56 protein-coding genes and 2 pseudogenes (1 of these 58 running past the window's edge) are annotated in these 57,671 nt (G+C 59.6%); 30 read left to right on the plus strand and 28 right to left on the minus strand.

The features are described 5' to 3' along the window. Positions 1-460 precede the first annotated feature (460 nt). The 19 genes and pseudogenes from HS101_01170 (at position 461) to HS101_01260 (ending at position 15,744) form a co-directional block, all read left to right on the plus strand. Positions 461-709: a DUF2934 domain-containing protein gene (locus HS101_01170; protein MBE7504877.1), complete on the plus strand. Its 249-nt coding sequence runs from the start codon at positions 461-463 to the stop codon at positions 707-709. Positions 710-834: 125 nt separating this feature from the next. After that, on the plus strand, positions 835-1,002 hold the full coding sequence (locus HS101_01175; protein MBE7504878.1) for a hypothetical protein: 168 nt from the start codon (positions 835-837) through the stop codon (positions 1,000-1,002). A 204-nt stretch (positions 1,003-1,206) separates the two neighbouring features. After that, complete coding sequence (locus HS101_01180) at positions 1,207-2,550, plus strand: cytochrome b/b6 domain-containing protein (GenBank protein MBE7504879.1); 1,344 nt, start codon at positions 1,207-1,209, stop codon at positions 2,548-2,550. A 98-nt stretch (positions 2,551-2,648) separates the two neighbouring features. Continuing rightward, positions 2,649-3,935, plus strand: coding sequence for an IS256 family transposase (locus HS101_01185; GenBank protein ID MBE7504880.1), 1,287 nt, complete (start codon positions 2,649-2,651; stop codon positions 3,933-3,935). A 55-nt stretch (positions 3,936-3,990) separates the two neighbouring features. Further along, positions 3,991-4,140: a hypothetical protein gene (locus HS101_01190; protein ID MBE7504881.1), complete on the plus strand. Its 150-nt coding sequence runs from the start codon at positions 3,991-3,993 to the stop codon at positions 4,138-4,140. A gap of 69 nt (positions 4,141-4,209) precedes the next feature. Beyond that, positions 4,210-4,719 carry a PAS domain S-box protein gene (locus HS101_01195; GenBank protein ID MBE7504882.1) on the plus strand — a complete coding sequence of 170 codons (510 nt, stop codon included), beginning with the start codon at positions 4,210-4,212 and terminating at the stop codon, positions 4,717-4,719. 167 nt (positions 4,720-4,886) lie between these two features. Then, positions 4,887-5,741, plus strand: a complete 855-nt coding sequence (sdhB, locus tag HS101_01200) for a succinate dehydrogenase iron-sulfur subunit (GenBank protein ID MBE7504883.1) — start codon at positions 4,887-4,889, stop codon at positions 5,739-5,741. Positions 5,742-5,787: 46 nt separating this feature from the next. After that, positions 5,788-6,231, plus strand: coding sequence for a cupin domain-containing protein (locus HS101_01205; GenBank protein ID MBE7504884.1), 444 nt, complete (start codon positions 5,788-5,790; stop codon positions 6,229-6,231). 125 nt (positions 6,232-6,356) lie between these two features. After that, positions 6,357-6,854 carry a universal stress protein gene (locus tag HS101_01210; protein ID MBE7504885.1) on the plus strand — a complete coding sequence of 166 codons (498 nt, stop codon included), beginning with the start codon at positions 6,357-6,359 and terminating at the stop codon, positions 6,852-6,854. Then, positions 6,851-7,804, plus strand: a pseudogene (locus HS101_01215) (DNA-3-methyladenine glycosylase 2 family protein). Before HS101_01210 ends, HS101_01215 begins: the two are co-directional and overlap by 4 nt. A gap of 30 nt (positions 7,805-7,834) precedes the next feature. Then, positions 7,835-8,335, plus strand: a pseudogene (locus HS101_01220) (DUF488 domain-containing protein). A 48-nt stretch (positions 8,336-8,383) separates the two neighbouring features. Further along, positions 8,384-8,617, plus strand: a complete 234-nt coding sequence (locus HS101_01225) for a DUF2945 domain-containing protein (protein MBE7504886.1) — start codon at positions 8,384-8,386, stop codon at positions 8,615-8,617. 898 nt (positions 8,618-9,515) lie between these two features. Continuing rightward, positions 9,516-10,280, plus strand: a complete 765-nt coding sequence (locus HS101_01230; protein MBE7504887.1) for a trypsin-like peptidase domain-containing protein — start codon at positions 9,516-9,518, stop codon at positions 10,278-10,280. A 347-nt stretch (positions 10,281-10,627) separates the two neighbouring features. After that, positions 10,628-12,127, plus strand: a complete 1,500-nt coding sequence (locus HS101_01235) for a VTT domain-containing protein (GenBank protein ID MBE7504888.1) — start codon at positions 10,628-10,630, stop codon at positions 12,125-12,127. Between the two features lie 66 nt (positions 12,128-12,193). Then, positions 12,194-13,039: an FAD-dependent oxidoreductase gene (locus HS101_01240; protein ID MBE7504889.1), complete on the plus strand. Its 846-nt coding sequence runs from the start codon at positions 12,194-12,196 to the stop codon at positions 13,037-13,039. Beyond that, a complete protein-coding gene (locus HS101_01245; GenBank protein ID MBE7504890.1) occupies positions 13,026-13,490 on the plus strand; it encodes a hypothetical protein in 465 nt (154 codons plus the stop codon). Before HS101_01240 ends, HS101_01245 begins: the two co-directional genes overlap by 14 nt. Positions 13,491-13,985: 495 nt before the next feature. After that, complete coding sequence (locus tag HS101_01250; GenBank protein MBE7504891.1) at positions 13,986-14,282, plus strand: MoaD/ThiS family protein; 297 nt, start codon at positions 13,986-13,988, stop codon at positions 14,280-14,282. 147 nt (positions 14,283-14,429) lie between these two features. Further along, entirely contained in the window at positions 14,430-14,789 is a 360-nt protein-coding gene (locus HS101_01255; protein ID MBE7504892.1) for a DUF1428 domain-containing protein, read from the plus strand. Positions 14,790-15,042: 253 nt separating this feature from the next. Beyond that, on the plus strand, positions 15,043-15,744 hold the full coding sequence (locus HS101_01260) for a hypothetical protein (protein ID MBE7504893.1): 702 nt from the start codon (positions 15,043-15,045) through the stop codon (positions 15,742-15,744). A gap of 104 nt (positions 15,745-15,848) precedes the next feature. On the opposite strand, the gene HS101_01265 is transcribed toward HS101_01260, so the two are convergent. From HS101_01265 to HS101_01365, 21 genes are all read right to left on the minus strand, one after another. Then, the gene (locus HS101_01265) at positions 15,849-16,508 is read right to left on the minus strand and encodes a DUF5329 family protein (protein ID MBE7504894.1); all 660 of its coding nucleotides are present in this window, start codon (positions 16,506-16,508) and stop codon (positions 15,849-15,851) included. A 419-nt stretch (positions 16,509-16,927) separates the two neighbouring features. Continuing rightward, the gene (locus HS101_01270) at positions 16,928-17,623 is read right to left on the minus strand and encodes a hypothetical protein (protein ID MBE7504895.1); all 696 of its coding nucleotides are present in this window, start codon (positions 17,621-17,623) and stop codon (positions 16,928-16,930) included. After that, entirely contained in the window at positions 17,617-18,582 is a 966-nt protein-coding gene (locus tag HS101_01275; protein ID MBE7504896.1) for a PEP-CTERM sorting domain-containing protein, read from the minus strand. Before HS101_01275 ends, HS101_01270 begins: the two co-directional genes overlap by 7 nt. An 860-nt stretch (positions 18,583-19,442) precedes the next feature. Next, positions 19,443-19,868 (minus strand): DUF420 domain-containing protein, encoded by a 426-nt coding sequence (locus HS101_01280; GenBank protein MBE7504897.1) that lies wholly within the window; start codon positions 19,866-19,868, stop codon positions 19,443-19,445. A 1-nt stretch (position 19,869) separates the two neighbouring features. Next, positions 19,870-20,625, minus strand: coding sequence for an SCO family protein (locus HS101_01285; protein ID MBE7504898.1), 756 nt, complete (start codon positions 20,623-20,625; stop codon positions 19,870-19,872). Next, positions 20,622-21,443 (minus strand): ABC transporter permease, encoded by an 822-nt coding sequence (locus HS101_01290; GenBank protein MBE7504899.1) that lies wholly within the window; start codon positions 21,441-21,443, stop codon positions 20,622-20,624. Before HS101_01290 ends, HS101_01285 begins: the two co-directional genes overlap by 4 nt. After that, a complete protein-coding gene (locus HS101_01295) occupies positions 21,440-22,390 on the minus strand; it encodes an ABC transporter ATP-binding protein (GenBank protein ID MBE7504900.1) in 951 nt (316 codons plus the stop codon). The genes HS101_01290 and HS101_01295 overlap by 4 nt, the downstream gene beginning before the upstream one ends. A gap of 3 nt (positions 22,391-22,393) precedes the next feature. After that, a complete protein-coding gene (cyoE, locus tag HS101_01300) occupies positions 22,394-23,335 on the minus strand; it encodes a protoheme IX farnesyltransferase (protein MBE7504901.1) in 942 nt (313 codons plus the stop codon). Next, positions 23,332-24,435: a COX15/CtaA family protein gene (locus HS101_01305; GenBank protein ID MBE7504902.1), complete on the minus strand. Its 1,104-nt coding sequence runs from the start codon at positions 24,433-24,435 to the stop codon at positions 23,332-23,334. Before HS101_01305 ends, cyoE begins: the two co-directional genes overlap by 4 nt. Beyond that, positions 24,428-24,709: a hypothetical protein gene (locus HS101_01310; protein MBE7504903.1), complete on the minus strand. Its 282-nt coding sequence runs from the start codon at positions 24,707-24,709 to the stop codon at positions 24,428-24,430. The genes HS101_01305 and HS101_01310 overlap by 8 nt, the downstream gene beginning before the upstream one ends. Positions 24,710-24,723: 14 nt before the next feature. After that, positions 24,724-24,930: a hypothetical protein gene (locus HS101_01315; protein MBE7504904.1), complete on the minus strand. Its 207-nt coding sequence runs from the start codon at positions 24,928-24,930 to the stop codon at positions 24,724-24,726. A 1-nt stretch (position 24,931) separates the two neighbouring features. Then, positions 24,932-25,240, minus strand: coding sequence for a cytochrome C oxidase subunit IV family protein (locus HS101_01320; protein MBE7504905.1), 309 nt, complete (start codon positions 25,238-25,240; stop codon positions 24,932-24,934). A gap of 10 nt (positions 25,241-25,250) precedes the next feature. Further along, positions 25,251-26,051, minus strand: coding sequence for a heme-copper oxidase subunit III (locus tag HS101_01325; protein ID MBE7504906.1), 801 nt, complete (start codon positions 26,049-26,051; stop codon positions 25,251-25,253). Between the two features lie 42 nt (positions 26,052-26,093). Further along, positions 26,094-27,842 carry a cbb3-type cytochrome c oxidase subunit I gene (locus HS101_01330; protein ID MBE7504907.1) on the minus strand — a complete coding sequence of 583 codons (1,749 nt, stop codon included), beginning with the start codon at positions 27,840-27,842 and terminating at the stop codon, positions 26,094-26,096. Positions 27,843-27,945: 103 nt separating this feature from the next. Beyond that, on the minus strand, positions 27,946-28,914 hold the full coding sequence (locus HS101_01335; GenBank protein MBE7504908.1) for a hypothetical protein: 969 nt from the start codon (positions 28,912-28,914) through the stop codon (positions 27,946-27,948). Between the two features lie 113 nt (positions 28,915-29,027). Then, complete coding sequence (locus HS101_01340) at positions 29,028-29,870, minus strand: hypothetical protein (protein MBE7504909.1); 843 nt, start codon at positions 29,868-29,870, stop codon at positions 29,028-29,030. A 173-nt stretch (positions 29,871-30,043) separates the two neighbouring features. Then, positions 30,044-34,495 (minus strand): c-type cytochrome, encoded by a 4,452-nt coding sequence (locus HS101_01345; GenBank protein ID MBE7504910.1) that lies wholly within the window; start codon positions 34,493-34,495, stop codon positions 30,044-30,046. Between the two features lie 64 nt (positions 34,496-34,559). Continuing rightward, positions 34,560-35,390, minus strand: a complete 831-nt coding sequence (locus HS101_01350; GenBank protein ID MBE7504911.1) for a cytochrome C — start codon at positions 35,388-35,390, stop codon at positions 34,560-34,562. A 454-nt stretch (positions 35,391-35,844) separates the two neighbouring features. Then, a complete protein-coding gene (locus HS101_01355) occupies positions 35,845-36,630 on the minus strand; it encodes a cytochrome b N-terminal domain-containing protein (protein MBE7504912.1) in 786 nt (261 codons plus the stop codon). A gap of 58 nt (positions 36,631-36,688) precedes the next feature. Next, complete coding sequence (locus HS101_01360; GenBank protein ID MBE7504913.1) at positions 36,689-37,792, minus strand: Rieske 2Fe-2S domain-containing protein; 1,104 nt, start codon at positions 37,790-37,792, stop codon at positions 36,689-36,691. A gap of 1 nt (position 37,793) precedes the next feature. Continuing rightward, positions 37,794-38,870, minus strand: coding sequence for a HEAT repeat domain-containing protein (locus tag HS101_01365; protein MBE7504914.1), 1,077 nt, complete (start codon positions 38,868-38,870; stop codon positions 37,794-37,796). A gap of 407 nt (positions 38,871-39,277) precedes the next feature. On the opposite strand from HS101_01365, the gene HS101_01370 reads away from it, so the two are divergent. From HS101_01370 to HS101_01385, 4 genes are all read left to right on the plus strand, one after another. Then, on the plus strand, positions 39,278-40,387 hold the full coding sequence (locus HS101_01370; protein ID MBE7504915.1) for a DegT/DnrJ/EryC1/StrS family aminotransferase: 1,110 nt from the start codon (positions 39,278-39,280) through the stop codon (positions 40,385-40,387). Between the two features lie 274 nt (positions 40,388-40,661). Further along, entirely contained in the window at positions 40,662-41,873 is a 1,212-nt protein-coding gene (locus HS101_01375) for a cadherin-like domain-containing protein (protein ID MBE7504916.1), read from the plus strand. Positions 41,874-41,974: 101 nt separating this feature from the next. Continuing rightward, positions 41,975-43,294 (plus strand): IS1380 family transposase, encoded by a 1,320-nt coding sequence (locus HS101_01380; GenBank protein MBE7504917.1) that lies wholly within the window; start codon positions 41,975-41,977, stop codon positions 43,292-43,294. Positions 43,295-43,441: 147 nt separating this feature from the next. Further along, positions 43,442-43,597 carry a hypothetical protein gene (locus tag HS101_01385; protein MBE7504918.1) on the plus strand — a complete coding sequence of 52 codons (156 nt, stop codon included), beginning with the start codon at positions 43,442-43,444 and terminating at the stop codon, positions 43,595-43,597. 34 nt (positions 43,598-43,631) lie between these two features. Here the strand turns inward: HS101_01385 and HS101_01390 are convergent, their stop codons facing one another. Beyond that, positions 43,632-45,599, minus strand: coding sequence for a SpoIIE family protein phosphatase (locus HS101_01390; protein MBE7504919.1), 1,968 nt, complete (start codon positions 45,597-45,599; stop codon positions 43,632-43,634). Between HS101_01390 and HS101_01395 the strand changes: the two genes are divergently transcribed. The 4 genes from HS101_01395 (at position 45,598) to HS101_01410 (ending at position 50,088) form a co-directional block, all read left to right on the plus strand. Then, positions 45,598-46,317 carry a radical SAM protein gene (locus HS101_01395; GenBank protein MBE7504920.1) on the plus strand — a complete coding sequence of 240 codons (720 nt, stop codon included), beginning with the start codon at positions 45,598-45,600 and terminating at the stop codon, positions 46,315-46,317. The genes HS101_01390 and HS101_01395 overlap by 2 nt on opposite strands. 254 nt (positions 46,318-46,571) lie before the next feature. After that, positions 46,572-47,918: a Glu/Leu/Phe/Val dehydrogenase gene (locus tag HS101_01400; GenBank protein MBE7504921.1), complete on the plus strand. Its 1,347-nt coding sequence runs from the start codon at positions 46,572-46,574 to the stop codon at positions 47,916-47,918. 388 nt (positions 47,919-48,306) lie between these two features. Next, positions 48,307-48,972: a choice-of-anchor E domain-containing protein gene (locus tag HS101_01405; protein ID MBE7504922.1), complete on the plus strand. Its 666-nt coding sequence runs from the start codon at positions 48,307-48,309 to the stop codon at positions 48,970-48,972. Between the two features lie 438 nt (positions 48,973-49,410). Further along, positions 49,411-50,088 carry a choice-of-anchor E domain-containing protein gene (locus HS101_01410; GenBank protein MBE7504923.1) on the plus strand — a complete coding sequence of 226 codons (678 nt, stop codon included), beginning with the start codon at positions 49,411-49,413 and terminating at the stop codon, positions 50,086-50,088. Positions 50,089-50,180: 92 nt separating this feature from the next. Here the strand turns inward: HS101_01410 and HS101_01415 are convergent, their stop codons facing one another. From HS101_01415 to frr, 3 genes are all read right to left on the minus strand, one after another. Further along, positions 50,181-50,852: a PEP-CTERM sorting domain-containing protein gene (locus HS101_01415; protein ID MBE7504924.1), complete on the minus strand. Its 672-nt coding sequence runs from the start codon at positions 50,850-50,852 to the stop codon at positions 50,181-50,183. A gap of 158 nt (positions 50,853-51,010) precedes the next feature. Then, the gene (locus HS101_01420) at positions 51,011-51,541 is read right to left on the minus strand and encodes a hypothetical protein (protein ID MBE7504925.1); all 531 of its coding nucleotides are present in this window, start codon (positions 51,539-51,541) and stop codon (positions 51,011-51,013) included. Between the two features lie 272 nt (positions 51,542-51,813). After that, complete coding sequence (frr, locus tag HS101_01425) at positions 51,814-52,383, minus strand: ribosome recycling factor (GenBank protein MBE7504926.1); 570 nt, start codon at positions 52,381-52,383, stop codon at positions 51,814-51,816. A gap of 234 nt (positions 52,384-52,617) precedes the next feature. On the opposite strand from frr, the gene HS101_01430 reads away from it, so the two are divergent. Beyond that, entirely contained in the window at positions 52,618-52,863 is a 246-nt protein-coding gene (locus tag HS101_01430) for a hypothetical protein (protein MBE7504927.1), read from the plus strand. Between the two features lie 203 nt (positions 52,864-53,066). Continuing rightward, positions 53,067-54,236: a hypothetical protein gene (locus HS101_01435; GenBank protein MBE7504928.1), complete on the plus strand. Its 1,170-nt coding sequence runs from the start codon at positions 53,067-53,069 to the stop codon at positions 54,234-54,236. A 101-nt stretch (positions 54,237-54,337) separates the two neighbouring features. On the opposite strand, the gene HS101_01440 is transcribed toward HS101_01435, so the two are convergent. From HS101_01440 to HS101_01450, 3 genes are all read right to left on the minus strand, one after another. Further along, the gene (locus tag HS101_01440) at positions 54,338-54,613 is read right to left on the minus strand and encodes a hypothetical protein (GenBank protein MBE7504929.1); all 276 of its coding nucleotides are present in this window, start codon (positions 54,611-54,613) and stop codon (positions 54,338-54,340) included. Positions 54,614-54,879: 266 nt separating this feature from the next. After that, positions 54,880-55,221, minus strand: a complete 342-nt coding sequence (locus HS101_01445) for a hypothetical protein (protein ID MBE7504930.1) — start codon at positions 55,219-55,221, stop codon at positions 54,880-54,882. Positions 55,222-55,406: 185 nt separating this feature from the next. Continuing rightward, entirely contained in the window at positions 55,407-57,458 is a 2,052-nt protein-coding gene (locus HS101_01450) for a S9 family peptidase (protein MBE7504931.1), read from the minus strand. 212 nt (positions 57,459-57,670) lie between these two features. On the opposite strand from HS101_01450, the gene HS101_01455 reads away from it, so the two are divergent. Then, a protein-coding gene (locus HS101_01455; GenBank protein MBE7504932.1) for a hypothetical protein crosses the window boundary here: on the plus strand, position 57,671 shows a 1-nt sliver of it. 1,013 nt of this gene lie beyond the right edge of the window; just 1 of its 1,014 coding nucleotides falls inside the window; only part of the start codon is in view: it crosses the right edge, with 1 base visible at position 57,671; the stop codon falls past the right edge of the window.

Raw genomic sequence — 57,671 nt, forward strand, 5'->3', positions numbered from 1 at the left:
CGTTCGAGACTACCTGAGAGTGAGCGAACACATGCGGAAAAATGGACCTTGAGGATTCGGCGCCCACAGGAGGCGCCCAATCTAACCGCCCGCCAGGCCGAGAGCGATTTTTACGAGCGGCTATGCGTTGAACGAATGCTCTACGAGGGATGCCCGAATGTGAACGCGATTTGGAAGCCTGCTTCCGCAACGGGTCAACGGCGACATCGAGCACTTCTCGATGATCGCGCATCTGAGCCCAATCGGTCAATCCATCGTCGGCGGCAATTCAATCCGATGCCGGATCGGTCGGCGTGACGCAGGGCGACCAGGATTTGCAGTCGGCCGAGTTCGTAGAATTCGCGCGCCCCTCATGTATCGTTTTTTGGGCGAGAATTCAGTCGGTTGTCGCAATCATCGCCGGAGCGTTTCCAGCGAGTCGATTTCAATAACCACTTTGGGGGGAGAAACGGGTACCGCAATGTCGCACAACAATCGCCATCGCAAATCTACTAAGCCACGGTCGCAGTTCAGCACCGCACCCGAGCAGGCCGCAGACACCGTCGAAGCCGATTCTCGTGACGATAAATGCACCGTTGATCGCATTCGCATTCGCGCGTTTCAGATTTCCCAGGATCGCCGCGGCGGACCAGGCGACGAGCGCTCTGACTGGTTACAGGCCGAGAGGGAGCTTCAGTCTGTGGATAAGGGAGTAGCGCCAGGCTATTAAAGCAGCACCCCCTGCATTCGCACGTCGTCTCAAGATTTTACACGAAATGGTCACTAAGATCGAGCGGCACTTCACCGAATCTCGCGATGGTGAAGCATAGATTCTTGACCTTCGGTTGGACAACCATGCACGACCGTTCCACCAGTGATTTCGGCTTAGGTGTGCATCTTCCCGATCTTCCGACCGCGGAACTGACAATTGGCGCGACGAATCGTTTCACGTTTCGTTGGATCGACTTCAACAGCCAGGACAATGGACGCGAATCGATACCGGATCGTTTCCCGGCGCGCTAGGAGACGAAGTCGAAACGCTGGTTTGCCTCTCTGCCACTCGTCCATTTCCTACGAGCTGCTTGCAGAGTGATGATTATGAATATTCGTCGTAAATCGCTGCTGCTGCTCGCGTCGCCGTTGCTAATCCTGGTTGCCGCGGCTTACATGCAATGGGGCGCACTCGGCTTGCCCCCGTTGCCCGCTTTACAAACATTGAATTTGGAATTGACCGCGGAACCTCGCGGTTTCCCAGATTGGTTAAGGATCACGCATTACGTCAATTTTCTTTTTCTGGTCCTGCTTATCCGCAGCGGGCTGCAGATTCTCATGGACCACCCTCGGCTGTACTGGAACCACCATTGCACGCCCGGCACGGAGTGGCTTCGGCTCACGCCTGTCAAAGTGCCCACGGACCGTGTTTGGACCGCCAAGGATGACTCTCGCTATCTCTCACCCTGGATCGGCCTGCCTGGCTATCGACACTCCATTGGCATTGCCCGCCATTGGCACTTTCTCAGCGTGCTGTTCTGGGTGGGCAATGGATTGGTCTTTGTGATCCTTCTGTTCGTGACTGACCAGTGGAAGCGCCTCGTGCCCCACTCTTGGCAAATCGTCCCCGATGCATGGGCTGTCTTCGTTCACTACGCCACCTTCCACTTGCCGCCGGAGCCGAACGGCTTCTACCACTACAACGCCCTACAGCAACTCTCGTACTTTGGGGTGGTGTTCATCCTGGCGCCGCTGGCGATTCTCAGCGGGCCCTCCATGTCGCCTGCACTGACGAATCGATTCCACTGGTATCCGAAGCTGCCCGGCAACAGGCAAATCGGCCGGTCGCTGCATTTTCTCGTCATGTGTGCGTTCGTCCTCTTTGTGATCGCACATGTGGCGATGGTGGCGATCACTGGATTCGTGCGGAACATGAATCACATCGTCGTCGGCGTGGATGACACCGGTATGACGGGCGTGTACCTCGGCGCAATGGGAGTGGGAGTCATTGTTGCGGCAAACGCACTGGCGAACTGGCTGGCGTGGCGGCGGCCGCGGCTCGTGCAGCATGCCGCCAAGGCGATCGTCACACCGGTGATGTCGTTTCTTCTCGATCGTCCCACTCCACAGGCTGAGTTCAGCCGCGAAGACATCTCTCCGTTCCTCTGGGCCAACGGCAAATTGCCAACCTGCGAGGAATGGACCACTTTGGCAACCAACAGCTTCGAAGGCTATCGGCTGAGAGTATCCGGCCTGGTGGAGAATCCGGTCGAACTATCCTTGGACGAGCTGCATGCACTCGGAAAGAAGACGCAGATCACGCTGCATCACTGCATCCAGGGATGGTCGGGCATCGCCGCGTGGAGTGGGCTTCCGATGGCGGAACTGATCCGACTTGTACAGCCGAAACCCAACGCAAAGGCGGTTGTCTTCCATTCGTTCGGTGATGGCGTCGCGCTCCACGAGGGCGTCGTGGGCGTTCGGTATTACGACAGCCTCTCGATCAAGAACGCCATGAACGACCACACGCTGCTGGCGTATGAAATGAACGACCAGCCGCTCAACCATCTCGAGCTATAACCGAATTTCGTTGATGGTGGCGGGATAAAAAAAGGCGGCGTACTCTCGGGACTTGTTCGAGGTTCCGAGCCGCCCACGATGGGCAGAGGAGTACGCCGATGCAGGAGAGTAACGAGTCGATCGAGACGATTCCAGTCCCCAGCCGAGACGTTTTGACGGAGATTCTGCGGGACGGGGCCCAACGGCTCCTGGGCCAGGCGATCGAGGCGGAGGTCGATGGCTGGATCGAAGGGCACGCCGATCTGCGCGATCCGCAAGGCCGCCGGCAGGTGGTCAAGAACGGCCATCATCCCACCCGGACCCTCGTCACCGGCGTCGGGCCGGTGGAGGTGACGCAGCCGCGGGTGTGGGACCGTCGGATCGTCGGCCGCGGCGAGGCCGGCGAAGCGTTGGATGCAAATGGCCAGGCCGTGGAGCGGTTCTGTTCGTCGATTTTGCCGCCGTACCTGCGGAAGACGAAGGCCATCGAGGAGTTGATCCCCTGGCTGTACCTCAAGGGCATCAGCACCGGAGACTTCAGCGAGGCCCTGCAGGCGCTGGTCGGTCCCCAGGCGGCGGGGCTCAGCGCCACGACGATCACGCGTTTGATGACGAGTTGGCAGGACGAGTACCAGTCATGGAATCGCCGCTCCCTGGAAGGCAAGCACTACGTGTACCTCTGGGCGGATGGGATTCACTTCAACATCCGCCTGGAGGAAGACCGGCAGTGCATTCTGGTGCTGATGGGCGCGAGGGCGGACGGCCGCAAGGAGCTGATCGCGGTGGTCGACGGCCATCGCGAGAGCGAGCAGTCGTGGTATTCGCTGCTGCTGGACTGCCAACAACGGGGCATGACGATCGACCCGAAGCTGGCCACGGCGGACGGAGCGCTGGGCTTCTGGGCGGCGCTGCCGAAGGTCTATTCGACGACCCGGGCGCAGCGCTGCTGGGTGCACAAGACGGCCAACGTGTTGGACAAGATGCCCAAGCGGGTGCAGACCGGCGCGAAGGCCAAGCTGCACGAGATCTGGATGGCGCCGACGCGGGAGAATGCGAACCAGGCGTTCGATCACTTCGTGGCCCACTACGCGGCCAAATACCCCGGCGCGGCCGAGTGCCTGGTGAAGGATCGCGAGGTGCTGCTGACGTTCTACGACTTCCCGGCCGAGCACTGGCGGCACCTGCGGACGACGAATCCGATCGAAAGTACGTTCGCCACGGTGCGGCTGCGTCACCGCCGGACCAAAGGCAACGGCAGTCGGATCGCGTGTCTGGCAATGGTGTTCAAGCTGTGCGAGTCCGCCGCGAACCACTGGCGGCTGCTCAATGGCGCGACGCTGCTTCCCGATGTCATCGCCGGTGTGAAGTTCGTCAATGGAGAAAAGGCCGAGAGAAACGCCGCCTGATTACCGCGTCATCAACGAAATTTGACCATTACTCAACCATCTCCACGGCGCACCGCTGCGCTTGCGCGTCGAGAACCAACTAGGTTTTAAGATGGTCAAGTGGATCCAGTCGATCGAGTTCGTCGAGGATGTCCAGTCGATCGGTAAGGGTGAAGGGGGCTTCGCCGAGGACTACGAATACTTCGGTGAGCTGGCCAGTATTTGATGGAGAACTATTCCCATGAAAAATAAAGTATCCAAGCCGCCGCCGGAATGTGCCGCACCTACAGCGCCTATGGCCAACTTGGACCTGTTTCGGCTGGCTATTGACCAAGGGCCGGACGCCGTCATCCTGGCGGACCTGGAGGGGAGAATTCGGATCTGGAACAATGCCGCCGCCGAGCGCTTTGGTTTTGGCCGGGACGAAGCAATCGGCCAGAGCCTGGACATCATCATTCCAGATCATCTCCGGCATGCTCATTGGAAAGGCTTTGGGATAGCGATTGTGTCCGGCCGCACCAAGTATGGAAAACGCGCTCTAAGGACGAGGGCAGTCCATAAGACCGGCCGAAAGCTCTATGTCAGCCTTGCTTTCTCAATCGTCAAGGATGGAGAGGGGAAAGTGATTGGAGCAATGGCAACGGCCCGCGACCTAAAAGAGAATTCCGATCCAATGGGGCCGCTTCCCCGAAGCCTCAAACGAAATCGCGCTGTCTCAGCGGACGCGTCAAAACCCAATTCCGTTGTAAGTCCTTCCGGCGAAGGCATGACTCAGGACGACGGGAGGGCTTGTGCGGCCAAATAGAAACGCGGATTCTTTCATTTGCCCTGAAAGCCGGGAAACCCCCGTTTGGGCCACGCCCGGGCCATTTGTTCGACGAGAGCATATGATTCATTCTGTGTTCTCGCTTGGTAGTGGAATTGTTGCAGAAATCTGCCCTGATCGAGAACTTCGCTATTCTGGATATTAAGATGAACCAATCTACGGTCTCAACGGCACTGCCGAAAACCCAATTTGCCGTGCGCATCCTCCGCCAGGATCGACCTGGCCTGCCGAGCTACTGGGAAACGTTTTCACTGGAACACGTACCGGGAATGAACGTGACGAGTGTACTCCAACATATCGCCGCGCAACCACGAACGACCTCAGGCCGCGAAGTTGCACCGGTTGCTTACGATGCCAGTTGCCTGGAGGAGGTTTGTGGCTCTTGCACGATGCTGATCAATGGGCGCGTTCGACAGGCGTGTTCCGCACTGGTCGATCGGCTGTTGGAGCAGCATCCTCAGCAAATCGAACTGCGCCCCATGAGTAAGTTTCCCGTCATGCGCGATCTGGTGGTGGATCGTCGACGACTGTTTCGCGCATTGGAAAAACTAAAATGCTGGATCCCGGTCGACGGCTACTACGACACGGGCCCTGGACCTCGTCAATCGCCGGACGATCAGGAACAATTATATCCGCTTAGTAAGTGCATGAGTTGCGGCTGCTGTCTGGAAGCTTGTCCGCAATACAGCAAGGTTGATCCGAAGCCGCTGCCGGATGAAACGAGCGAACAATTGAGCCAACGCCAGAACGACACTTTCGATCAGGCGTTCATCGGGGCCGCCGCCATGAATCAGGCGGTCCTGATAAATTCGAATCCGACCGGGCGTATGACTGCGCGTCAGCGGCTCGACGCCCTGATTGCACCCGGGGGGATTCAAAACTGCGGAAAGGCCGCAAACTGTGAGGCGGTGTGTCCCCAGGAAATCCCGCTCATGTCTTCGTGGGGTCGTGCCGGCCGCGCCGCCACAATACATGCGATCAAGTCGTTTTTTGACAAATAGAAGGGGCGGACGCTGTTGGTCGGCACTTAATGAAAGGACCAGGATTATGAAAAGCGGAGAATCCGACTCATCGCGACAAGATCACGGGGTCCAGACCTCACGATCGCAGGTCGAACAGCCGTTCGCAGCACCGCAGCAGCAGTTTGACTTGAACAAGGTGACGGCCAGACTCAAAGACGGATTTGAGTCAAGTGCCGGCCGCGCCGGGCACCGCCAGGAGGCGTTGTTTAAGCACGGCCCTACAACGGTTGCGCTGTATCTCTTTGCCCACCTTGCACGTCTGCCTCCGCACCGAGCCAAGGGTGTCGTGATCATTCAGGTTCTTGATGGTCGCATCGAGATTTCTGCCGAAGGGAATGTCCATGATCTTCACGCGGGCCAATTGCTGATGCTGGCCTCGGGAGTTGAACATACCGTGGTCGCGAAAGAGGATAGCCGAATGCTTTTAATCGTACATCTGGATGTCACTACCGAAAGCCCGTCAACGTGATCGCTTCCTGGGAAACGAAATGATGGACGACTTTACGTTATCCAGGAAAGCGATCGGACGAGCGTCAACGCCAAACGAGTCGGACCGCGTCAGCCGCGAAGAGTATTAGTCAAGGAGTCAACAAGATGCAGACAAAGGTTATTCTATACGCAACCGATTTCTCCGAGCCGTCCAGGTTCGCTTTTTCGCTGGCCTATTCTCTCGCCCGCGACCACGGCGCTCGATTGATCGTCTTAAATGTAATACCGGCGGGGACGTACGAGATTATCGATCTCGCCCAGCTTGGGCTGGGAGAGAGTGAGCGACAGTTTGAAGACGAGATTCGCCACGGACTTCGGCAGCTTCAGCCTCCCGACAATCACGTCTCCATGGAGTACAAACTCGCCAAAGGCGACCCGGCCAAATCAATTGTCAAAGTGGCACAGGACACGCAGTGCGACCTGATTGTCCTCGGCACGCATGGACGAAGCGGACTCAGAAGAGTGCTGATGGGTAGTGTCGCGGAACATGTGTTGCGCGTAGCGCCCTGTCCTGTGTTGGTCTTGAAAGGACGAGTGGCGCCGGCAGATAGTTCGGTTATCGCGCCCGAGGAGTCCTCCGGGCCGACAGCTGATCCTCAATGAGGGCGAAATCTGATTTCAAGAGTCGGATTTCCTTTTCTCTGACTCCGCTACCGCCCTTCCGATTGGATCTGACGGCGTGGACGTTGCGACGTCGCCCGGATAACGCCGTTGACCGCTGGGACGGGACTGCATACCGCCGGGCGTTGCGACTGACCACTGGGCCAGTGGAAGTCGTGGTGACGCAGTTTGGACCGCCTGAGGCGCCGAAGCTTCGGGTCGTGCTGAGCGGAAACGCACTTCGATCGCAAGCCAAGGCTGAGGTGTCATCAGCCTTGCGCCGGTTGCTCGGCCTGGACATGGATATGCAGGCGTTCTATCAATTTGCCAAAGGCGAGAGGCCGCTGGAAGACGTGGCCTGTCGCTTTAAGGGGATGAAGCCGCCTCGCTTCGCCACTGTCTTTGAATGCTTAATCAATGCGATCGCTTGTCAGCAGTTGACTTTGACGGTTGGCATCCGCCTCCTCAACCGTCTGGCGGAGGCCTATGGCGCCGCTGTCTATGTTGGCAATGCAACGGCGTATGCTTTTCCACACCCCGAAGATCTGGTCGAGGCATCACCCGCGGCCCTGCGCAAACTCGGATTTACCCAGCAGAAGGGCCGCGCGATTATCGAGATTGCCCGCTCTGTGACCGAAGGCGATCTGGATTTGGAAGGGCTCGATGCTTTACCTGACGATGCTGCTCTTATCTGTCTTCAGAATCTGCGCGGTGTAGGCCGTTGGTCGGCCGAATACGTCTTGCTGCGCGGATTGGGACGACTAAACATATTTCCGGGTGACGACGTTGGAGCGCGAAACTATTTGCAGAAGTGGCTGCACCTGCTCGGCCCGCTCGATTACGAAGGGGTCGGCCGCGCTCTCGAAAGGTGGAAACGATTCGGCGGCTTGGTCTATTTACACTTATTGCTGGGTCGTCTCGCGGAGACAGGCTGTCTAAAAGCTGAGGGCATCCTGCCGGGTGACTCCGCATCCGATTCGCCTGTGATCTGGACGATTGGGCACTCGACCCGAACGATCGAGGAGTTCATTGACCTTCTCCGTCAAAACGGCATCAAGACCCTGGTTGACGTGCGACACTTTCCCGGTTCGCGCCGCTTTCCTCATTTTGGCAAGGCAGCGCTGGATCATACGCTTGCCACGGCCGGTATCGGTTACGAGCACGTGGTCGAATTAGGAGGGCGGCGACCGCCGCGATCTGATTCGCGGAATCATGCGTGGCGAAACGCTGCCTTCCGCGGCTATGCCGACTACATGGAGACTCAGCCATTTAGGAAAGGCGTCGATCGCTTGCTGGATATCGCCCGCGGCGGCCGGACTGCCGTCATGTGCTCCGAGGCGGTCTGGTGGCGTTGTCACCGGTCAATGATCGCTGATTATCTCAAATCCCGAGGCGTCCGGGTCATTCACATCCTGGGCTCCAACAAACTTCAGGAGCATCCGTACACATCCGCGGCGCGGCTGATCGGTGGAGCGCTCACTTACGAGAGCCCGCCGCTCACCCCCCATACAAATCCATTGGAGGACGTCCCGATGAAACACAGCTTCAAAGTCGGCGATCATGTTGAGTGGAACTCGGAAGCGGGTCGGGTACGCGGGACCATCAAGAAGAAAATCAATTCGAAGATAAAATTCAAGGGATACACCGTCCATGCGTCGAAAGAGGAACCGCAATATCTGATCGAGAGCGAAAAGACGGATCACATGGCCATGCACAAAGGATCGGCTCTCAAGAAGCTCAAGAAGGTCAAAAAACGCAAAAGCTGAGGCGTGTCGCCGTTCAGCCATGATGCTCGATGCGCGGCGCCAAGTGGCGACTGTGCGCTGTGTTCCGCGCCCGTCGTCGGGAACATGGCGATTCGTCATATCAGAAAGCATATGGCATACTCACCGACGCCGCTGGACCAGCATTTTATCTATGCATTTGGCTTCTGGGCGTCCATTTCGAGCGGGGAACCTCTCATTCTCGGCGCCCGGAATGAATGGCGTGATTCCGGGCGGACCGCCGAAGATTTCGCGAATCGTCCCGCTTCGACGCCCTGTGGGTTGACGTCGGAAACCGCAGAAGGAATGGTGCAATTTCCAGGGGGTCTTCCAGGAAGCGTGGAAGCACTACGTCTCAAAGCACGACAAGATGACACACGAATCACGTGCCACCCCGGAGCTCATCGAACGATTCGGTGTCGAGGCATTGCAAACGTTGGTGATTATCGACGCGGCGGGCCGAGTTCAGAGCGTCTCGGCCGGGTTGACGGACGTCGACGAGCTCGGCAGGATTTTCAGGCCCCTGATGCAGTAATTTGGCGTCTCAGCCCCGCCGGATCGTGCTCGTTAAGCAACTCGGAGTGCTCTCAAAGTAGCTGGGACTCATAAGACGATCGGGCGCGAATTCTTGAGCCATCTCTCGTTGTCTTACAAGCCTGTTCGACCGGCGTGCAGCGCGCGATACAATGGGCAACATAATCGGCGCCAAGTGTCAGTCGTCCCGTGAGACGTAAGGCCCTCACGAGGTGACGACAGGAGCGTTGCAAGCCCGGTTCGTGCCATGACAAGATGGGTTACAGCCCGCCGCTGGGCCATGATCTTGAAGTAACCGACCTCGGACTTCGCCACCTCCTGCCGAGCCAGAAGCGGCTCGCCCAAATAGTCGAAGAGAGAACTCCGCATGTTTAGAAATCTCGCTGTTGTGCTCGTTCTTGGTGGCGCGGTTGCGTCAAGCGGGGGTTGCGCAAGATCGTCCGCCACCGGTTTGCACTCCACCGATCGAGCGGTGCACGCCGTCTCGGCTTCACCTCCCACTTGCCCGATTTGCGCGCTTTACAGCCTGCACCGGACGGTAGTAGTTCGCGTTCAATCCGACGAAGGCCAGGGTACCGGGGTGGTGATCGGTTCATCGGGCGATATCCTGACCAGCGCCCATGTGGTTGCCGGCTTGGAAGAAGTCCGCGTCGGTACTCTGGATGGGAATCACTACACCGGCAAGGTCGCCTTCCGGGACGTGGAAAATGACCTTGCGATCGTCCGGATTGAAACGCCTGGTTTGGTATGGAAGACGGTCATGCTCGATTTCGATGAAGATGTGCCTGTGGGCACCAGGATCTTTGTCATCGGCCATCCGGTTGGGCTGGGCTGGACGGTGACGCAAGGCATCGTTTCAGGACTGCGCGAGGCCGGCGACATTGCCCCCACGGAATTGATCCAGACCGATGCGCCGATTTCTCCTGGCAACTCCGGCGGCCCGCTTCTGGACGAACACGGGCACCTGGTAGGAATCATTCGATCCAAGCTGGTAGGGCCGGGAGTCGAGAACGTGTCATTCGCAATCCCTTCGCGCGTGGTCAAGGTATTTCTCGATCGCGTACCTGCCAGAACCAATTCAACATCGAACGCGTTTCTCAGGAGCGCCGGAGTCCTGGCGGCACGGACGTGACCGCTCGTCAGAGGGAGGCGCTTTGTGAGAAATCGAAGGACTGCATCATGCCTCGCAAGTCTGAATCCGAATCGCGGAAACCGTCGGATCCGGACGAAGTCATCGCAGCCGTCAGGTCTCTAACGATAAGCCGGTAGGAAACGGCAGCCCAGCCGCAGGGAGTACTCATCTTGAATGCGCACTCGATCAACACGGCCGCCGACGGTAACGAACCCGCGGCTCAAATAGCCGTCAACTCCGCAAGCCGATCGTCTTGGCGACTGGTGAACCTGGTCGCTGCGGCGACCATCGTCATCTGCCTGATCATCCTCGCACGCATTCTCCCCGTGGAAAGGGCAATCGGCGCAATGCAATCGGGCATTGACCGACTCGGCTGGTTCGGCCCGCTCGCCTTCGGCGGCGCATACATTCTCGCGAGCCTGCTCTTTGTGCCCGGCTCGGTCCTCACGCTTTCATCCGGAGCGCTCTTTGGCTTGCTATGGGGAATGGTCATTGTATCGATTTCCTCGACGATCACCGCGGCATTGGCATTTCTCATTGCCCGTCACTTCGCTCGGGCGGGCGTCCAAAGAGCCGCCCAGGGAAATGCGCGATTTTCGGCAATCGATCGGGCGATCGGCACGGGGGGTTGGAAGATCGTGGCCCTCTTTCGGTTGTCGCCGGCTGTCCCGCATAGCTTGGGAAATTACCTCTACGGAATATCGTCAATTCGCTTCTGGCCCTACGTTCTGGCGAGCTGGATCTGCATGCTCCCTGGGACGTTCATGTTTGTGTATCTCGGCCATGTCGGCGCCGAGGGTCTTCAGGCGGTAAGCGCAGGCGGCAGCGCGATCGGCGCCGGCAAGGCGATCCTGTTGTTCGCCGGTCTGCTGGCGACGGTGGTCGTGACCGTGTATGTCACGCGTTTGGCACGACGTGTCCTCGCCGAGCAAGGTGCATTGGATATGGCATCACCCCCGCCGGATTCCGGATCCTCTCCCCTCGACGCCGGAGCAGCGCCGGTGAGCAAGCGAAAGATGGCAGTGCCCATCTTCGCCCTCGTTCTTGCGGTGATAACGGGCGTAGCATGGATGCGGCGAGACGCCCTGCAAGGCATTTTCGGCCCGCCGGGCGTCAAACTGGTGGAGGCATACGGCTCGGAAGGCGTGGGAGCCTCGTTCGACCATTCAATTTTCAATCAACTGCTCTCGAGCCACGTCACCGAGGGGGGCTGGGTGGACTACGCCGGCCTGCGTCGGGACTCTTCGCAACTCGACGCATACATTGCTCTAATCGCCAAGGCGCGTTTCGATGAGTTGAGCCGCGACGAAAAACTGGCCTTGTTGATCAACGCATACAACGCATTCACCCTGAGGCTCGTCCTCGACAAGTACCCGGTCACATCGATCAAGGACATTCCCGACGCGGATCGATGGAATGACAAACGATGGAACCTGGGCGGCAGCGTCTGGAGCCTGAACCAGATCGAGCAGAAGCAGATTCGTCCGAAGTTCAAGGAGCCGCGGATTCACTTTGCCTTGGTGTGCGCGGCGGTTGGCTGTCCGCCCCTGCGAAACGAAGCATACGTCGGCAAGCGTATCAACCGGCAGCTCGATGAACAAACGCGCTACGTTCACTCCCACAGGACGTGGTTTCAATTCAAATCGGATATCAAGACCGCTTACCTGACTCAGCTCTACAAGTGGTATGGCGGCGATTTTGAGCAGGTGTCAGGCGATGTGCTGAAATTCGCCGCGTCTTCCTCAGACTCCCTGCAAGCGGCATTGAAGGACGGTATGCCGATTCGCATCGAGTGGCTTGACTACGACTGGCGATTAAACAGCATTGACAATCGGCAGGATCGATAGCAAGGAGACGATTGAGTGATTGCATCGCAAGAAGACATGGCAGCCGAGGCGCGGCCCGGAGGTCCCATGGCGGATCCAGCCAATGGCAGTGCTATGATCGGTCGCCCGCCGCAGACCTCTTCCGCGGATGAGCACAATCGCCGTTTGGTGGCAAATATCCATCCGACTGCGTGGACCAACCCGACTCCCGCTGGTCGTTACAATCTGGTCGTCGTCGGCGCGGGAACAGCAAGTCTGGTAACGGCGGCCGGCGCTGCAGGCCTCGGCGCAAGGGTCGCCCTGATTGAGCGCGACCTGATGGGCGGCGACTGTCTAAACGTCGGCTGCGTCCCATCCAAAGCCTTGATCCGCGCCGCGCCGGGATCCGCCCGCATGATTCAGCGCGGCGATTTCGAGAGTTGGGCATCGATGTCCGTATTGGCGAGGCGCGTTTTACGAGTCGGCAGATGGTCGAAACCGGGGGACAGACCCTCCGTCTTCCCCCGGGCGCGCGGGCCGCATCATTGCCGATTCCCGGCCTCGCCGGGGAGGAAGTTGAGGCTTTCCAGTGAAAATGACCGAACTCAATGCCAAAGTTATCCAGCGAATCGAGATTTCGCCGGCGCTCATCGTTCTCCGGGTTGCGCCCGTTGGCTGGGAGATGCCCGCGTTTACGCCCGGCCAGTTCGCGATCTTGGCGCTTCCCGGCAACAGCGCCCGCTACGCAATGTGCGAGGAGGAGGACGAGACGGCCGAAGGGGATCGACTGATCAAGCGGGCATATTCCATCTCCTCGTCTTCGCGGCTCAAGGAATTCCTGGAGTTCTACGTGGTCCTCATTCCTTCCGGCGCGCTGACGCCGCGACTGTTCGCCTTGCAAATGGGCGATCTACTGTGGCTGAGCCCCAGGTTCAGCGGCATGTTCACGCTTAAGGAAGTGCCACCGGACAAGCACCTGGTGCTGATTTCGACGGGAACGGGGCTGGCCCCGTATATGAGCATGTTGCGCGATGAGTTGCAATGCGGAGGGCCCCGTCGCTTCGCGGTCGTTCACGGTGCGCGCCATAGCTGGGAATTGGGCTACCGGAGCGAATTGATGATGCTGCAGTCGATGTGCCCGAACATGACTTACTTGCCGCTCATCAGCCGTCCGCAGGTTGAACCCGTTCCCTGGACCGGCCGCGCCGGTCGGATTCAAACGGTCTGGCGCGAGAGTCCGTTGCGCGAATTTTGGAAGTTCGATCCGACGCCGGATAACACACACATTTTTCTCTGTGGCAACCCCGGCATGATCGAGGAGATGACGGCCATTCTCTCCGAGGACGGCTTCAGGGAGCATTCTGTACGCCAGCCCGGACAGATTCACATCGAGAAGTATTGGTGAAGAATCCCGGCGGACCTTGGAACAACCGGAGACATCGTGAAGTGGCGGACGCATCGGGCCCGGACGACCATCGGGGCGGCTGAAGGAGCATCGCTCCCGGCACGCGCTTGCGTCGCAAATGGCTTGGCATGTGACGAGAGACGTCGTGGCTGAGATTCCCCACTAAGCGTGGACGCCCAGAAGCGAGAAAATGAAGCTCGCAGGAGACCTTTAATGGGTCAGGGCAAGGCACACCGGCGGGCACATCTACGCCTCCGCCGACACGGACTTCATGTGAACGACTCCATCGCCCACGGACTCAACAGAAAGTGCAAATCGGATGGCGTTTTCGTTGAAGAACTCGCCGGGAATCCGACTCCTGCATTATACTCTCTGCCCGACGGTACTTGCGGAATTAGGCCCATTCTGGGGAAATGTGTCGGTGTTCAGGAAGTGGGGCTCCCCCAAAGCTAAAGGGGGATGGTCGAATTATTCATGGAGGCGTAGAGGCCCCGCATGATCCGCATCATTCTCCCATTCCACCTCCGCAACCTCGCCGGCGTTGACAGCGAAGTCTCGCTCGATGTCACAGGCCCCATCACCCAGCGCGCCGTCCTCGACGCGTTGGAAGCGAAGTTCCCGGCCCTGCGCGGCACCATTCGCGATCACGGCACGCTGAAGCGCCGCCCTTTCGTCCGCTTTTTCGCGTGCAACAAGGACCTCTCCCACGATGACCCGGATTCTCCCCTGCCGGAGGCCGTTGCAAGTGGCAGCGAGCCCTACCAGATCGTCGGCGCCATCGCGGGGGGCTAAGGCGGCAGGCTTTCTTATCCGTCACCAGCGCTGTTGCCTCATGCTCCTAATCCTAATCTTCGCCCTTCGGCCGCCGCCGACCGTTGCACCCTCTCAGCAGTTTTAATATCCTCCCCAAAAACCTGAACCCCAAAGGAGCCCCCAACCATGAACTACATTGATGGTTTCGTCGTTCCGGTCGCCAAGAAGAACCTCCCCGCCTACAAGCGCCTCTCCTCCATGGCCGCCAAGCTCTATCGCAAGCACGGCGCGCTCGAGTACATCGAGGCCGTCGGCGACGACCTCAAGATCAAGGGCATGTACCCCTTCACCAAGACGGTCAAGCTCAAGCCGGGCGAGACGGTCCTCTTTTCTTACATCGTGTTCAAATCCCGCGCCCAACGCGACCGGGCAAATGCCAAAATCATGAAGGACCCCTCCCTCCACAAGATGATGGAGAAAATGCCGGTGCCCTTCGACTGCAAGCGTATGGCCTACGGAGGCTTCAAAGTTTTCGTAAAGGGGTAGGGCAATTGGCGGGGCACAGGCCGTCAACGCGTGATTGGTCACGAAGTATAAGGGACGCGAAGGGTATTCAGATCGCGGCAGGTGTCGGTCCGCCGGACGGAGGCCCCCCGACATCCGGATTGAATCTCAATCGAGAATATCGTACGATGACATCCAAGTCGGATGAATGCGCGACCTCGCCTCCGCGTGGACTTGCTCAACTTGCCGGCCCCATCTCTTCGCCGGCATTGTCGCGTGAAATTGGAGGATCACCATGATCGCAAAGCGATCGCATCTTGTGGTGTTTACCCTGTGTTTGCTCGGGTTGGCCCGCACCGCCTGGGCCGGCTTTTCGATCGATGTTTACATTGACAACATTATCGCCTACCAGGTCCTGGACAACAGCCCGGACGACGCCGATCTCACGGTGGGCAACATCGAGCACCACTTCCAGTTGAACGATATGCAGAACCGGTGGGAGGCGACAGGTGTAATCTTCGCCGAAGGAGGCTTCAACGGCGTGCCGCCCGTGTCGACCGTGGTGACCGATACTCTCATCGAAAAAATCGCCAACGTCCCCCTCAACGTCGGCGAAATCGACTTTGTTCACCACTACGCAGCGTCCGGCCTCCAGTCGCACACCGCATCGATCGACGGCGTGTTCGACAACACGATTGATCACGAGGTTCGCGGCGCCGACCTGCTTTATCTTGCCAACATCAACGGCCAGCCGTTGGGCGCCTACGGGACTGGACTCTATGCCGGGCCGGGCCCTCATGCGTTCATGGGCAGCCTCGGGCCGCTCGTCCTGCCGACGACGACCGAGCACCACATGACACTGCGGTTCTACCTCGATTCGCTCGGCGACTCGATCGAGATGTTCAACAGCGCCGAGATTCACACGACTCCGGAGCCAACCTGCGCGGCCCTCATCATCGCCGGCTGCATGTTGGTCGTCTCGCGCCGATATCGCTGAACGCGTTACGTGTAGTGACCTCACCTGGCCGCCACCCAGGAGCGCGGGGGACATTCTACTCGTCCGCCTCCAACCTCGACCGCTCGCAACGCTGCCCATCGGACTTATTCTGGTTGAGTAGAGCTCGTCTTTATCGTGATGACAGTTCCGGCAGCCGAGTCGGACTTTTGCAGCACGGGCTCTTTCGACTTACCCGGTGCTTTTCTGCGAAGCCACTCGCCGAGCGGAATTGATTTGCCATCCGCAAGTCTGACGGCGTAATCTTCGCCGGAGGCCATCGACTTGGATGCGATATTGTCTATGAACTCATCGACGGTCGGGTTAGCTTCCCCAAGATAGCCCAGCTTCTGACGGAGCAGGGCCGCCATGTCTCGGCCGGCGAGTTCCTGATCGTTTCTGACGAAGATTGACTCGCTGGATTCGAGCGTCCGGAGAAGTCGTTCTATCGCGACTCGATCGAAGTCCTCCCTCCGCATGATCGACAAGGTAGCATAGTCCTCGCCCATGAGGAGATTCACCAAACGATCGAGCGAAATGACGAACTCACCCTGGCCGATCTTTGTGGTGATAAAATCGCCCTCTTTCATCTCCTCGCGATCGATCAGCGGATTCCCCGAGCGGTCGAGGACCGACACCAGGACGAACCCACCCGTGATGTCGCCCAAGTGAAAGCTGAGCGAACCATCTGACGCGGCGATCTTCCTCGTTTCGCGCTGATACACCGTCTGCGTCACAACATCGCGTGGGCCGATGTCCAGCGACACGGCTACCTGCCTGGAAGCGGCACATCGGAGATTCAACCCGCACGAGGCAAGTACTAGGAGCATGAGAAGAAGGCGGCAACATTGCGACGGACGATCCGAATTAGAGGAATGCATAAAAAGATCTCTCGCTTTGGCCAAATGCAACCGGGCACTAAGGGGTTCACTCAGCTAGAACGGGAAACCTTGAGCGCATTCACCCCCCTTGGGAACTTGTCGTGAAACCTGAGGCCCTCGCATTGGAAAGCCAATTCGTGCATGGTTTTCGCCGTTGAGAGATTCCTTTCCCGAACGCCCCACCGCGCGAATCCCCTCCCGCATCCGTCGGCCTGAAAGGCCAAACTTCAGTAGGCAGGGGCTCCGCCCCTGTTAACACACGCACGCCCATCCCCTCCGACCCCAACAGGGTCGAATTGTCTCATCTAGCAAACGCTAAATCGCGCCCGCCTTCGGACGAGAACCAGCGATACGACGCCGACGAGCGCCGCGGTCTGCGGCTCGGGGATGGTGGATAGTTGGAAGGCGAAGCTGCCGTTATTGAAGACCCAATTAGGGACGATTGGGTTTGAATTCGCCCGACCCGAAACAACTCCAGTGCCGTACTCCCATCGATAGGTGCTATCCACATCACCGAGCTGCACAATCTCAAGCCAGTACACCGTGCTCGATTGAAGGACGAACGAAGTGCCGAGGTTCGCCTCATATCTGAACTCGGGAGAGCCGCCGAAGATAAATCGGCCTGTGGCGGCGCGACTCGCATTTAAGAAGGATTCCTCGTAGAGAACCGCCGAGTCATCCGGCAACCCGTCGCTCGAACGCGGCGCGTAAAACCGGACGCGCATGTACTCATCGCCCGCGGGCGGATCGCTCGTTCCATCGAAGTTGCCGCCGTAGAAGCCCCACCAGGTAACCCGACGAATCTCAGCCGATTCGCTGACCTGTACGTTGTCCGCCACGAGTTGCCATACCTCTGGAAAACCCATGACCTCGTAGAACGCGGTGTCCGATCCAATTCCCCCGCCCAGATTGGGCAACTGTTCAAAGACAATCCCCGCCGGGGTGGCCGAGGCGAGGGAAAGCCAGACCGGGCACGACCACCAGACGGCACGCTTCAACATGGCGACGACCTCCGCCAGCGACGCCGCACGAAAACCAGCGAAACGACGCCGACGAGTGCCGCGCTCTGCGGCTCGGGGATCACCGCGATCCATGCCTCAGTCCGGCCTTCCGGGTTAAACCCCCACCCAGCAATGGTTCGACCATCCGCCGAGATATCAACGGGCTCGTACAGTTGCCAGCCGGTCAAATCAGCGCCGAATTGGTTGATGAGGATTTCCCTCAGGTTTCGCATACCGCGAACTTCGTCCCACACAAACGCCTCTCCGCCGATTTCTGTTCGGCCCACTCCGACGATGACCGAACCGTCCGCCGAGACTGCCGTTGCAGCGCTGTACGAAGGCCCGCCCGGCAGGTCGCCCAGGGGCTGCATCCCCGATGGCTCGGTCCACCTGAATGCCACGTTGTCCTGTGGCCTTACTACCTGCCCGACGATAGTGGACCCGTCGAAAGACACGCCGAGCGCGACGCTCTCAATGTACAAGGGATGAAGGCCGCCAAGTTTGACGATGCCCGCGTCATTACTCCAGTAGAAGGCTTCGTAGCGTAAGGTCCCGAATCCCTGTTCTGTTCGGAGGAGTCTGCCAACCGCAACGCTCCCGTCACCCGATAGGCGAAGCGGCACACCCTCCGTGTAACCGGTTCCTGCGAGGCTCAAAACCTGAATTCCCTCGTCTTGTCTCCAGACAAATGGAAGCCCCGAGTCGAATGCGCTGGCGGTGTTCACAACGCCAACGACGGTCCGACCATCGTACGAAACATCCCATGCGGCGGAATTAAACGTCTCCGGCGTCAACTCGTGGAGCGCCATGAAGCCATCTTCGGCGGTCCATCGAAAACTCCAATCGTTGTTTTGGTCTCCGTACCCGCCGACGACGACCGATCCGTCGAAGGAAGTGCCGGTTGCAACGGTGTACGAATTGGCCGGGGGAGAGGGATTTAGCGCGTTTAGACCATCCACAGCCGTCCAACGATAAGCATGCCAATTCCCAGCATGGGCTGAGAAACCGACGACCGTGCTGCCGTCTCCGGAAATGCCGTATGCAATGCTGTAGGGCGTCGGATTTGGAAGTGCCCCCAATCCAAGAAACGACCCAGGCGGCAATTCCGCCCGAACGGTCGAAAGAGGATAGATCAATAAACAGGAAGAAAATATCGCAACGTGGAATGATACTCGCGGTAACAAGGCAGCCTCCTCATGCCTCTCCGACCTTCGCCCACGTAGAATCCTAGGCCCCGGCCACGTGTCCGGCCGAATGGTGTCTACACCCCTTTCGCACGCACCACCATGAGTTTCTGGTTCCGCGTCCCGCATCCCTCGGCCTGAAAGGCCAAACTTCAGTAGGCAGGGGCATCGCCCCTGTTAACCAGCGCCCGCCCATCCCCTCCGACCCCATCGGGGTCGAATTGTCTCATCGAAAAAACGCCTCCATGCACGCCCCGCCGAGCTTCGTCGCCCTTCCAAGGCGCGCACAGGGAGCAAGTTTTGTTCCGTGGAGATCAACCCAGCCATGCCCCGCAAAGGTATCCATCGTGTCGCCTCAAGCCCCGGGCCTCAGGACTCAGGCCTTTCGCGCCTCGACGCCTCGAATTCTCGATTTTTCACCTTTTCCACCTGCCGCCCCAACACATGCCCGCCACAAGGGTTGGCACAATCCGCGAAGGCCTTGTGTCACCTTATGTCACCTTCGATTTTGCAGCACTTGCGCGCGAGCAGCGCGCTTGTATTCACCCTCGGCCCCCTGGCCCCTCAGCCCTTTGGCCCCTCTCTTCGCCTTATGTCACTTTCACTTCGAGCCGCTGGGAGAGCGACCTGCGGCCCTATCGCTGGGGATAGAAATGATAAAGCATGAAATAAACAATCACGCCGGTCACCGAGACGTACAGCCAGATCGGAAAGCCCCAGCGGACGACTTTTTTGTGCCGGTCGATCTGATTTTTCAGGGCCCGGTAAATCGCCAGACCGACGAAGACAGGCACCGTCGCCGCGAGCACGACGTGCGAGATGAGGATCGAAAAATATGCCGCCCGCACAGCTCCCTCGCCGGTGAACTTCACGTGGCCCGCGAAGTAGTGATAGATCAGATACGAAACGAGAAACGCCGCCGAAACGGCCGTCGCCCCGAGCATGCACGCCTTGTGCGCGGCGATCCTCTTCCGGCGGATCATGAGGTAGCCGGCCACAATGAGGATCGTGCTCGTCGTGTTCAGCGCCGCGTTCAGGTGCGGCAGGTCGTTGACCGTCACCCTAGTCGTCCCCCCGGCGAATCCGGCGGATGTCGGAGAGCAGTTTGCTCCGCGCCTCGGCGGGGAAGCCGCCCTCGGTGCCGGCCGTCTGCGGATCGATCTCCTCCGACTCGGTCATGGCGCTGTAATAGCCGCGGATGCGGCCCTCCTGATCCACCAGAACGAAGCGGGTGGAATGGATGATCTGGTCGTCGCCCTGCTCCGGGTCCTGCACGGCGATCTTGAAGCCCTTGATCGCCAGGTCGCGAATGGCGCGCTTCTCGCCGGTGATAAACAGCCATCGGCCGACCTCGGCCCCCAGGGCGTCGGCGTACTCCGTCAAACGCGCCGGCGTGTCGTTCTCAGGATCGACCGAAAAACTGACGCAGACCACATCGTCCATCCGCTCCTTCTTGAGCAGGTCCTGGAACTGCTTCATGCGCATCGACATCACCGGACAGGGCCCGGCGCAGTGGGTGAAGATGAAGTCGGCCACCCAAACGCGCCCGCGAAGGTCGGCCAGACTGATCGGCTTGCCGCTGCGCTCGGTCAGCGTGAAGTCCGGCAGCGTATTGAGGACGGGAATCGGCTCACGCTGCTTGGCGGCGATTTTGTGGAGCTTGTCGCGATCGGTCTGGAGAAACTTGAGCATCGCCAGCCCCCCCACCGACAGCAGCGAGAGCGCCATGAGAATCCAGAAGGTCGCGCCGGGCGCAGTGTGTCGCGTATCGGCGACGGCGTCGTCTGATTTTTCGACCGGTGTGGACTCGTTACTCACTGGAGGGCCTTTGCAGATTCCTTGGTGACTGACGAGATCGCCAGGATGAATGTGAACGCGGCGAAGCCGATCGATACGGCCAGCGACATCATGAACGACGAGCCGGACGAAACGATCGGGCTCTCGTGATGGTAATACAGGCAATGACGAATCAGGTCCACCGCGTAGGTCATGGGGTTGCAGGTGATGATCGCCCGCAGCCAGCCCGCCGAACCGGCCGGCGGAAAGAACGCGCCGGAAAGGATCAACATGGGGAGGAGGACGAGGTTCATGATGGCGTGGAAACCCTGCGTCGATTCCATGCGCCACGCGATCCAGAAGCCAAGACTCGTGACGGCGAAGGCAATCAGTACCATCGCGGCGGTCGTGGCGACAAAGGAGACGACCGATAGCGAGATGCCTGCCGTCGGTGCGAGAAGCAGGAAGATGACCGCCTGCCCCACGGCCAGGGTCGTGGCGCCCATGATTTTGCCGAGGGCGATGGCCGAGCGCGAAACCGGCGCGACGAGGACGCCCTGGAGGAAGCCTTCCTTGCGATCGTCGATGAGCGAGATCATCGAGAAGATGGCGGTAAAAAGGAGAATCGCGGCGATGGCCCCGCCGAAGGAGAATTCGAGATAGTCAACATTGGCCGCGTCTCCTGGCGCGCGAAGCGACTGTCGAAGACCGGCCCCCATCAGCAGCCAGAAGACCACCGGCGTCCCCAGCGCCCCGATGATCCGGCTGCGCTGGCGAAGGAACCGAACCATCTCGCGCCGCCAGAGCGTCTGACAAGGGGCCCAAAGGCCGACCGGCTTCGGCGAAGAAAAGGAACTCATGCGGCCCCCCTGACGCCTTCGTCGGCGCGAATCTCAAACCGGTGGCCGGTCTCGTGCATGAAGACGTCTTCCAGCGTCGGCTTGCTAAGGGTAATGGCCGTGATCTTTTCGGAGTAGCGCTCCATGAGCCGCGTGACCAATGCCGGGCCGCCGGTCGTCTCAACTCGAATCGTCCCGTTCACCACGCGAGGGGCCAGTTCGAAGTCACGCTGCATGGCCGCGACTAGTTCGGCGGAGTTGTCGCACTCGATGGTGACACACTCTCCACCCACGCGGGCCTTCAGCTCCGTCGGCGTACCGACGGCCACCAGCGCGCCGCGATCGAGAATCGCCAGACGGTCGCATTTGTCGGCTTCGTCCATGAAGTGCGTGGTGATGAGGATGCTGACATTCGTCTCGCGCCGCAGGTCCTGAAGTTGGTTCCATAATTCGCGCCGCGCGCCGGGGTCCAGGCCGGTGCTCGGTTCGTCGAGAATGAGCAGGTCAGGCTTGTGCAATATGCCCTTGGCGATTTCGACGCGCCGCTTCATGCCGCCGGAAAGCGTCTTGACGAGGTCGCCGCCGCGGTCGGAAAGACCAACACGACCGAGCACGTCATCAACCCGCTCGTGAAGCTCTCGACCCGACAGCCCGTAAAGGTGACCGGCATGGCGAAGGTTCTCCCGGCAGGTCAGATAGATATCGAGGCTGGGCGACTGAAACACGACGCCGATATGCCGGCGGACCTCGGCGCGATCGGTGCGGATGTCGCTGCCGCAAATCGTCGCCGTGCCGGCAGATGGGGCGAGCAAAGTGGTGAGGATGCGAAAGAGCGTGGTCTTGCCGCCGCCGTTGGGGCCGAGCAGTCCGAAACACTCGCCGGCGCGAACTTCAAAGCTCACGGCGCTCAGCGCAGTGCGACCGCCGTAGCGGTGAGTGAGCCCGGCGACTTGAACAACGTCGGTCACGGCTTATCCGCTCAATCGATCGATCAGAAGGAGCGACAGCAGCGCGGGCAGATAGATGACGGATGCGAGCAGCATGGCGCGGGCTGTCGCCCGACTGAGATTACGAAACATCGCAATCGCCACGGCCAAAAGTCCCAGGCCGAGAATAACGGCGCCGGTGATGTAGGTGATGTTGGTCGGGGCGACGAGGATCGGCGAAAGGCTGGCACCGATCAGAATGAGCGTGTAAATGACGGCCTGAAAGCGGGTCGAGCGGCCGGTGGGGTCGACGACGGAGAGCATTTTGTAACCGCCGAGGCGATAGTCCTCGCGATACATCCACGCGATGGCGAAAAAGTGCGGGAGCTGCCAGAAGAAAAGGATGGCGAAAAGAACCCAGGCGTCGGCACCCAGATTTCCCGCGGCGGCGGCATAGCCGATGAGCGGCGGCAGCGCCCCGGGTACTGCGCCCACGATGGTGTTATGAACGGTTCTTCTCTTGAGCGGCGTATATGCGAACAGATACAGAACGATCGTCGCGACGGCCAAAGCGGTGGCCAGGACGGTTGTGGTCAGCGAAAGAATGACGACGCCAATGAGGCCCGATGCGGTGCCGAGGATCAAGGCTTCGCTCGGCGAGACGCGTCCGGCGGCAATGGGGCGATCCATGGTCCGCGGCATCAGGCGATCGAACTCGCGCTCCATGAGCTGGTTCAGCGTGTTCGCGGCGGCGGCGACAAAGAAGACGCCGACCAACGTGGCAACGACGGAGGAGATCGCGGCTCCTTGCGGCGCTCCGAGGCCGAAGCCGATCGCGGTCACGACGAGGACGAGCGACGAGATGCGAATCTTTGCCAGCTCGGCGACGTCGGCCAGACGCGGACGTGCGCCCCCGCGAGACCGTTCGGCGGCGACGACACCGGACGCGCCGGGCCCTGCATCCATTTGTTCCACGGGTCGATTCATGAGGCGGCCCCCAGTGCCGCGGCGACGGGCATTGACTCACGCCGGACGAGGCCGACGTGTCGATAGGACTGCAACGTCATGAACCAGGCGGTCGCAAGCGTCGCGGCGCCGACGGCGACGTGCAGGGTCGCGGCGATGGCGAGCTTACCGGACAGGACGGTCCACGCGCCGAGGGCAAACTGAACCGCAACGAGCAGGAGAATCAGAATGGCCGGTCGACGAAGCGCCGGTAATGCCGAATGACGACGGATGACGCAGCCGCAGGCGAAGGCCGCCGCGAAGGCAACCGTGATTGCACCTACGCGATGGGCCATGTGCCAGGCGATCTGCTGCACGGTGACGGCCGGGATCGTTAGCTCAAAGCGGCGATAGTCGTTGTACCGCCCGACGGCGTCTTCGCTCAGCGCCGGCACCCACTGGCCATAGGCCTTCGGAAAGTCGAGGACGGCAAGGCCGGAATCGGTATGACGCATGATCGCCCCGAGCATCAGTTGGCCGAAGATGAGGAGGACAAGCATGAGGGCCACGGTCGGCGTCTGAACGAAGCCTGATGGCGACGGATTCGGCACAATCTGGCGAGCCCGCTTCCAGGATTGCGAGGTGAACACGGCAATAGAGACGGTGAGGCAGAGAAACGCCTGGGCCAGACATGCGTGGCCCACGGAAATCGGCGTGGGCAGGAGATACTTGACGGTGAGACCGCCGAGGACGCCCTGAGCGATGACGGTGAGCAAAGCGACGACGCCGAGCTTGGCTAACCAGCGGCGCGGCTCGCGAAGCCAGAGCCAGACGCACAGACCGATAGTGAGCATTCCGACGGAAGACGCGATCAGTCGATGGCCATGCTCGTAGAAGATGCCGCCGACCCACTTGGAGGGCGGATAGGTGAACATGTTCTGGCCGTAAGTCGTGGGCCAATCGGGTACGGAGAGCCCGCTGCCGGTGCTGGTGACCATGCCCCCGGCAAAGATCAGGCACCAGGTTGAGAGGGCGACGAGAATGGCGTAACGGTGAAGCCAGAGCCCGGCGGATGGCTGACGGGCGGAGGCGCCGCGCATCTCGGACGGGTCGGTGTCACACAATGGCCGGACATTATTCATGATCGGCGTCGAGTAAAGACTCGGGGCGGGTAGTGCTCTTGAGCCCGGATGCGCGGGTGAGGCGACGATGGCGAACGAACCACGTGGCGACGAGAGCGGCCATGCAAAGAATGACGCCGTAGGTCGTGATGACCATGACGATCACGCCCCCCTGAGCGCCTTTGACCAAATGGGAATCGGGATTGCCCTGGCAAACGGAGCATGCCGCGGCGTCGGACGCGAATGCCGCCAGCGGCAGGACGAAAAGGAGAACCAGTGGGAATATGCGTTTCATTGGACTGTCCCCTTTTATACAAAGCTCAGGTGACGCAGCTTGCGCAAGAACCATATGCCATAAGCGCCGAGAATGATCGTTGCTCCCAGCGAGCTGAGGCCGAGACAGATCGACATTCGTTCGCCTGTCGCCTGAAAATCGCGAATGCCCCAGACTCCCAGGACGATCAGGAAGACGAGGCAGACGGCGATGAAAAAAACGTGGAACCCCTTGAGCGACATGCTACATCCCCACCGACTCATGAACCGTGATGACCGGAACCAGCAACAGCGCAATGAATAAAAAGGCGCACAAGGCGATAATCCAGTAGATCAATCCGCGCTCGGAGATCAGGTGCATGAAGTAACAGGCAACCAGCGACCCCTTGACCGAGGCGACCAACAGAGCCACCACCACGGCGGCACCGATGGTGAGGTGCAGATAAAACACGCCGACCGTCACGCCGGTGAGGACCAGCAACGAGGCGAAGACCATGACATAGGTCTTGACGTGCTTCTGAACTTCCTCGACCGACATCTCATGATGACTCATCGCAAGACTCCTAGAGCAGATAGAGGACCGGGAAGAGGAAGATCCACACCAGGTCGACAAAGTGCCAGTAGAGGCCGGTACACTCGATTCGATTCGCGTACTTATCCGGGTTGATTCGGGAGAACCTCGCTCCGGTGAGCATGAAATAGAGGATCACAATCATGCCGCCGATGATGTGCAGGCCGTGGAGCCCGGTGAGGGTGAAGTAGGTCGCCAGAAAGGTGCTGTGCCGCGGGCCGAAGTTGGAGACGCGCTTGATCTGGTCGCCTTCGATGCGCATCGCGGAGGCGTGCTCATGATCGCCGCCATGAGAATCGGGGATGATGGAGACGAATTCGGGCGTGATGAATGCCCCGGACTTGGCATCGACTTCGAGATGGGGGCTTTTTTCGTCGAAGTGGCCGCGGACCGTGGAGACTTCGTGGCCGTCGACGGTCAAGGGTGAATTGAGCCACACCTGGTAGTGATGAAACTTCTCAGAGTACTCGAAGTACTTTACGACAAGAAACGATCCGGCGAGCAGGAAGGTGAGGGTGAGGTAAAGCTGAGCCTTTCCGACCTTTTTCATCTTTAGCTGCGCCCAGGCCATGACCATCGTGACGCTGGAGCTGATGAGGACCGCTGTATTCAACGTGGCCAAGGGCACATTGAGAATCTCGGCGCCATGCTTGGGCCACATCCCGTCATCGGCGCCCATGCGAAGGAGCACATAGGACGAGAAGAGGGCTCCGAACAGCATCACTTCCGAAGCGAGGAAGAGCCAGACGCCGAACTTGCCGTTGTACATCCCGGTAACGGGATGCGGTTCCATATCGTGCGGAATCACAGTTGCGGCTGACAAATCTGGTGCCTCCTAGGCGATGTGTTGCGGACAGAAATCGGTCTTCTTGCCTGGAACGCTGTATTCATAAGGCCCGCAGTAGACCACGGGAACCTTTTCAAAGTTGCCATGCGGCGGCGGGCTCGGCGCGGCCCACTCCAGCGTCGTCGCCTCCCACGGATTGGCGCCGACCTTCTTGCCGCCCCAGATGCTCCAGAAGAAGTTGATGATGAAGGGCAACTGGGCGATAGCCAGCATCCAGGCGCTCCAGGAGGCCATGACGGAGAGGCCCTGGGCACTGGCGCCGTGAAGCTGCTCGGACTGGTCATACTGGCGGCGGAGAATGCCGGCCATGCCCTGAAAGAGCATGGGCATGAAGATGCCGTTCATAAAGATGAATGAGAAGAACCAGTGAATCCTCCCGAGCATTTCATTCATCATGCGGCCGGTGACTTTGGGGTACCAGTAATACACTCCGGCGAAGACGGCGAAGATCGTCCCCGGAGCGACCACGTAGTGGAAGTGGCCTATGACGTAATAGGTGTCGTGCAGATGAATGTCCGACGCGGTGAGGCCCAGTGGCAGGCCGGTCAAACCGCCGATGGCAAACATCGGCAGAAACGAGAGGGCAAAGAGCATCGGCACGTTAAAGCGGATCGACGCGCCGTGCAGGCTGATGATCAGACAGGTCAGGATGATCACTGAAGGAACGGAGATGATCATCGTCGTCGCCTGGAAGAAGGTCGACAGCGTCGTGCCCATGCCGGTCATAAACATGTGGTGCGCCCAGACGATGAACGACATGAAGCCGAGGAAGATCGCCGAATAGACCAGCGACTTATATCCCCAGAGGGGCTTGCGGGTGTTGTTGGCGATGACTTCGGCAACGATGCCCATGGCCGGGAGAATGAGGACGTACACTTCCGGATGGGCGAGGAACCAGAAGAGGTGCTGCCAGAGGAGCGGGCTGCCGCCGCCTGCATACTGAAGCTGCTGAACGCCGCTGACGACAAGACCGGACGGCATAAAGAAGCTGGTACCTGCAAGGCGGTCCATCAATTGGAGTATGCCGGCCGCCTCCAGCGGCGGGAAGGCGAGCAAGAGCAGAAATGAGGTTACCAACTGTGCCCAGACGAAGAACGGAAGGCGAAAAAAACCAAGACCTTTCGCCCGAAGCTGGACGGTCGTCACAATAAAGTTCACCGAGCCGAGCAGTGACGAGGTGATGAGGAGCACCATGCCCCACAACCACATGGTCTGGCCTGTTGTGGCAATGACCGAGAGCGGTGGGTACGACGTCCATCCTGACGCGGCCGCCCCGCCGCGAACGAAGAAGCTGGCGAGCATGACGATTCCGCCCGTCACGTAGACCCAGTAGCTCATCATGTTGAGCCGGGGAAATGCCATGTCGGGGGCGCCGATCTGCAGCGGGAGGACATAGTTCCCGAAACCGCCGACACCGAGCGGCACGATGGCGAGAAACACCATGATGGTGCCGTGCATCGCGCCCATTGCGTTATAGCCGTCTCCGACGAGGACACCGTCGGCGGCGAGGGCGGCGCCAAGGTACTTGCCGATGAAAGGAATCGGCTGTCCCGGGTAGGCAAGCTGCCAGCGCATGATCATCATCAGGGAAAAGCCGAAGAAGAGAAACAACAAGGCCGTGATCGTGTATTGAACGCCGATGACCTTGTGGTCCACCGAGAAGACATACTTCCGCCAGAAGGGAAGTTCTTCGTGGCCGCCATGGTCGTGGCTGCCGTGATGATCGTGTGAACTCATGCGTGATCGTCCCTGCTAGTGACTAGGTTCGTATCTTTGGTCTCGGGAATCGGCGTGCACGCCTCGCCAACGGGCGGCTCAGCGCGGCGAAGTCGCGAATCCGTTAGAAATCCGGCGAGAACTCCACCTTCTTCGATTTTTCCTCGACCCAGGCGTTGTATCCGGCCTCGTCGTGAGTGTACATCTGAGCCTTCATCTTGAAATGGCTGTTGCCGCAGAGCTGGGCACAGACGACCTCCAGAGGATTACGCGGCTGCATGGTCAACTCGTCGATACCGGCTTTGGCCAACTGGGCGAGCTTCTCATAACCGGCCTTGTACTCCGCCCCGAGATCCTCGCCCTTGGCCAGGAGAACCTCTCCACCCGAGGACTTGTGATCTTCAACGGCGACGTGATGCCTCAGGCGATACCAGGACGCCTTCGCCGTTTTGAACTTCTCTGTCATCGCCTCCTTGATTTTGTCGGTCGTCGCATCTGGCTGGACAGTGAACCAGATGGGAATTTCCATTCCGGGGATGACATCCTGCTTGACCCGCATAGTCGGGATGTCAAAGGAATGGACCACGTCTTTGGTGGTCAACCTAATATAGATCGGCTTGGCCACGGGAAGGTGGAATTCATTGACTGTGACGAAATCGTCGGCGCCGGCGGGATCAAGGGTCTCATCATCGAGACCAACGACACCGAGGGGATTGCTGGCGGAAATGCGGCTGTTCTCCGTTCTTCCAAACTTGCCGTCCTTGCCGGGGTAGTGAAAGTCCCACTGGAACTGCTCGGCGACGACGCGCACCTCCAACCGCTCATCCTGCTTTGGCGGGTCGTTCTTGTACTTGGCCCAGACCGGCATGGAGAGGCCGACCAGCAGAAAGGCCTCGAACATCGCGACGCCGAACTCGGCATACTTGGAGACCTTGCCCTTTACAGGTTCGTAGCGAGCGGAATGTCCCGAGCGGCGGCGAAACTTGAGCAGGCAGTGGATAAAAAAGATACCCCATCCAATGAAAAGCACGGCCATGAAGACGTGAAGGATATCGATCAATTGATCGATGGCCCCACCGTGCTCGGAGAGCATAGGAGGAATCCATCGCCCGTAATGCATTTGGGCCAGCATGCGTGGTCGCCTCTTAAGTGGACGTCGAGCCCCCGTGGGACTCGACGCCGCATGTTCATCAGTGGAATCGTCAGTTACTTTTTTTCGTCACTATCCGTGGCCGCGGAGAGGATTACCTCGCGGGAGTTGGGAGGCGTCGCATCGGCCTTGGCGCCGAACTTGAACTCGATTTCCTTCGTCTCGCCATCCTTGATGCTGACCTTCTGGGTGACTTCACCGAAGGTCTCGTGCCAAGCGGCCACTTCATATTCGCCGGCCGGGAGATCCTTGATCTCGAATGTGCCGCGCTTGGCCTTGTCGCCGCCGTCGTTCTCGTGCGACATGGTGACCGCGAAGAACGGGTGCGTCAGGACGCCGCAGTAAGTGGACATCCAGGCGTGAACGTCGCACTTGATCTTGATCATGATCTCTTCCTTGTTGAAGGTGTCCTTGCCCTTCAATTCCTTGACCATGTCCTTATTCGGCTGGGCAAAGTTGAACGACGGATTCTTCCTGGCCAGCGAGTGGATGTTGTGATTGGTCGGGTCGCTGTTCTTGATGTTGAGCTGCTGGCCGGCCACCATGCCGAAGACGTGCGGGTGGTACATGCAGCCTTCCTGATCGAGCACGGTCGGCGTCGCGGGCGGATCATACTTGTCCTTGATGCCGCTCTTCACATACACAAAAACGAACGGGATCGTGTTTCCGTCATTACTGTAAACAATCGTGCCCTGGTCCGGCTGAGGGGATTTATGAGCCTGGACGCAGTGATTGTCGCCGGTGATTCCCAGCGCCTTCGTTTTGGGGGCCGTGCCGTCGAACACAGCCTTGCCCTTGATGACGGCGGTACCCTTAGCGCCGTCGGCGAATGAGGGCGTCGCGATCAGTGCGAATGCGAAAGCAACAACGAGACTTACCAGCGAACTCTTCTTCATCATGACTATTTCTCCCTGGGCGTTAAACCAGCCCGTTTGTATGGATCCCGGCACCGCCTATTCTCGCCGAGACGGCATTCCTTGCAATGATTCCGAATCACAAATCAACCCGGAAAAGCCCTCCCGATAGAGCGGAAGCCGATTCTGCGGTAAAAATGACCCCGCCGAAGCCGGGACTAACCGTCAAAATCGAACTCTGGCTCCTTCTCCTCTTTCTTCTCACCCTCGCCGCCGCCGAAGTCGAAGTCGACATCCTGATCCTGCGGCTGGTCGGCCGCGGGAGGCGTCAGACCGCCCGGCTGGATGGCCGTGTAGCGACGGTCGCCGAGATTAAACAGGAAATCAACGAGGATATCCGCTTGCTTTTCAAGGGTATCGCCGTACTTGGCCTCGCCTTCCTTCTGCGCGTCTCCACCCAACTGAGCGTGATAGGTCGTGCCCGGGAAAATCTGAGGCATGTTCGCCCCGGGCTGGATCGCCTGAGGGTCTTCAAGCCACTTGACGACCCATTCATGGCGAAGCCGCTTGTAAGTGAGTGCAAAGTTGGGGGCCTTAATGTCCGTCGTCGTACCGGGGACGGATGGATCGCCGGCCACGTGACATGCGAGACACTTCAAATCGTAGAAAAACTCCTCGCCGCGTTTGAATCGCTCATCATCGGTCATGTGCGATTCAGCATCCGCATAGGGAAAATCAACGTCGAACAGCTCCGCAAGGAACTGTGAGCGCAGCATAATCTTGTCGTAGGTAGAGCCGATCGCCTCGGCAATGGCCGCGGGCTGCGTCTCGTTCGTATTCAGATCAAAGGGGCGGATTTGCTCCTTTGCAACGGCGTAGCGACTGAGCGTTCTCGCCTGTTGGGCAAACTTGTCCTGGAGGAACCACGAATCACTGCCCGGGGCATTATCCGCCGGCGCGTGGACTTCCTTCATGTACTTGACAATCGCGGCCGTCTCGGAGGCGAGCATCTGCGACTCATCCTGGGCCAGGCCGGCAAAGTACTCGACGAGGGTCGTTGCCTGCTCTTTCGTCAGGTAGAAGCTGGGCATACGCACGTTCAACCAGGGGCGGAGCATCTCCACGTTGTTCAGGAAATTGAAGAGCCAGTCGAACTGGATCTTTGCGCCTTCGCCCCAGAGAAGCGGCGGGCGGAATCGCGGGCCGAAGGGATAGCTGTCGGCCACGCTGGTGTCGCGCGTGTAGTATTGATGGATGTTTGCCTCGTCGCCCTCGATCGTGTGGCAGCCGATGCAGTTGAGATCTCGCGCCAGGGCCCGGCCGGCGGCAATCTTTCCGGCGGGAGTATTCTCGTAGTCGATCTGCACCGATTTCATCACGTTTGCGTCGCGCATGCTTAGCAGATAAGTGGTGATGGCCCGCGCCTGTTCCTCGGAGAGGAAGTAGTTGGGCATCTTCAACTTCTCATAGGACTTCTTGACTTTTTCGCGATCCCAAATCCGCGGATTGCGCATCTTGTGCCAGGCGAAAGAGGCGTGGTTGTATTGGACCTCGGCGGGGGCATTGCCTCCCGCATCGCGCACCAGATGGGCGTACTCGGGATCGTCGATATAGAGCTTCCCGAAGATCGCCGGATTGGCCTCCACTTCGTGCTCGAAGGGCGGTGAATAAAAGGCGAAATCGAGCTGACTCATGAACTTCTGGGCCCACAGGCTCACATCCGTTCCGGGCCGTGTCGCATCTTCAAAGCCGGCGATGGTGTGGCACGCGTAGCAGCCGTAGTGGCTGACCATCTTCATGCCGAGGAAGAGCTTCTGGCGATCCTGCAAGCTGCCGGAGCGCGTCGCGATCAATTCGGCGACGCGCTGTTTGCCTTCATCACCGTCGCCGAAGGATCGATAAGTCTGAGCGACGATCGAGGCCGTCAGGCGACCGTACGGATCGGCATCGGCGCCCTTTTCGTCATTCAGTATTTTCTCCGAAACGCTGGCCGTATTCTGTCCGCCGAGTAGATCAAGAATCAGCGACTGAGTGAGCTCGACCTGCTTCTTGCCGGTTGCAATCGGGGTGCGATCAAATTCGTCATTACGCAGGCCCAGCAAGTAGGTGGCGACATCCAGGATGTCCTGGTTGTTTTTCTTGCGCTGCGTCTCTGCGTCGTCCAATTGGTAGTAGTTATCGCGAAACATGCGCGGCATGCGCGTGTAGGACGAATAATGTCTCGGCTCATGAAGCCAGTTGTACAGCCAGCGAAGGGCGCTGGCCGATTGCTCGGCATCATTTGGATCGTCGATCAGCTTCGTACCGATGCCGGACAGCTCCGGTGCAACGCGCGTAAAGGCCGGGGGAACGTACATCTTCTTCGGATCGACGTCGCGGCCTTCACGATCAGCCAGAACTTCCTCCTCCCGGGAAGCGACGAGGGCCGCCTTGCGTCGTTCCGGCGTGAATTGGTGAGTCGCATAGCGCGCGCGATCGGTCTTCGACATCGCGTCATATCGCGATTTGGCGTCATCCTCGCTCAGCCCCTCGGACATCACAAGGTGCCTGGTGATCCATAACTCACCGAAGGACTTTCCGTCGCTCGACTGCGGATCCTTGGCATCGAGATTGGCGTGGCAGGCAAGGCATCCGATCGAAGTAAACAACTGCTCGCCGCGCGTGGGATCGCCCACCATGCCTTCAGGGGTCGGAATCATGTCCAGCGGCTTGGAAAACGTCCGCAGGTAATGAACGATCGCCTGAATTTCCGTCTCGGTTCGAAGGACGGGGTCGGGATCGAACTCGTTCGCGCTGGATGGAAGGTTGTTCTCCTGATGGAAGAAGTGCGGCATCCAGGTCGAAGGGCGGAAGTTGCCGGGATATTCCACCCAGCGCTCCATAAAACCCTGGGTCAGTTTCTCGGCCACGTACGACAGGTCGGTACCCACTCTGCGCGAATCGGACAGTCCGTCAACGTTATGACAGTTGATGCAGCCGACCGACGTAAAGAGGTCGCGCCCTTCAACGATATTGTGGGCCGGCTCGAGCGGAATCGTCTTGTCACGCTCAAGGTCGTAAATCTGCTGGTGACACTTTTTGCAGCTCGCCGAGGTAAACTGAGGAGGAAGCATCGGGCGCTCCCAGAATTCCTCCACGAGATGAAACGTGGCCAGCGGCACGCCCAGTTCGGATGTGTAATACTTTTCTTCCCATTCCTTCTTTTCGGCCTTGTTCTTGGGCGTGTGCGCGGCAAGTATGAAGTCAGTATCCTGTCCCGCGCCTTCGTGGCAGACGGTACAGCCGATCTTGGTCATGGAGTGCGGCGAGTCCGCGGAGACGTACAGGTCGAGTCGCGGATGGGCCCGAATCTCCTCGCTGAAGTCGATCCTGGGCCTGCCCTGGCTCACCAGGTAAGTGTTCAGCGCCGCGGTGATGGACGCGGTATAGGTCTGGCGCTGCGCCTCGCTCATGTCCTTCCAGGCGATGCGCTGGTCAGGATTGGCAGTGGAGACAGGCGGCCTACCCCACAAAATACTCTGGGCAGCCCCCATGATCGCGTCCATGACCTTGCTGCGTGTCAGGTCGCCGGCCTGGGCAAGCGTCTTTCTGATGTCGTCGGCGGGCAACGCGGGGCGTTCGATATCGGCAAAGAAGGAATTCGCCGCACCGATGAGGGCGCTGATGAATTTCTCGCGATCATCGTCGCTCATTTCGGGAACGTCTTTGTCGATGAATTGCTTTTCGTTGGCCGCCTCGCCAAGTGCGATGAGCAAGTCCTGGGCGAATGACTCGTTTGAAACTTTCAGCGCGGACTGGACGGCGGGATTCTCAAGGGAAGCGCCTGTTCGGCGAACGAAGCTCTCAACAGTGAGGGTCGGATCGTCGATCCCGACGTGACAGGTCACGCAGCGATCGGTCACGTATGAATCCACAAAGTTGTAATCGAACCGGATCGGCTTCATGAACACTTGGCGGACTTCCTCGTGCCCGGGCGTGCCGCTTGGCGCCAGATAGTCGAGCAGTGGAACGTTAAACGCGAAGCGGTCCAGGCCCGGACCATACATCTTGTCAAAACGCTCGGCGTCCTTGAGGCCCTTCTCATACGCCGCCAGTGCTTTTTGCGCCTCCGACTTCCGTGAATAGAGGCGCTTCACGTCCTGCTTGATCGATCGGAGTTCGTCTTCGAGATTTTCCCGCTTCGATTTCAATTCAGAAAGAATCGCCGCGGCTTCATCGTTCGACTTCTTGATGGCTATCGACCTCGGATCATCCTCGCCGTGCAGGGCCCGAGCCTCTTCATAGTCAAAGAGACGCACCTGCATCTCGGCGTTGCGGTTGCCGAAGGTAAGGGCGACGCCCTGCAATTCACCGGCAAGGGTCTCCTGCCGCGCCAAGAGTTCCTTCTCCAGGGCCTTTTTTTCGTCCGTGGCGAGTTCCTTTTTGGCGTCCTCAACCGCGGCGAGGAGCTTGGCGTACTTCTCCTTTTCGGCGGGCGTTTCGTACTTGAGCGCGTCCATGTGAGCCATGGCCGAACGGACGTTGAAAAAGTTCCGCTGAAAGTGCCGCCAGGGCCGGTTGTAATCGTGCCAGATCATCCAACCGGTACTCACCAGTGCGAGCACGGCGGATACGGCGAACCATACGTTCACACGCTTGATGTTTCTCAGTGTTTCCGTCGCTACCGGCATATCATCCTGCTCTGCCGCGCCGCCGGCATCACACCGAGGGCGCAATCCCGACCCCGTCGGCCGGCTAGATGTTAAAGAACCACTCGGTGATGGCCACGAAATACTTCATGTTGAACAGCCATCGCAGAACCATCTTGATCGGCACGATGAACATCCAGCTCATCAGTAGCCAGAAGACGCAAAAACGAATAAAACCGATCTGGGCGTAGATTTTCTTGAACACGGTCTGCGCCAAGAGAACCGGCAACACGAAGAAATACCCGCCAAGCAGGATCAGGCCCGGCGCCTCGCGAATCAGATATGCCGGTAGTCCCAAAACTCCGCTGGTCGGCAGCCCGGGCTTCCACCAAGACAGACCAAGCTGCTCGGGAATGACCACCCAGAAGACGTCGGACACGTTGATGTTCAAGAGCGCGGCCGGGCGGTGGGGATCCCACGTCTCAAAGGGGCCGAAGAGATTCCAGTTCGGGCCGCGAAGGAACGTGCCCAGCACGATCAAGACGCACCACAAAATGATGAAGCCAAACATGAAAATGCTGATGACGAACGGTCGCTCCTTGAGCGTGTAGTAGCCGTTGCCGCGCGGGTTCTTGTCAATGTATGGAAGAGCGACAAGGCCGACGATAATCAGGCCGGGCAGGAGCACGCCCGCAATCCATGGATCGAAATAGACGAGCAGTTCCTGAAGGCCGAGGAAGTACCACGGCGCCTTGGATGGGTTGGGGATATTCGTGGGGTTCGCCGGCGGCTCCAGCGGGGCCTTCAAGACGATGGCCCATACAATGAGGAAGACCGTGCAAAAGACCAGCGCGATCATTTCGGTATAAACGAGATCGGGCCAGACGAGAACCTTGTCGTCCGCCCCGCTCTCAAGGAGCGGCTCGCCGCGCTTCATTCTCTCGTCGTTCTGTGCCGCCTGACGCATTCCCAGCCAGGTGCAGAAGCCGGTGAGATAGATCATCATCGTGATCGGAACGTTGTCCGGCTTCTTGATGATCTTTCTGAAGTCTTCGTCAACGCAACTGATCGAATAAAACGCGGTAAACGCAATCAGGAGCGCGATCGCGAATTTCGGCTTGGTCCATGTCTTGTAGGTGACCAGCCCGACGATCATGACGAGACAGGACAAAGGTACGTAGTACTGCGGTGCACAGAGCGCATCGATAAAGCCTTTGATGCGATCGGTGATACTCGCATGATCCGCGGATGCCAGAACCAGTTCAAGCATTGATGAGTTTCCAGCCTGTCAGGGCTGCGATTCGCCCTGTAATCCTCGGCCCGGCAATCGAAAAGCCGTAGCCGCCTGCATTGCCTCTAATTATCGCGATCAAATCCGGCCGCACGACCGATTACAACGGTCCCGAAATACCACCGTCTTTTCGTACCCGCCAGAAGTGAACCGCGATCAACACGGACGCCGCCAGCGGAATGAAAATACAATGAAGCACGTAAAATCGAAGGAGCGCCCCCGGACCGACGACGGTGCCGCCCAGGAGCAGGAACCTCGCGTCTGAGCCGCCGTGAATCAGCGGCACTCCGCCAATCTGCAAAAGTGCAGCGCCCGGACCTTCATGCCCGGCGATCGGCGTGGCGCGGGCCATGTTGGAGCCGACCGTGATGGCCCAGATGGCCAGTTGATCCCATGGGAGCAGGTAACCGGTAAAGGAAAGCAACAGCGTGAGTACGAGCAGAATGACGCCGACGCCCCAGTTGAATTCTCTGGGCGGCTTGTAACTGCCCGTGAGGAATACGCGGAGCATGTGGAGCCAGATGGCGATGACCATCGCGTGGGCCCCCCACCGGTGAATCTCACGTAACAATCCGAGCGTGACGTGAGCCCTGAGCCCCACGATGTCGGTGTAGGCATACTCCACAACCGGCCTGTAATAAAACATCAGCAGGACGCCGGTAATCGTCTCCGCGAGGAAGAGGAAAAACGTGAGGCCGCCCATGCACCAGGTAAAAGACAGCCGGATGCCGCTCTTACGAACGGCGACCGGATGCAGGTGCAAGAAGACGTTGCTGAGGATGGCCATCGCCCGGGTGCGCCGGTCCCTGGGCACTCCGTGCCGAAAGATCGAGCCCCAGACCTGACTTTCCCTGATATAGTCTCCGACTGAGCTGAAAAATTTCATCTATGACATCCACCCTGCGACAGCGCGTTTCGAAGTGCGCCGAGAGAATCTTATCGACTCAAACAGGAATCGAAGCATCAGGATCGTTCCACACAGCCGTATCATTCGGCCCCATCGCCAGAAACTTCTTTGAACGATCAACGATCACCTGATCGCCGTCAAGGTATATCTTGAACCGTTCGAGCGGCCGCGGCGCGGGACCTTCAAAGTTCGTCCCGTCCTGCTTGAATCCGCTTCCATGACACGGACACTTGAATTTTCGATCATTTGGAAGCCACGATGGAATGCACCCCAGGTGAGTGCAGATGATCGACAGGGCGACCAGCCGCTCTTCCTCGCGGACCAGCCAGAATCCGCTGGGCTTGACCGGCTTGAAATCTTCGTCCACGTCACCGGGCGCCATCGAAGCATAGGCGCTCAACGGTCCGCAACGAACTTTCGGATCAGGCTGTTCCAGCACATTGGGCGCCATGAACCGGTTAAGGGCGACCAGCGGCGCGACACCGAAACCCAGCGCGAGTGCCGCCCAACTTGCGCCAAGCAGGAGATCGCGACGTGTCGGCTCTTTAGCGGTCGTCTTGGTCTTCTCAAGAACCCGTTGAAACCGGCCGTCCGGCGGCAACTGGTCAGGCGAGAGCTTGATCGCCTGCCGGACCCCTTCGGGCATGTCCTTCACGCCCCGATCAATCACGACGTGGCCGCCGCGAACCGTCGTCGCTGCGAGCAGCGCCTGAATGGCCGGGTCCATGACCTTCGGCTTGGGCGGCGCAGCGGGCTTGGCAGGGGTTGCCTTATCGGCTGCCGGCGCGTGGGCTGGTGGCGCGTGGGCGGGTCCGGCGGCGCCGGCCTCACCGGCGGCTGCTGCGGCGACGGCGGCTGCGGGCTTGGGTGCGCCGCCGCCGAGTTTCGCCGCCTCCTCTTCGCTGACTTCGATCGTGGCGACGTCAAACTTAATGACATCGACGGGACACTCGGCCGCAGCTTCCTTGATGATGGCGCTGCGCGGCTTGGTGAATTCGGCGTCCAGGGCCGCCGGGCGAATGATGCACGTCTCGTTATCGTGCTGCACCTCGAACACGTCCGGTGCGGTTGTCTCGCACGCATCGCAAACGATGCACCCAGGTGCGATCCATACTTTGGTTACGACTTCGGTCTTCGGCATCTCAACAGTCCTCCCCAACCCCGGAAGGGGCCGGGCCAACCTGCTGCTCTACAGCATGCATCGACGATCCCGCCGGTGCGGCTTTCGGGCCACCCGACCGACTCGCCGAACGGGCGGCATCGCGCACAAAGGTCGAACGGTCCGCTTCCAACGCGGCGACGGCCCGGTCTAATTCTGGATCCGAGAGCTTGACGGACGCGGCGATGGCGGACTGAAGATTGCGCTCCACCTCGGCGGGTGCATATTTGCGAGTAACCTGAACTCCGTTCTCCATGTATTCGAGTTCAATCCCTTCCCAATATGCCCTGTCAAGCATGTTCAGAAGCACCAACTTACCAGACGAACTTTCGAGATGCGCCAGCGCCATCGCGGCGTTCCATTGCACTTCTCGATCATCGCTCAGCCGGTCGGCGAGCAATCGAATCGTCACGCCGTCCCCCGGTCGCGCCAATACGGAAAGCGCCCCACAGGCGACTATGCGAACCGCAGGGATCGGATCGTTCAAGAGCGCAGCAATCTCTGGGACCGCACGACCGACGCCGTCAACGTCCTGCATCATTGCCAAAGATTGAACGGCTGTGCGGCGCGTCGCCCAGTTCGGATCTCTCAGGAGTTTCGAAAGCGGCTCGACGGCCTTCTGCGTCTGAAGACGGGCAAGGGCCATCATGACGAAATACTGCTGTGCCGAAGCGGGTTCATCGGTATCCCGGCCGACCGGGAACTTCTCGAGTATTGCAATGAGTCGATCCGCTGTCGGCTCAACCTCGTCCGGCCGAAGAAACTCGTCTTTTCGTTCGAGGCGCCGGGCCAACTCCTGTGCGGCCTGCCAAGACTCCTTGGCGGCAGGGAGAAGCATCGTCCCGAGTGTCTTTTCGCCTGGATCGGCTTCCAGTCGAGCAATAAGATCGGAAAGGCTTTCCTGTTTGTCCGTCGTCGTCGTCCCGAAAAGCACGACAACCACGGAGACCGCCAGCAGTAACACAACAATGAGCGCCGGGACAATGAACAATCGCCCCATCAGACGCGGCGTCATGGGTTGCAGCGGGTTGTCGTTCGCGTTGTTTGTCGATTCAGTCAAGCTGCTCTACCGCGCCTGGATCACTGCGTCAGGCGACTGATATTACCGGGCCACCCTGGAATCACAACCAAGACTTCGTGAATAAATTCACAAATAGTCTCAATAAAATAAGGCGGTCACGGTGCCCCGCCGGCAAGTCCAATTCTTTGCATTACCGCTCCGAACCGGAGTTCAGCGCATAGTCCGATTCACAGGGAGATTATTGTTGGGTTTTCGCGCGTGTCAAGCGCAAATTCCAGCCCTCAGCGAACCGAAATCAAGGGGGCAAGGTAAGAAGTGAATCGGCGATTCGAAGCCGCTATCATCGAGTCCCTCCGGCGTGGCGCGTCCCATGGCGTTCCTGTTCCCGGAGATGACCTGGACGAGCCAGCCCTACCTGGGGGAACTCATAATACAGAAGGCACGAAATGAATATCGATCTCTCCGGACCGGATATTTCACAGGCCGAAATCGACGCCGTCTCCGAAGTGCTGCGCTCCGGCAGGCTATCGCTCGGACCCGCCGTATCACGATTTGAAGAAGCCATCGCAAGTTATGTCGGCACCAAGCACGCCATCGCCGTCTCCAGCGGTACCTGCGGTCTTCACCTGCTCGTTCGGGCGATCGGCCTGCAACCCGGTGACGAGGCCATCACGACGCCCTTCTCATTCGTCGCTTCGTCGAACTGTATCCTCTACGAAGGGGGAAAACCGGTCTTCGTGGACATGGACCCGGAGACCTGGAACATCGACGCGACAGCGGTCGAGGCTGCGGTCACCCCGCGGACCAAGATGCTCATTCCTGTCAATGTGTTCGGACAGCCCGCCGACTTCGATCGCATCAGCGCTATCGCCCGAAAGCACAAGCTTCGCGTGATTGAGGACTCCTGCGAATCGCTCGGCGCCAAATACAAAGGCCGCATGTCCGGCAGCCTCGGCGACGCAGGCGTCTTTGGCTTCTATCCCAACAAGCAGATCACCACCGGCGAAGGCGGAATGATCGTCACCAACGACGACGAGATCGCCCGGCTCTGCCAATCCATGCGCAATCAGGGCCGCGACACCGGCATGGGCTGGCTCTCGCACGAGCGACTCGGTTACAACTATCGCCTCAGCGACGTGAACAGCGCCATCGGCGCCGTCCAGATGCAGCGGATCGGAGAGATACTCGGCAAGCGCAGCCGCGTGGCGGAATGGTATCGAACGCGGTTGGCTTCGGAAGACCGGCTCAGCTTACAGAAGATTGAGCCGGATTGCTCCATGAGCTGGTTTGTGTTCGTCGTAAAACTGGCCGACCGATACAGTGAGGAGGACCGCGCCGCCATGATCGAAAAGCTGCGAGCGCGCGGCATCGGTTGCAGCAACTACTTCGCCCCCATTCACCTCCAGGCGTTCTACAAGCGGCAATTCGGCTACAAACCGGGCGACTTCCCGGTCTGCGAGCGCGTCGCCGCCCGAACGATCGCCCTGCCGTTTCATAATCATCTCAGCGAGTCGGAGGTCGACAAAGTTTGCGAGACCGTGCGATCACTGCTTTGACCCCCCCGCGCCGTACGGACCGATACGGCGACGGGCTTAGTGGGCCGCCCCCAACTGGTCCGCGAACGTTGGCTGCAAATCGATTTCAATCGCAGACGCCCGATCAATTTCGGACATGTTGGACAATTTCTGTTGAGATTCATCGCCCGTGCTGAATAGAGTTAGCAGAATCAGGCTCCGTCCAGCCACATCCGGGGCGCCTCGTAGCGCCCGTGGCAAAGCGAGCCGCGGGCACGATTGTGTTCGATTCGATCTTGGGGGGAGACAAGTCAATATGAATCCTTTTCGCTTCGGGCGATTATCTCGCACCATCACATCCGCCCTTTGCGTGGCGTTGGTATTCAATCTTGTCGTATTGACGCCAGGTTGCGGCACGAGACTCAACTGGCAGGGTCCCACGACCGGCAAAGTCAGCATCCCGCTGACGCCCGACCATCCGATTTCGAAAGCACTCAGCGGCACCGCCTTTGAGGGCGCGGAGTCGCTCGAGGCCGACATGGACGCGGGAGTCTTTAGACTTGTCTTTCTCGATGATGCTCGAACGATCACCGGCCGATTCGTACGCAGCGGTGACTCATGGGAGATGACTGAATTCAGCTTCGGCACATCCGCGGGCGCCGCGAAAATGTCGCTCGACGCCGCGTCTCGCCAGGTCACGATGATCGAGACGACTCAGGGCGACATTTGGACGCCGAGCAAGGTCAGTGATGCACCTTCCCGGGCGGTTTCAGGTGACCGCATCGAGGGCTATGTCCAGAGCAATACAGAATTGATGCCGCAGACCAACGGCACCGGCAAGGGCAATTCGTCGTTGCTCTTCGCCGCGCCGTTCTTCTTCTTTGTCATGTTCATCTGGTCGCTTTGCGCGGTTCACGTCGTGCTTTGCCCGGGATTCCTGCCGATCTTCCTCGTCATTGGCGCCATCCTCGGTGGCCTGCCTCCGCCGAATGCAGGCGAGCAGCAGATCCCACAGAACCAGGCGCCCGATGCACGCGACGATACATTCACCACGCCTCACAACGCCACGATCAACGCGAGTGTCCTGACGGATAACGGGGCCGGCGCCGATAGCGATCCGGACGGCGATCCTCTAACGGTCTCGCTTGTCACCAGTGTCGCAAACGGAACGCTCAGCCTCCAACCGACCGGTCTATTCACCTATACGCCCAACACCGGCTATGTCGGTGCGGACACATTCGTCTATCGCCTCGAAGACGGCCAGGGCGGAACGGATAACGCAACGGTGACCATCACGGTTACCAACCGGCCGCCGGATGCGCGCGATGACGCGTTTTCGACGCTGATTGAAAGCCTACTCACCGGCAATCTCTTCGACGACAACGGCATGGGGATCGACAGCGATCCGGATGGCGATGCCATCACTGTGATTGCGGTTGATGGATCGACGGCGAATGTCGGCACGGCATACATGCTGGCCTCCGGCGCGATCCTAACCCGAATATTTCATCAGGTCGGCGTTGAATAGGAATAGAAAAAGCCTCGAAGCCTTGTAGACTGGGGTTTCGTAAGAACATTCCGGTCCATAGGCAGGGAGGCTTTTTCGTGACAGACTGTAACAGCAAACCGATGTTCTTTTCCAGTCTCGGCCGCAAGAAAATCGTGGCCGATTTCACAGGCGGAACGCTCACCTCAGACGCCGGGGGTCTGCTGCTTCGGGAGGTCGAGCGGCGTCTGGGCCTGGTCGATCAACTGGCCGGGGTCATCAACGACCCGCGTGATCCGGCCCGAATTCAACATGACCAGCGGGTCATGCTGGCCCAGCGCATCTTTGCCATTGCGATGGGCTACGAAGATCTCAACGACCATCAAGCCCTGCGGAGCGATCCCGTGCTGGCGGTCCTGACCGGGCGGCCGCCGAGCGCGGATGAGCCGCTGGCCAGCAGTCCGACCTTGTGCCGGCTGGAGAACCGCGTCACGCGCGGCGACCTGGCACGAATGTCGCGTGTGCTGGTGGAGCAGTTCATCGCGTCCTATGAATCGCCGCCGGAGGAATTGATCCTCGACTTCGACGCGACCGACGATCCGATCCACGGCAACCAGGAAGGCCGCTTCTTCCACGGCTATTACGACCACCACTGCTTCCTACCGCTGTATGTGTTCTGCGGCTCGCGGCTGCTGGTCTCCTACCTGCGGCCCAGCAACATCGACGGGGCCCATCACGCCTGGCCCATCCTGAAGCTGCTGGTGCAGCGCTTGCGACAGGCGTGGCCCGGGGTGCGGATCATCGTCCGCGGGGATTCCGGCTTCTGCCGCCGGCGAATGATGAAATGGTGCGACCGGCACGGCGTCAAGTACGTGCTGGGCCTGGCCCGCAACACCGTCCTGGAGAAAGCGGCCGAGTCCTTCATGCAGGCGGCCGAGGCCCAGTTCGCCACCACGCAGCAGAAGGTGCGGAACTTCCACGAGATCGAGTACGCGGCGCAGACCTGGGATCGCCCGCGCCGCGTGATCGTCAAGGCCGAGCGGCTGGTTCAGGGGCCCAACGTTCGATTCGTGGTGACCAACCTGACCGACCGCACGCCGAACGATATCTACGACGGTCTGTACACGGCCCGCGGCGACATGGAGAACCGCATCAAGGAGCAGCAGCTCGGGCTCTTCGCCGATCGCACCAGTTGCCACGCCTTCCTGGCCAATCAGTTCCGGCTGCTGTTGTCCTCGGCGGCCTACGTCCTGGTGGAAACGCTGCGCCGCACGGCCCTGGCCGGCACCGAACTGGCCGAGGCCCAGGTGAACACCATTCGCCTGAAACTCCTCAAGGTCGCCGCGCGGGTGGTCGTCTCCGTGCGCCGCGTCGTACTGCGACTGTCGAGCAGCTGCCCCCTGCAGGACCTGTGGCGATCCCTGGTTCCACGACTCCGCCTGATCCCGCCCGCCCCATCATGACCCGAAAAACAACCTGATCACCGCTTGGGGGTAAGGGGGCCCTGCGCGCTCCAACCTCCACCTTCGTCCCTCCGCTCACGCACAAAGCCGAAAAACTCCGTCCATCACCATTCGAAGATCACTGATGAAATATGCGGGCTAATGGTCATGGCGGATGGGTCGTTCACCTACGACACCGCGGTTCCCCTGATCTTCGGGAAGGTGGACAGCTTCGACGACACCTTTACCTATACGATTTCCGATGGTCTCGGCGGGACGGGCACCGCGACCGTGGTAATCACGGTCGACCTCTTCCAGCGTTAAGACAGGTATCCTCGAGTCAATCGCCCGCCCGCAATCACGCCTTAGGTGACGGCCACTCGGCGCCCTCGCGCACCCGCACCATGACCAGCGTCAGATCGTCGCCCGGCGCCACGAGTCCGCTGAATCGGCGCACGTCCCAGAGCATTTGCTTGGCGGACATCTGGATCGGCATGTCCGGCGGTAGCGCGCCGTGCAGGCGCAGCGACTGATGCAGCCGGGCGCGGCCGAATGCGTGTCCATCATAATCCAGGGCTTCGAGCACACCATCGGTGCATGTCAGTAAGACGTCGCCGGGCTCCAGCAGCACTTCGGCGCTCTCGTATTTGGCATGTTCCAAGATTCCGAGCGCCAGTCCGCCTACATCCAGCTCCTTGACGACGCCGTTCCTGAGCAGAAGCATGGGCTCGTGCCCCGCGTTGCAGTACTTCATCCGCCTGCCGTCCGCTGACAACTCGGCATAAAACGCGGTCGCGAACTCATTTGGCAACGTGTCATGCTCCAGTCGGTTGTTCACCGAGCTGATGATCTCCGTAATATCCGTCACCCGCCGGGCATGCGAGCGAAGCGCAGAGCGTACGCTGGCCATCATCAAGGAAGCGGGAAATCCCTTGCCCACGACGTCGCACATCACCAAGCCGATGTCGCCATTATCGAACTGAATGAAGTCGTAAAAATCGCCGCCCAGCTCGCTGCTCGGCTCATAGATGCATCCAAATTCATACGCCGGCGTTGACGGCGGACTCGCCGGAATCATGCGCCGCTGCACATCCGCCGCAAGCTTGATCTGCCGTTCGACCCGCTCGGCCTGGGCCATGTCGCGGCGAAGTCGGGCATTCACGATGGCCGTCGCGACCTGAGAGGCAATCGCCTCCAACAGCGATACTTCGTACTCCGAAAACACATGGCGACGCCCCGTGTAAGCGCGCAATACGCCGAGTCTTTTTCCGCCGTTTGAGACCCCGGTCACCAGCCCGCTAAAGAGCCCCTCCTCACGGGCCTTCTGTTTATGGAGCACACGAGGATCGGTGCGCAGATCCTCAATATAGACCGTCTGACCTGCCAGCGCGTTCTGGTCAATCGGGCTGTCCATCGCCAGAATCTGGCCCTTGTCCAGATACTCCTTCGAGAGATTGGCGACCGAGGCCATCTTGAGCACACCGGTATCTTCATCGAGGAGTCGCAGGGCCGCCGCGCGCAGTCCCATACGCGCGACAAGCTGCTGCGTCGCCGTGTCGAGAATCTCCTGAAGGTCCGTATGCTCGGCCAGTGCCGCGGCCACGTCGCGGACAACGGCCAGCTCATCGATACGTTTGCGCAATTGATAGGCCTGGTAACAGAGCCGAGCGATGGTGTTGGCGAGCTGTTGCACGAAAGCCGTGGCCGACGACATGCGGACGTCAGACCACAGTGGCAGGCGACGGGCAGCTTCGCCCAGGACGTGCCGGTCCAGGCCGAATTCCTCCGCAAGCGCCGCAAGGCGATCGTCTCCTAGAGGTCCTCGCGGTCGATCTCCCACGATGATCGCGCCGAGATGTTCACCTCCGACAATGATCGGCGCGACGTATTGCGAAAGGCCCGCGTGACATTCGTTCAGCAGCGGCCCCTCGGGAGATCCGTCCCCCGCCACCAGCCGCGTAGCGCCCGCGTGACTCATCTGACACGCCGTCTTGCCGGAGGGGCACGACTGCATGACGGAGCAGAAATCCGCCTCCTCCGCCGGAATCGTAATCGGCAGCCCGGCCGAATCGCGAATGCTGGTAGCGATGCCCGTAGCCCGCGCAAACCCGTCCTGCAGCGCCTGAAGCGTCTCCAGGTCGACAAAATCCGTAAGTTTGGTTTCTCGCGTCGCGCCCTGACTCATGTATGGATGAACGCCTCTAAAAAATGACGTGACGGCGGATGCGAATTCCGACCGGGAACTGCCCACAAACCGGGACGCCGCGCCCTTCACGCCCGACAGCGGCTTGGGGCACGCGGCCGATCCACCTATCATAGATGTCATGGAACTGCCCCGCTACCCGGCACCGAATCTGATGCGCTACGGGCGCTACCAGGGCCACCATCCGCGCGAGGTGGTCTTGCTCAAGGGATTGCCGTGCGTGTGGAGCCGGTGCAGCTTTTGCGACTACATCGACGACAACACGAGCGACGAGTCCGAGATCCAGCGCGTCGCGGATGAAGAACTCGCTAAGGTCACCGGCCAATACGGGCGTTTGCAGGTCATCAACAGCGGGTCGATTCAGGAATTGCCGCTTGCCGTGCGCGACCAGATCAAGCGACTGCTGGCCGAGCGCGGTATTACCGATTTCTGGACCGAATCGTACTGGGCCTATCGCAAGGACTACGAGGCCACTCGCCGTTTCTTCGACGTGGAAACGCACCTGTTCCTCGGCGTGGAGACGTTTGACGACAATCTCCGGAACGGCGTGCTGAACAAGTCCATGCACTGGGACTCGCCCGACGACGTGGCTGCGGCGACGGACTCGATCTGCCTCATGATCGGCATTCGCGGGCAGACGAAGGACATCATCCGCCGCGACATCGACATCCTCCGCTCAAAGTTCCGCTACGGAATCATCAATCTCTTCACCGAAAACCGCCTCAGCGCCGGGCTGATGGATGAGGGAATCAAGGCATGGTTCCGCGAGGAATTCGCGGGGCTGGCGGATGATCCGAATCTGAATGTGCTTTGGCAGAACACTGACTTCGGCGTTGGATAGCTATTGGGCGCGACGGCGCGTCAAGCACACCTCTAAAACTGCCCTGTAATAGCCCCTATCCGTCGACTTTCACCGCCCGCCTATCCTGCGGTATCATATTCGGCATGGAAAGCGGCCTGGCCGCCGGTGTGGAGTAATCTGACTTAGACAGAACGATTCATCCAGTCATGTAGAGCGGATCACCGCCTTCGCCGATTTTTCGACACGATGCCGGTGCGCTCGACTCGCCGGAGCAAAGGGATATGACGACAACAATGAGCAGCACCGAGTCAACGAAGCGATCAAGTCAACCAGCAGCCACCCCGTCCTCCGCCCCCCCTGCCGCCGCGCACGCCCCGGCGGAGGCGAAGTCCAGCCTCTTCGAAAACGTCATCAAGCAGTTCAACAAGGCGGCCGGCCTGATGGGGCTCGACCCCAACATTGGCAAGATTCTCTCCAAGCCGCAAAACGAAATCACCGTGAACTTCCCCGTGCGCATGGATGATGGACGCGTCGAAGTGTTCACCGGCTACCGCGTGCAGCACAACAGCGCCCGTGGGCCCTTCAAGGGCGGCCTGCGCTATCACCCGTCGGTCAATATCGACGAAGTCCGGGCACTGGCGGCGTGGATGACCTGGAAAACGGCTCTTACAAACATTCCCTTCGGCGGCGCCAAGGGCGGCATTCAGATTGATCCGTCCAAGTACTCAACCGACGAGCTGCAGCGCATCACCCGGCGCTTCACCTACGCCCTCGGCGACAACATCGGCCCGGAGTACGACATCCCCGCGCCGGACATGAATACAAATCCGCAGATCATGGCATGGATTCTCGACACCTACCTGAGCACGATTCCTCCGCATGAACGGCAGAGTTGCACCCACGTCGTCACCGGCAAGCCGATCGTCTCCGGCGGAAGCCAGGGCCGCGACAAGGCAACCGGACAAGGCATCGTCTATTTAGTCGAGGAGTGGGCCAAGGATCACGCCCTCGACCTGAAGAGCGCCTCCTATACCCTTCAGGGCTACGGGAACGTCGGCTCGTGGACGGCCCGGCTGATGAAGCCCTTGGGCGCGAAGCTGCTCGCGGTCGAAGATCACACCGGGGCCATTTCCAATCCGGACGGTATCGACGCCGACCGCCTGTTCGAGCACGTTCGAGCCCGTGGCGGAGTCCGCGGATTTGCCAAGTGCGCAACGATCGACCATGTGGAGATGCTCAAGATCAAGGCCGACTTCTTCATCCCGGCCGCCATGGAAAACCAGCTCACCGCCTCAACCGCTCCGTTGCTCAATGTGAGGATGGTCGCCGAGGGCGCCAACGGCCCGACGAATCTCGAAGGCGAGGCGATTCTCGCGCAGCGCGGCATCGAGGTCCTGCCGGACTTCCTCTGCAACGCCGGCGGCGTCATCGTCAGCTACTTCGAATGGCTCCAGAACAAGCGCAGCGAGTTTTGGGACCTCGACGAGGTGGACACCAAGCTGCGCAAGAAGATTCTCGGCGCCTACCGGGCCGTCCGGGAAATGGCCGCCAAGCACCATACCGACTGGCGCACGGCCGCGTACATCGTCGCAATTCAGAATCTCGAAACGGTTTACAAAGAGCGCGGCATCTTCCCCTAAGGCCTACGCGTCGAAGAAATGACACGCCTCATCGCCGTTTGATGCGAAGGGGCCCTTTGCCCGCGCAGACCCTCCAGAACCTACGCGCCCATCCGTTCCATAACACCGCCCCGCCTCCGCGAGATTCGGCTTTTCGCCGACTGATAACTCGATCACGCAGGAACCAGGCTCGCGTCAGGGTCAAATGGCCCCCGAAGTGCCTGACTGTGGCCATCCCGCCGAATCGGTCCGCCCCGTAAGGGCTGATCGCAGACGTGGGTCCGAATAGTCGCCGGAAGTTGACTTAACGCCGGCGACTGCGAATAGAACTAATAGCTCACAACGCGGGCTTGGGCTCGCCTTCGAAGAGCAATACAGGGGAACTTGGAAATCTTTGGGGGGTATCAGAATGCGGTTCATCAAAGCACTTGCCGTGGTTGCCGTGGTCGCGATGTCGACCGTGTCCGCCGCCCAGGCCGACACGATCATGTTCAGCGACAACGTCGCGCTGCAACCGACGAATTTCATGACGTCCGTCACGCTGCCGAAGTTCGATCCGTCGCTCGGCACGCTCGACAAGATCACGCTCAAGCTTTCCGGCCACGTCGAAGGCATAGCCCAATTCGAGAGCCTCGACGCCGATCCGGCGACGGTTGACATGGAGCTGGCCGCCGAGATCGAGCTCCAGCGACCGGACCTCAGTACGCTTGTCGTCACGCTGCCGCTTGTCATGACGACCGACAACGTCACCGCCTTTGACGGCATGATCGACTTCGGCGGAACGTCGGGAAAGTCTTATCCGCTGCTGACCGCCGATGACGTGGACTCCATCATGACTATGTCGATGATGGACCTGGCCCTGTTCACCGGCCCGGGCAACATCATGCTCCCGGTCATGGCCACCGGCGCCTCGACCGGCAGCGGTGCGGGCAACCTGCTGCTCCAGTTCAGCACCTCCGCATCCGCCAACGTCATGGTCACCTACGACTACACCATTCCGGAGCCTGCCACGGCCGGCCTCCTCGGCATGGGCGCTTTCGCCGCGATGCGACGCCGACGCCGAATCGCCGCCTAAGCATTGGGACCGCGCTCAAGCGGCGCATGTCCGCTCCGTCCGATGGAATATTCGATGCTTCTGAGGGCTCGACGCCGTCATCCACGGTGTCGAGCCCTCTCAGTTTGGTGCCGGCGAAATTCTCTCCGAATGCGACGCCCGCCGATGGCCATGACAGAGAAGTGATGCGGCGCATCAGAGCCATTTTGCGATCACTCGATCGGGTGAATTTGAGAATTCGGAATCAGCGATAACGAAGTACACGGCGCATCGTCTGATAATGATTCTCGCTGCTTACCTGCCGCGGGGGTTCGCCTCCGAGTCCGATTTGCCGATCGAAAAGCCTCTGCCGCAGGTCTGGAATCGACGGTGCCCGGCGACATAAGATAATTGACGTTTCGTTCCGGCGCCCGTCGGAGTTACGTCGGCGTGCCGCCTTCCTCGCAGGGGGTCTTCGTTATGACGTTGAGATCTAAGAGTGTTTGGGGCCTGGTCTGCGCACTGGCAATTTCACCGGCCGCGCTGAATGCCGATGAGGTCAGCTTCAGCGATACCGTGCCGCTGACACAGACGAATTGGAAACAAGTCGTCACGCTGCCCAAGTTCGATCCTTCGCTGGGAACGCTGACATCGGTCCTGCTCAAGCTGACCGGAGAAGTCAGCGGCACCGCATCAGTCGAGAGCAAAGACCCAAGCCCGACGATGGTCACCGCGACATTCACCGCCGATATCTCGCTGATGCGGCCGGATATGTCGGTCCTCATGGCCGTCATCCCGAGCGAGGCAATCACGCTCCCGCTCGGAAGCTACGACGGCGTGATAGACTTCGCCGGCCCCTCGGGGCGCGTGCTCCCCGAGGTCAAGAAGGAACTCTTTGAGTCCCACTTCATGGCCAGCCCGCTCTCCCTGCCGGATCAATCGCTCTTCGTCGGCGCAGGGGAGTTTATGAGTCTCCCGGTCTGGGCCATCGGCAGATCGCGAGGTTCGGGATCTGGAAACCTGGTTATGCTCCTGCATACGGACGCTGCGGCCACGGCTGAGGTGACGTATTTCTTTCAGCCGATCCCGGAGCCGTCAGTCGCAGGAGCATTGCTCCTGGGAATGCTGATGATCCACCGCCGGCGTCGATTGGCGTAGGAACTTCGATTCTTCATTTACTTGGATGCACATGAAAAAAGGTCGCTCCCATCGGAGCGACCTTTTCATCTTGGATAATAAGTGAAGTCGAATCAGCGGCGGCGGCGGAAAAGCCCCATCGCACCGAGCGAAACAAGCATCGCAGTCGCCGGCTCAGGAATGACAATGTACTCATAGGTGACCGTCACGTCGCCGGATGCCGACGTATTGAACTGGAGCAAGAGGTTGCCCGCTCCGCTTCCCGATGAAGCACCAGTGGCCATGACCGGAAGGGCGATATTGCCGACACCGGTAAAGAGTGCGAGGTCCAGCGGAGCCGTCGTCATGGACATTTCATTATCGTCGCCGGCCAGGGCGGAATAGGTCTTCCCCGATGTGCCGCCGAAATCCACCGTACCGTCGAAGGCGCTCGCGTTGTCCATCGTCATGGCCAACGGAAGAGCGACGACAAGCGACGTCAGGTCCGGCCGCTGAAGATTGACCTGGGCGGCCAGTTGCATCGAAATCGTCGTCGGACCGGCATCGAGGCTTTCAAACTTCGCCTGCCCTTCGACGTGACCGGACAATTCAAAGATGACCTTGGTAAGCGTGCCCAGGCCGGGGTTGAACTTGGGAATGGAAACCGACGAGTTGAAGTTCGTCGGCTGCAGGGCAACTGAGTCGCTGAACATGATGGTGTCGGCCGTTGCCTGGGAAACCGGGAGCAGGGATAGGGAGGCGAATACCGCTAGGGTAACAGCCGCCTTCGAGTTCGGACGTTTCACTTAACATTCCTCCTGTGCAGCCCGCCGCCTGCGAGGGATTGGCGAGCCATCGCACCGATGACTTATAGAGCTGGAATCGGACCTGCGTGCGCTAAGCACGAGGCCATTCCGCGAGGTCAGGGTTCCAATATAACCGATTTATGCTCTCCGATTCAAGCTCAGGGGCCGCCAAATCCCCCTGTAACAGGAAATTGTCGATCGCAGGAGTACCAGAGATCGTGTCGGTCGGTTCCCTGCGGCCGCGGCCGGACGATGGGAAAAACGGGAAAGTGTCCCCGTCCTGGAGCATTTAACGCGATATCCGACGGGAAGAGCGTGGAGCCGGCGATATCGACAAATCCACCGACGAGAACCGGAAAACCGAAATCGGCAATAATTTCCGGGGCACCCCAATTCCAGTTGACATGAGCGGCGGCATTCGCAGCGCCACCGCAATCCGTTGGGTCAATCGCCCCGGTACCGCCGAGGTCGCTGCACGTGAACTCGAATTGGTCCTTCACATTGCCGGTCGTCACCAGAGCTGAGATGGTCGCGGCCGTTCCGATCGTTGGAACGATGGTCGTGTTCGCTGTCCGCTCACCAATGTCGTAAGCGTCCAGTGAATCGATGAACGCATCGACGTCATATCGCGGGGATAAATCTGCACGTGCGGCAACCGGCAAGTCTGCCATCAATGCAAAAACGCCCAAGGAATGAAACTCTTGCCGCCGTCGAGAAAAGCATAGCGCTTTCTCCCTCCGTATCGTGCGCACGGCTCACTCGAAACCATACAGCGAAAGGTATGCGCGCCGATCGGCGATTCGCGTAAAACGGCCGTCGCTCGGGAGATCTCTCCCCCTATCCAATCGCGAGAGGCGTGGATTCGGCGGTTTTTCTTTCCATCTATACTGGCCTGTGCGTAAGCGCACACACGCTCAGATTCGCCTCATCTGTGCCCGACAAGGCTGGCTCATGCCTCCGGCTAGACCTCCATAATCTCCTTGGTCTTACCGGTCATCAATTCTTCGATCAGCCCCTCATACTTTTTCGTCAGCTTGTCCATGGCCTCATGGCCTTTCTTGGCGTCATCCTCCGGCATGGTCCCCCCCTTTTTCTCAGCATCAATCTTTTGAATCGCGTCTCGCCGCGCGTTGCGCAGTGCGATCTTCTGAGCCTCGGCCATCTTCTTAATCTGCGAAGCGATCTGCTGACGCCGCTCACCGGAAAGCGACGGAATCGGCAGGCGAATCACCTTGCCGTCCGATTGCGGATTGATCCCCAACGCCGCCTCCTGAAGCCCGCGCTCGATATCCTTGAGCGTCGTCGGATCAAACGGCTTCACCAGAAGCATGCTCGCATCCGGCGCGCTGATGGTCGCGAGTGCCTTGAGTTCCATCGGTGCTTCACCGTACGCCGGCACCTTCACCTTGACATGCTCGACAAGACCGGGCGATGCGCGGCCGGTACGGACGCCCCGATACTCGTCCTTGAGAAACTTAACGGACTTTTCCATGGCCTCTTCGGCCTCAAACTCTATCTCGTCATAAGCCATTGGTCGCTCCTCGTGCGTGATGCCCGCCGATATTCTCTCACCCCCGTCATTTTGTAAAGAGTCCCCGGTCCCATAGGTGGAAAATCTATCGCGGCGGGCCATTCATCGCCTTGCAGCTCCGGTGGAACGAATCGTAGTTTTTGATCGCTGACCCGACGTCGAGCTCGACACCTCGCAGGAGCTCGCCGGCTAGGCAATCCTCGCAAGAAGCACGAACAAAGGAGTGGCAGAGGCATGACAAACAGGATGCTACGAAAAGTGAAACTCGTCGCGACCGTGATGTCCGCCGGACTGATGGGCAGCGTCTTCCAGGCGGGAGGCTGCACAATCAATATCGATCAGGAGCTGCTCAGCCAGCTCTCGGGTCTTGTGGGCCAGTTTGGCGAGCGCTTCACAAATGGCCCCGGCGGCGGCCCGCACTCGGGACCCCACGGCTTCAACGGAGAATTAGACGACTTCTCCGAGTCTGAGTTCGACTAGCATTCGAATTCGCCTTTCGCAATCGCTATCTCGCCGTGCCGGCTTCGGTCCTTTTGGGCCGGAGCCGGTGTTTTTTTGCAAATAGAGTCGGACTCGAATAATCACCGCAACACCTCCCACCCTTGACCCCCTCCTCGCTCCTATGCAGAATCCTGATGCAATCTGGGAATCCCGGTTCATCCTCGCAATGGGAGTGCATCTGTATGAATCTTCTTTTGAAGTCTCTCGCCCCGCTTCTTCTCATCTCGTCGGCTCTCCTTGCCATGACGCCTTTGAATGCCCTGGCGGACGACGACGTCGTCACGGTCAAGGTCCAGGGACAGGGCATCGATGAGGACAGCGCGATCAAGGACGGCCTCCGCAAAGCCATCGAGCAGGGCGGCAAACAGGAGATCATGAGCAAGAGCCAGACGAAGGACTTCGCCCTGGAATACGACGTCGTCCTCGCGCGTGCCAGCGGAATCGTCAAGCACTACGACGTAACCGGCAAACGCTCATCCCTGGGCGTGACGACTGTCGACATCACCGCCCAGGTCAGCAAGAAACTGCTCGACGCGACCTGGGGCGAAGTTGCCATTCTCCTCAAGCAGCTTGGCCGCCCCAAGATCATGGTCGTCTTCACCGAGATCATTCACGATCTCGACCGCGCCGAGCCCAGCCGCGAAGTCGTCCAGAAGGACAGCATCCTCGGCACCGCCATCGAGCGAAAGCTCCTGAAGCTGGGCTTCAAACTCGTCAATCCCGGCCAAATGAAGGAGATCGACCGCAAGAAGGCCGAGGTCGCCGCTGCTGAGAATGACACCGAGGCTCTCAAGTCCCTCGCCATGAACTACGGCGCGCAGGTCTATATCAAGGGCGTGTCGCGCGCCTCCGGCCCCGAGCACACCACCGCCGCCGGCGTCAACCTGAACATGTGGGAAACCGACGTGACCATCCAGGGCTTCTGGACTGAGACGGCCGATGCGATCTTCTCAAACACCATGACCGGCGTGCGCGGCGGATCGCGCGTCGCGGGGCCGATCGGCGGCCGACAGGCACTGGAGAAGTCGGGCATGAAGCTCGCCGACGCAAGCGTCTATGACCTGCTCGAATCGTGGACCCGCGGCACAGCAGGCGGCGTCGGTGATGTCATTCTCGAAGTGAGCAACGTCGCCGACGTGAAGCAGGGCATTCTCATCAAGAAGGCCCTCGCCGAAATCCCGGGCATCGAGGAAGTCGTCAAGGACGGCGCCAAGGGCGTCGTCAAATACACCTGCCAGACCAACATGACCGCCGAGACGCTCACCGAGCACCTCATCGAGGCGACGTTTCAGGGTTTTGAATTGGACATCACCGACCAGAAGGCGAAGACGATCGTCGCGCGCGTGAAGTAGGGTCCATCGAATGACCGGTGAATAATGCCTTGCATAACGGCGTGCGGCCACGAAAATGCAGATGTTGTGGCAGATAGAATGGTAAGTGCCTGAATCGTGGATTATGATTTGAGCATGCCAGCACTTCGAATACTATTGGCGTTCTGCCTCTTTGTGTCCCCACCGGCGGCGCGGTGCTGCTCAGACTGTACTGGACCAAAAACAGAGAAAAAGGCCGCTTGTTCCTGTTGCAAGCCTAAGGCCACGACCGTTCGGTCCTGCTGCGCTTCCAAGGACGCCGCCGCACAAAAGGCCTGCACTTGTCCGCATCGAAAACCCGCCTCTTCATCCAACGAGTTTCCCGCACCGACATCATCGAGCAAGGATGTTTCGCCCATTCTCCTCGCATCCCTTTCGACGGCACAGGCAGTCGCTGATCTGGCGTCAAGTCCGCTTGATGCATCATCGGTAGTGGACTCCCCTCACCTCCAGCTATCCGACTCCGTCCACGCATTGCTTTGCGTATGGCTGAATTGATCACTCGGCCCCTTCCCGCGTTTTAGACATTCACTTTCAAGGGTCGCTGTCGACCCTGCTGAGTTGTGTCATTCGGTTACGCGCCGTATGGACGCGCGACCGACGATTGAACGGTAACCCAAACCTGTTAAACAGGAGATTGATCAATGAAGCCTTTGAATATTGTGATTGCGATCGTTTGTGGATTGTCCGTCGCGGCCTTTGCCTTCATGCCTGCCTCGGCCGCCAGGGTGGAAGCCACGGCGCAGGCCGCTGGCTGCCAGTGTGGTGACATCTGCGCCAACGTTTGCGGCGACTCATGCAAGTGTGCATCTTCGAAAGACGCTTGCGCCGGCGGATGCAACGGCTCGTGTGACGGCGGCTGCGCCGGATGCACCTGCGCGAAGTCGGCCAGCGCCGTAGCGGCCGATTCCTGCCCTTGCGGCGATGCCTGCGAGTGCGGCGCAAACTGCGCCTGCGGTACCGCCAAGAAGGCCTGCAGCACCGAGTGCAAGGGCAAGTGCGACGGCGGATGCCCCGGCTGCAGTTGCAAAGCCTAGTGCGGACAGCCTGTAGCTGACTCACTAAACCCGAAGGGCCGGCGGAATACTTTCCGTCGGCCCTTCTCATTTTGCGCAATGGCCATTCAAGCCCGTCGATTAGGCCCGTTCGCCATCACTTCTTCGTCCACTCGTCCAGCCACGCCAATACCGTCTCATGCCACAGGATGCTGTTGGCCGGCTTGAGCACCCAGTGATTCTCATCCGGAAAGTAGAGAAACTTGCTGGGAATGCCGCGGCGCTGGCACGCGGTGAACGACGAAAGCCCCTGCGTATCGACCACGCGATAGTCCAGACCGCCGTGAATAATGAGCATCGGCGTCTGCCAATGCTTGACGAGGTTCACGGGGTTATGCTTCTGATACCCCTCGGGGTTATCCCACGGCGTCCCGTGGTGTTCCCACTCCGGAAACCAGAGCTCCTCTGTGTCGAAGTAGGCCATCTGTTCGTCGATGTTTCCGTCGTGACTGACCAGGCACTTGAATCGATCGGGCCACTTGCCCGCGATCCAGTTGATCATGTAACCGCCGTACGAGGCGCCCAGCGCCGCGACACGCTCGCCGTCCATCCACGAATACCGCTTGATCGCCGCCTCAAGCCCCAGCCGAAGATCTTCCAGCGGCTTGCCGCCCCAGTCGTCCCGAATCGCATCGCAAAACGCCTGCCCATAGCCGGTCGATCCGTGAAAATCGATCATGATCGCCGCATAACCCGCCGCGGCGTACGCCTGCGGATTCCATCGGTAGTGAAAGTCATTGCCGAATGACCCCTGCGGCCCCCCGTGGATGAGAAACGCAACGGGATACTTCTTGTCCGCCGAAAAGTCGATCGGCTTGACCACATAGCCATAGACCTTCTCGCCGTTCCATCCGGCGAACGAGAACTGCTCCGCCTCTCCCATCTTCGTCGCCGCGACGCGCTCATCGTTGATGTGAGTGATGCGCTCAACGCCGGTCCCGTCGGGCTTTATGCTGTACAGCTCCGAAGGTCCATTCAGGTGATTCATGGAATAGACGATTCGCCCGCCGGAAACTTGCGGCCCACCAATACGCCCCTCCCAGAGCACGACCTTGTCCTTCCCATCAACCGTATCGATGGCAAAAAGCGAGTGCTGCCCGACATTGTCCGCCGTCGTGTAGATCGTCTTACCGTCAGAAGACCAATTGATCTCGGAAGCCGACCGGTCCCACAGTTCAGTCAGCGTCTTCGGCTCACCGTCGGGCCACGACTTGAGCACGATACGCACCCGGTCCGCCTCGTAGCCCGCCTTTTCCATCGCCAGGTACGCGAGCGTCTTGCCGTCCGGTGAGAAAGCCGGTGCCGTATCCAATGCCTCGTTGGCCTCGGTCAAACAGCGCGGCTTCTGCGATCCATCCACCGGTGCGGCGTACAGATCCAGGTCTGTCGACCAAGCCTCCTTCTCACCCACGTCGCGAGCGGAGAACAGAATCTCCATTCCGTCGGGCGAAAACGCAATCTCTTCCGGTCCGCCGAACGGCTTCGACGGAGAGTCCGCATCCATGTCCTTCATCACATCCACGAATGCGGAGTCCGCCGCATCCAGCTTTCGAACGAACACATGCGCCCTCCGCCCGTCCTTCCACGTATCCCAATGGCGCACGAACAGCCGGTCATACAACTGCCCCGTCGTCTTTTCCTTAGCCTTTTTGTCGAGTTGCTTCTTGGTCTCATCCACCGACTCTCCGGGAAAGACCTCCATGCTGACGGCGATCTGCTTGCCATCGGGGGAAACAACCAGACACCCAACGTCAAGCGGCAGCTTCGTGATCTGCTCCGCCTCCCCACCCGCGACGCTGATTCGCCAAACCTGCGACGAACCCGATCGGGTTGAAATGAACAGGATTGACTTGCCGTCCGGCGTCCAGCGCGGATTCATATCGGCATCGGGATGCGTGGTAAGCTGCCGCAGATTTTTTCCGCCGGCCCCGATCAGCCACAGGTCTGTTCGACCCTTATTAGCCTCCAGGTCGGTGGTGCGCAGAACGAATGCGATCAGGTCGCCGTCCGGCGAAACCTGGTGGTCGGAGATTCGCTCCATCGCCAGCATGTCGTGAATCGTGAAAGGATGCGGCTCATCCGCCCCAAGCGCCGCCGTCATCCCCAACAAGACCACCAACACACGCAATGCCGTCCAGCTTCGAATCATCGGATCATTCCTCCGGAAAACGCTCGTGCTCGCCCACCCACACGAAAGCCCGGCATTCTAACAACCCTCGAAGTCCTGCACAGTCAGCGGCGGCGAGCCTTTAACGGGCTCGTCGTTGAGATGTCAGACAACCGTCTATAGACTCGCTCCCGGCTGCGCCGCTCGCCAGGAAGCGTGTCGGATAGCAGCCTTGAATAACTGGAAAGGTCCGTT

This window comes from Planctomycetia bacterium (assembly GCA_015075745.1).
Classification (GTDB): Bacteria; Planctomycetota; Phycisphaerae; order UBA1845; family UTPLA1; genus UTPLA1.

What these genes read in the sequence shown, in the direction of transcription:
- HS101_01170 (MBE7504877.1), top strand. Translation starts at nt 461, where the DNA reads ATGTCGCACAACAATCGCCATCGCAAATCTACTAAGCCACGGTCGCAG.
- HS101_01175 (MBE7504878.1), top strand. Translation starts at nt 835, where the DNA reads ATGCACGACCGTTCCACCAGTGATTTCGGCTTAGGTGTGCATCTTCCC.
- HS101_01185 (MBE7504880.1), top strand. Translation starts at nt 2,649, where the DNA reads ATGCAGGAGAGTAACGAGTCGATCGAGACGATTCCAGTCCCCAGCCGA.
- HS101_01195 (MBE7504882.1), top strand. Translation starts at nt 4,210, where the DNA reads ATGGCCAACTTGGACCTGTTTCGGCTGGCTATTGACCAAGGGCCGGAC.
- sdhB (MBE7504883.1), top strand. Translation starts at nt 4,887, where the DNA reads ATGAACCAATCTACGGTCTCAACGGCACTGCCGAAAACCCAATTTGCC.
- HS101_01205 (MBE7504884.1), top strand. Translation starts at nt 5,788, where the DNA reads ATGAAAAGCGGAGAATCCGACTCATCGCGACAAGATCACGGGGTCCAG.
- HS101_01210 (MBE7504885.1), top strand. Translation starts at nt 6,357, where the DNA reads ATGCAGACAAAGGTTATTCTATACGCAACCGATTTCTCCGAGCCGTCC.
- HS101_01225 (MBE7504886.1), top strand. Translation starts at nt 8,384, where the DNA reads ATGAAACACAGCTTCAAAGTCGGCGATCATGTTGAGTGGAACTCGGAA.
- HS101_01230 (MBE7504887.1), top strand. Translation starts at nt 9,516, where the DNA reads ATGTTTAGAAATCTCGCTGTTGTGCTCGTTCTTGGTGGCGCGGTTGCG.
- HS101_01235 (MBE7504888.1), top strand. Translation starts at nt 10,628, where the DNA reads ATGCAATCGGGCATTGACCGACTCGGCTGGTTCGGCCCGCTCGCCTTC.
- HS101_01240 (MBE7504889.1), top strand. Translation starts at nt 12,194, where the DNA reads ATGGCGGATCCAGCCAATGGCAGTGCTATGATCGGTCGCCCGCCGCAG.
- HS101_01245 (MBE7504890.1), top strand. Translation starts at nt 13,026, where the DNA reads ATGTTCACGCTTAAGGAAGTGCCACCGGACAAGCACCTGGTGCTGATT.
- HS101_01250 (MBE7504891.1), top strand. Translation starts at nt 13,986, where the DNA reads ATGATCCGCATCATTCTCCCATTCCACCTCCGCAACCTCGCCGGCGTT.
- HS101_01255 (MBE7504892.1), top strand. Translation starts at nt 14,430, where the DNA reads ATGAACTACATTGATGGTTTCGTCGTTCCGGTCGCCAAGAAGAACCTC.
- HS101_01260 (MBE7504893.1), top strand. Translation starts at nt 15,043, where the DNA reads ATGATCGCAAAGCGATCGCATCTTGTGGTGTTTACCCTGTGTTTGCTC.
- HS101_01270 (MBE7504895.1), bottom strand. Translation starts at nt 17,623, where the DNA reads ATGTTGAAGCGTGCCGTCTGGTGGTCGTGCCCGGTCTGGCTTTCCCTC.
- HS101_01290 (MBE7504899.1), bottom strand. Translation starts at nt 21,443, where the DNA reads ATGAGTTCCTTTTCTTCGCCGAAGCCGGTCGGCCTTTGGGCCCCTTGT.
- cyoE (MBE7504901.1), bottom strand. Translation starts at nt 23,335, where the DNA reads ATGAATCGACCCGTGGAACAAATGGATGCAGGGCCCGGCGCGTCCGGT.
- HS101_01305 (MBE7504902.1), bottom strand. Translation starts at nt 24,435, where the DNA reads ATGAATAATGTCCGGCCATTGTGTGACACCGACCCGTCCGAGATGCGC.
- HS101_01310 (MBE7504903.1), bottom strand. Translation starts at nt 24,709, where the DNA reads ATGAAACGCATATTCCCACTGGTTCTCCTTTTCGTCCTGCCGCTGGCG.
- HS101_01315 (MBE7504904.1), bottom strand. Translation starts at nt 24,930, where the DNA reads ATGTCGCTCAAGGGGTTCCACGTTTTTTTCATCGCCGTCTGCCTCGTC.
- HS101_01320 (MBE7504905.1), bottom strand. Translation starts at nt 25,240, where the DNA reads ATGAGTCATCATGAGATGTCGGTCGAGGAAGTTCAGAAGCACGTCAAG.
- HS101_01325 (MBE7504906.1), bottom strand. Translation starts at nt 26,051, where the DNA reads ATGGAACCGCATCCCGTTACCGGGATGTACAACGGCAAGTTCGGCGTC.
- HS101_01330 (MBE7504907.1), bottom strand. Translation starts at nt 27,842, where the DNA reads ATGAGTTCACACGATCATCACGGCAGCCACGACCATGGCGGCCACGAA.
- HS101_01335 (MBE7504908.1), bottom strand. Translation starts at nt 28,914, where the DNA reads ATGCTCTCCGAGCACGGTGGGGCCATCGATCAATTGATCGATATCCTT.
- HS101_01340 (MBE7504909.1), bottom strand. Translation starts at nt 29,870, where the DNA reads ATGATGAAGAAGAGTTCGCTGGTAAGTCTCGTTGTTGCTTTCGCATTC.
- HS101_01345 (MBE7504910.1), bottom strand. Translation starts at nt 34,495, where the DNA reads ATGCCGGTAGCGACGGAAACACTGAGAAACATCAAGCGTGTGAACGTA.
- HS101_01350 (MBE7504911.1), bottom strand. Translation starts at nt 35,390, where the DNA reads ATGAAGCGCGGCGAGCCGCTCCTTGAGAGCGGGGCGGACGACAAGGTT.
- HS101_01355 (MBE7504912.1), bottom strand. Translation starts at nt 36,630, where the DNA reads ATGAAATTTTTCAGCTCAGTCGGAGACTATATCAGGGAAAGTCAGGTC.
- HS101_01360 (MBE7504913.1), bottom strand. Translation starts at nt 37,792, where the DNA reads ATGCCGAAGACCGAAGTCGTAACCAAAGTATGGATCGCACCTGGGTGC.
- HS101_01370 (MBE7504915.1), top strand. Translation starts at nt 39,278, where the DNA reads ATGAATATCGATCTCTCCGGACCGGATATTTCACAGGCCGAAATCGAC.
- HS101_01375 (MBE7504916.1), top strand. Translation starts at nt 40,662, where the DNA reads ATGAATCCTTTTCGCTTCGGGCGATTATCTCGCACCATCACATCCGCC.
- HS101_01380 (MBE7504917.1), top strand. Translation starts at nt 41,975, where the DNA reads ATGTTCTTTTCCAGTCTCGGCCGCAAGAAAATCGTGGCCGATTTCACA.
- HS101_01385 (MBE7504918.1), top strand. Translation starts at nt 43,442, where the DNA reads ATGGCGGATGGGTCGTTCACCTACGACACCGCGGTTCCCCTGATCTTC.
- HS101_01395 (MBE7504920.1), top strand. Translation starts at nt 45,598, where the DNA reads ATGGAACTGCCCCGCTACCCGGCACCGAATCTGATGCGCTACGGGCGC.
- HS101_01390 (MBE7504919.1), bottom strand. Translation starts at nt 45,599, where the DNA reads ATGACATCTATGATAGGTGGATCGGCCGCGTGCCCCAAGCCGCTGTCG.
- HS101_01400 (MBE7504921.1), top strand. Translation starts at nt 46,572, where the DNA reads ATGAGCAGCACCGAGTCAACGAAGCGATCAAGTCAACCAGCAGCCACC.
- HS101_01405 (MBE7504922.1), top strand. Translation starts at nt 48,307, where the DNA reads ATGCGGTTCATCAAAGCACTTGCCGTGGTTGCCGTGGTCGCGATGTCG.
- HS101_01410 (MBE7504923.1), top strand. Translation starts at nt 49,411, where the DNA reads ATGACGTTGAGATCTAAGAGTGTTTGGGGCCTGGTCTGCGCACTGGCA.
- frr (MBE7504926.1), bottom strand. Translation starts at nt 52,383, where the DNA reads ATGGCTTATGACGAGATAGAGTTTGAGGCCGAAGAGGCCATGGAAAAG.
- HS101_01430 (MBE7504927.1), top strand. Translation starts at nt 52,618, where the DNA reads ATGACAAACAGGATGCTACGAAAAGTGAAACTCGTCGCGACCGTGATG.
- HS101_01435 (MBE7504928.1), top strand. Translation starts at nt 53,067, where the DNA reads ATGAATCTTCTTTTGAAGTCTCTCGCCCCGCTTCTTCTCATCTCGTCG.
- HS101_01440 (MBE7504929.1), bottom strand. Translation starts at nt 54,613, where the DNA reads ATGGGCGAAACATCCTTGCTCGATGATGTCGGTGCGGGAAACTCGTTG.
- HS101_01450 (MBE7504931.1), bottom strand. Translation starts at nt 57,458, where the DNA reads ATGATTCGAAGCTGGACGGCATTGCGTGTGTTGGTGGTCTTGTTGGGG.